We start from the raw sequence: 57,671 nt of genomic DNA on the forward strand, positions 1-57,671 counted from the left end.
TAACTTGATAACAAAAATGGTGGATAGTGATAAAATTCATCAAGCAAAATTAATAAGCAACTAACTACTGACCTCTAAGAGTTTAAATCTTTTTCTAAACCTTATTTTGATCGAGGTAAGGCTTGGAGTTTTACTTCTTTAGAACGTAATGTTTTTATAAAAAATAAAATAGCGTGGTTCGATGAATTACTCCAAACTCAAATGGGACTTTGTAGAGGTTCTGGAGTATTAGAAAAAACTACAAATGGGTGGAGAATACAACATTATGTACTTTCTATTAGTATTCCTAACGAAAATGTCGCTGAAATCACGAGATTGAAAAAGAATTTTGAAGAAAAATTTATAAAAACAATACCTTAAAGTGTAACAATTTAGCACAATCTTTTACCTATAACTATATAAATAACAAATCATGAAAATAACACTTAAACAAAGTTTACTTGTTGCTGCTGCATCGTTTGCGGTTCTTTCTTGTAAAGAAGATCCAAAAAACGATAAAGATATGGCTCAAGCAGAGGAGAAAACTCCAGGTATCGAATTGCAATATATGGATACGCTTGTGAGTCCTAAAAATGACTTCTACAATTACGTAAATGGTAATTGGATGAAAACCACTACTATCCCAGACGACAGAACTTCTTGGGGAGGTTTTCAGGTTTTACGTAAAAGTACCGATGATGATGTGCTAGCCATAGTAGATAAGGCACAAAAAGAAAACAAATATGCTGCAGATACCGATCAAGCAAAAGCTTTGTTTTTGTTTAATTCAAAATTAGATACGGTTGCTAGAGATAAAGCAGGAATTAGCCCTCTTCAACCGGCTTTAGAAAAGATTAATAGTATTAAAAATGTAGGAGATCTACAAAGCGTTTTAGCTAAAAATGCATCTACTATCTCTGCTCCATTTTTTGGATTAGCAGCTTATTCAGATCCTGCAGATAGCAATATGAATACCGCTTATGTTACTCCGGGTGGTTTAGGTCTTCCAGATCGTGATTTTTATACCAAGCAAGATGCAGATTCTAAAGAGATAAGAGAAAAGTATGTAGCACATATCTCTAGAATGTTCCAAATTTTAGGAGATGATAGCGCTGCTGCGGAAAAGCAAGCAAAACAAATCTTAGATTTTGAAACACGTCTAGCGACTCCACGTTTAGATAAAGTGGCTAGTAGAGATTTTAGAAATTTTAATAACCCACGTTCTATTGATGAGCTTCAAGAAATGGTTCCTGCAATTGACTGGAAAAAATACTTTGACGATTTAGGAGTAGAAAAAGAGTTAGATACGGTAATTGTGATGCAACCTAAGTACATGGAAGAAGTACAAAAGGTTTTAAAAGAAGGAAATGTAGAACTTTGGAAAACCGTAATGCGTTGGGCAACTTTAAATGATGCTGCAGGAATGCTTACTACCGAGTTAGAAATGGCTAACTGGGATTTTTATAGCAAAACTCTTAACGGAGCTAAAAAACAACGTCCATCTAGAGAGCGTGCTTTAGCTACCGTAAACGGATCTGTAGGAGAAGCTTTAGGTAAATTATATGTAGATGAGAAGTTTCCGCCAGAAGCGAAAGAAAAGGCAGAAAAAATGATCGATAATGTAATCGCTGCTTTTCAAGCTAGAATTGAGAAGTTAGACTGGATGAGCGACAGTACTAAAGTAAAAGCAATTGAAAAGTTGGATAAATTTACCGTTAAGATTGGTTATCCAGATGAGTGGGAAGATTATTCTAACTTAGAGATCAATAAAGACAATAACTACTATAATAATATGGTAGCAGTTTCTAACTGGAGCTACAAGAAAAATCTTTCAGAGATTGGTGAGCCAGTAGATAAAACTGAATGGGGAATGTCGCCACAAACGGTAAATGCTTATTTCAATCCGTTTAATAATGAGATTGTTTTCCCAGCAGCTATTTTACAACCACCATTTTATAACTACAAAGCAGACGCTGCAGTAAACTATGGAGGAATTGGGGCTGTAATTGGTCACGAAATTTCTCACGCTTTTGATGATAGCGGAGCTCGTTTTGATGCTGATGGTAACCTTAAAAACTGGTGGACCGATGCTGATTTAGAGAAATTTACCGAAAGAGGAAATAAATTAGCAGATCAATATAGCGATATCGAAGTATTAGATTCTGTATACATCAACGGTAAATTCACTTTAGGAGAAAACATTGGTGACCTTGGTGGTGTTTTAGCTGCTTATGACGGTTTACAAATGCATTATGAGAAAAACGGAAGACCAGAAAACATTGATGGCTTTACACCAGAACAACGTTTCTTTATGTCTTGGGCAACCGTATGGAGAACCAAAATGCGTGATGAAGCTTTACGTAACAAAATAAAAACTGATACGCATTCTCCAGGAATGTACAGAGCTTACGTACCATTACAAAACATCGAAGAATTCTACCAAGCTTTTGATATTAAAGAAGGAGATTCTATGTATGTAGCACCAAAAGACAGAGTTTCTATTTGGTAATATATTGGCTTGATAACTAACAAAAACCCATCGATTTTCGATGGGTTTTTTATTAATTAAGGTTGATGCAAAAACTTAAAGTTTAGCAATAAGCAGGTTTGTTTTACATCAATTTCTTTTCCTTTAGAGTTTGTAGTCTGATCAAAAATTGGAGGCTCTAAACCCCTCTTTTTCGCTGCTGCGGAATAATATATTTCTCGCGAAGGATGATCTGGATAAACACCGTGAAAAACTCCAGCAATAGACTTTTCAACTAATCGAATTAACAACCTCATCCCGTCTTTTTGTTCAATTAAGTTTACTGGAGCATGAGGATTTTGAATGTTTTCTCGTCCTGCCAAATAGTTTACAGGATGTCGATCTTTACCTACTAAACCTCCAAACCTTACTATAGTGGTTTTAAACTTATCACTGTTCTGCCAAAGTTTTTCCACTTCTATTAATTGCTGACCTGCAGAGGAATTAGCATTCGGAATATCATTTTCTGTGTAAGTAGGAATACTTTCTCCATCTTCAAAAATCGACGTAGAACTTACATAAACTACATATTTCACCCTACTTTTTTCTACTTCCGTAAAAAGTAGAGTCATTTTTTTTACAAAATCCTCTTTTGGATTTTTTCTTAATCCCGGCGGAATATCAATTATTAAGGTATCTGTTTCTTTCAGAAACTCCTCAATATTACCTTCAACGCCTTCTTCTGTTAAAGCAATTAAAAAAGCTTCTATTCCCACCTTGGTGAGTTGATCTATCTTAGAAGGTGAAGTCGTGCTTCCCTTAACTTGATACCCCTCTTTTAACAATATCTCTGCTAAAGGAAACCCTAACCAACCACATCCTAATATGGATACTTTCTTCATTCTAAAATTAATATTGTTTGTGTTTCCATTGGAAATAAGAAATGAGCACCCAAAAAAGGGAATTAAAAAACAAGAGAAATAAAAATCGCTGAAAAGAAAATTCTTTATCTATGAAAAAATAGAAAGATAATTCCGTAAAGAAAGAAACAGGAAGTGCTCCTAATAAAAATCCATAAATTACAATATGTTTCTTCATTCTAAAATTACTTTTTGCTTCGTCATCATTACATCGTTTAATACAAAAGGTCTCGGCATCATCTTCTCGTCTCTTGGAACAATATTTAAGGTCTTATTTTCCTGCAAATCATAACTTGCATCGTAAACTTCTAAAACCGGTGATATTTCTGTATTTTTTAACTTCAATTTCAATCTTAACGTATCTTGATCTACAGCGAAATACGTGAGTAATTTAGGTGTTTTTCGGTTTTTATAATAAGGGAGTTGATGATTTGGAGTTGCTTTTTCGTTGGCGGTTAAGCTTTCTACTTTTACATTTTTATCTAAGAACACTTCTATTCTTTTTACTTCTCGTTGCGGACTTATTTTTACGTTATATTCCGTAAATGTGTTATCTAATCTATTTTTTTCTACTTGTATCGCTGCTGCGGAAATATTTACTAAAGGCGCCACTGAAGTGTAGGTGTATTGAGCGTTATACTTACTATCAAAAATTACTGAATCTACATTACTATCATCTTTATTAAAATAAGGTTTGGTATAAGCATCTAATGTATGATCATAAGTATTCCAAGTAGCTTGTTTTTGATCTACATCTAACATATAGATTAAACTATTGGGTTTAGGTCGGTCTTCTGTATATCCCGATTGACTGTGAGCGGTTAGAAATAGAAAACCTGCTAAGGCCGCAAAAATCAAAACACCTGCTTTTTTATACTTTAAGTAAGCCATTACAGACCACAGTAATCCAAAAATGAGCATCACAAATAAGGCGCTAATAAATAATTTACTTAATCCTAAACCTACAGGAAAGAATTGAACCAAAGGAACTAATATTATAAGCGCTGGCACTCCTAAAAGTAAATGTAAATAAGGGTTTCTCTTGTTAAAGAGCAATAAACCAAAGGATAGTAAAGAGAAGAAAAAAGGAATGATAAAATAAGCCGCTCCTTTTAAAATGAAAGCAATAATGCTGAGTAAGATCAACCAAATAACTAAAGGTGTTACAAAAGCATTTTTATTTTTCTCGGTAGTAGTTGCTGAATAGTTCCTATAAAAATAAAACAAAATCGCTAAAGTTAAAGAAACTCCAACCCCAATATATAAATGTCCGTTAGACGGAAAATCGTTTTGATTCTCTAAAACAGAATCATAAATATCTGGGAGTTTATCACTTAAGGTTGCGCTTATTAGAATTCCAAAAAATAATGCTCTCGAAAAATCCCAAAATCCTCTTCCTATTTGTTTAAAGTCTAAAATTTTATGACGCATACCATATACGAACAATCCAAGAAAGATCACCCAAGCAAAAACAAGCATTGGATAGATAAATGAGAATGGATAATGAACGATATCTAAACCAAAGAAATTGAAATATACTTGATCCTTATCCGCTTTAAGCGAATCTAAATCTACTTGTGAAAAATAGGGCAATAATGCTTGTAAATAAGTTGCTTGGTGCACCAAAGATTCTATATCTAAATTCTCTGGAGTGTCTTTTGCAGTGTGATAATCAAAATGGTCATCGATAAATGCGAAAAAGAAACTTGGAGTATCGTTAACTTCTCTAAAGACAGTTGCATCTGTATCGTTAGGAAGCTTCTTGTAAACACTATACATTAAAGAAGTGGCTACAGGAAATTGCGGATTTGCTTCCGCGAAAGCGTTAATGAGATTGGTGTTTCCTGTATTGGTTTCAAGAATAGTGTTGGAAGGTCCTCCACTTCCGCGAGCTTCAAAGTTTAAAACGAGACCTATATTTTTTGCCCAAGTATGTTCTTTTACAAATAAACCAGCTCCGCTTAATCCTACTTCCTCTCCATCAGTAAAACAAATAACAATATCATTTTTTGGCTGCGGATTGTTCTGTAAAAACACTCGAAGACTTTCTAAAATCACTCCAACTCCAGATGCTGCATCACTAGCGCCTGGGGAAGAATGAACTGCGCTGTCATAGTGAGTCATCACCAATAAAGCAGATCGACTAGGGTCATTTCCTTCTATTTTAGCAAGTATATTTTGGGGAGCAGTTAAGATTCCGCTATTATTGAAATCATAACCTTTTTGGGTTTGAACTTCTAAGCCTAAATCTTGCAGTTGTTGTACAATATAGTTTCTTACTTTACTATGAGCCTTTGTTCCTATAGAATGCGGCTGACTTCCTATTCTTTTAACATGATTAAACGTATTGGCAGTAGAAAATGAATTTTTTGTTTCTTCCTTAAAGTAGGTTGCCGAAGGCTGAAGCCCTTCAATACTTACATAAGAAATAAGACTTATTAGAAGAACTATAAAAAGACTAGTAAGAATTCTTCTCATGTTAATCTATTCTTTTTACTAAAGCGTAGTATTCATTTTCTAAGGGCAAATATCCTTGATCGTAGACAAAATAGTAGATGGTACCTTTTTGAGTCGTATAAATATTGGTGATTAAATCGAAATCGAAACCTAAAGAGAGTAGTTTAGATTTTGTGGTTTTAGATTTTTTATCGGGATTGAGTTCTTGAAGAATTCGATAATTTTTTCGCAATCGGTTGTTGGTATTCCGTACAAGATTATTAGAATCTTTATTTAAGCGATTGTTGTAAGCATTGCGACAGTAATCGCTACAGAATTTTTTATCAATCCTGCCAACTATCTTTTCTTTACACTCTAGACATTCTTTTTGCATCATCTAAAGGTAATAAAATTGAAAATAAAACTAGGTATAAAATAAAAGCACCACTTAAAAAGTGGTGCTTAGAAAATAAATAATAACTATATATTATTCGATGATGCGAACGTTTGTCGCAGTCAATCCTTTTCTTCCTTCGCTTTCAACGTATTCAACACGGTCACCTTCGTTTAATGACTCACCATCTAATCCTGTGATGTGAACAAAAATGTCGTTTCCTGTGTCTTCGTTGGTAATGAATCCGTATCCTTTAGACTCATTGAAAAATTTAACTGTACCTTCCATTATAAAAAAATAAAATATTAATAAAGTACAAACCTACAATTTAAAATTGATTTCAAAATGAAATTAATGTAAATTTTTTATAAATTAATTGATTTTTAGTGATTTAATCTAAATTCTTTCCTTGCATTTTTTTGATATTCTCTGGCGTAAGCATATAATCTTTAAGCTTTCTTCCTTTAGATCTATAGTATAAAAACAAAGGCATCCAAACAAAAATCCCTGTTCCTAAAGAAGAACCTATAAGAATACCACCTAGTTTTATATCTATTTCAGTTTGATTAAGGTAAATTCCTGTTCCTAGCGTAATGGCTATGGCGACAAAAAGTATAATAATAGCGTATTTCATTTTAATAAGTAATTAATTTTCGGCGGTAAGCCGTTAACATTTTAGATTTAGAAACGAAACCAACATACTTCCCTTCTTTAATCACAGGTAAATTCCACGCTCCACTGCTCTGAAATTTCCCCATCACCATTTGCATATCGTCTTTTCCGTAATAAATATAATCTGGAGCATCATGCATCAAAAATTCTACCAATACTGCATCGTATAAAGAAGTGTCGAACATCATTTCTCTAATATCGTCTAGCGTAATAACCCCAACCAATTCTTCTTCTTCGTTCACCACGGGAAAGAGATTCCTTTTCGATTTAACCACTGCTGTGAATAACATATCTTTCAAGGTCATTTGTGGTTTTAATTTCACAAAATTCTCTTCGATGATACGATCTAATTTTAATAAGGTTAATACCGCCTGATCTTTATTATGGGTTATTAAAGCATTCTTATCCTTTAATTCTTTTGTATAAATATTACTATCGCTAAAAGCTTTAGAAATCATAAATGAAATTCCCACCACGATCATTAAAGGTATAAACAACTCATACCCTCCAGTAATTTCAGCAATTAAAAACATGGCGGTAAGTGGTGCTTGTAAAACTCCAGCCATAAGACCTGCCATTCCTACCATAGTAAAATTACTAGAAGGCAAATAAAAACCGAATTGTTTGCAAATGTTCACAAAAAAACTTCCGGTCACGGCACCTAAAAATAAAACTGGCGCAAACACTCCTCCAACTCCACCACTGCTTAAGGTTACGGAAGTAGCGATAGGCTTTAAAAGTATGAGTCCGAAAATTAGAAATAATATAACCCACGAACTTTCAATAGTATCTTTAAACAAAAAGGTTTCTAACGCCTGATCGTAATTTTGAGCTATAAGATTATTCATAAATGAAAAACCTTCCCCGTATAATGGAGGAACTAAAAAGGTTAAGACTCCTAAAATAATTCCGGCAAGAACCACTTTAAGATATTCGTTATTTACTTTACGGAATTGATTTTCTGTAGTAAAATAAACTTTAGAAAAGTAAACCGAAACCAGAGAAGCTAAAATCCCTAACAGAGCATAAAACAAGATGTTTTTAATCTCAAAATGCTGTATATCTTTAAAGTTAACAATATACTGTTCTCCTATCACCCATATTCTTGTGACTACCGCTGCTGCGGAAGCAAATAATAATGGTAATAAAGAGGCAAATGTAAGATCTAAACTAAACACTTCTATCGCAAATAGAATCGCCGCAATAGGAGCTTTGAAAATTGCTGAAAGAGATCCTGCCGCGGCACAAACTAACAATAATTTTCTAGTCTGCGCTTTCATATGAAAGAGCTGTCCTATAGAAGATCCAAATGCTGCTCCTGTAGCCACCGAAGGACCTTCCAAACCTACTGAACCTCCAAACCCCACTGTTAAAGGCGCAGTCAAAAGAGAGCTAAAAGTATTCTTCCTACTCACCTTCCCTTCCTTCTTAGAAATAGAAAATAACGCCATAGGAATACCGTGAGAAACATCACTTTTTAGTACATATTTTCTTACGAGAAGCGTTAATAACAATCCTATACATGGGAAAGCAAAGTACCAATACGTATGATAAGACTGAATGATCCCTTCTTCAAAAATTGTACTTATAAAATGAGTAATATTTTTTAAAGCTACAGAAGCTAAACCTGCAATTAAACCTACTAGAATAGAGAGCATATATACAAAATTCTTATCGGAGATATTTTTATATCTCCAAACTAGAAATTTTGTAAAGGGTGTCTTTTTCTTTAACATCTATACTATGGATCTACTAAATGTAGCAAAAAAAATCCTGCGTTAACAGGATTATATTTTTGTTATTCTTGAGTTTTAACAAGATTTAGATGAAGTTCTTTTAATTGATCTTCATCAATAGCTGCCGGTGCATCTATCATTACATCTCTACCCGCATTATTTTTTGGAAAAGCGATAAAATCTCTAATGGTTTCTTGTCCGCCTAAAATGGCTACTAATCTATCCAAACCAAATGCTAGTCCGCCGTGTGGTGGAGCACCATATTGAAAAGCATCCATTAAAAAGCCAAATTGAGCTTTTGCTTCTTCTTCCGTAAAGCCTAAATAATCAAACATTTGAGCTTGCGTAGCTTTATCGTGAATACGAATAGAACCACCTCCTATTTCATTTCCGTTAAGGACAAGATCATAAGCGTTTGCCTTAACTGCTGCAGGGTTCGTTGCTAATAAAGGAATTTGCCCTGGTTTTGGAGATGTAAATGGGTGATGCATGGCATGGTAACGTTCTGTTTCTTCATCCCACTCTAATAGTGGGAAATCGATCACCCAAAGTGGAGCAAATTCATTAGATTTTCTTAAACCTAAACGTTCTGCCATTTCCATTCTTAAAGCACTTAATTGAGCTCTTACTTTATTGGTATCTCCCGAAAGTATACAAATTAAGTCTCCTGGTTGAGCCTTTGTTTTTTCAACCCATTGCTTCAAATCTGCTTCGTCATAAAACTTATCTACAGATGATTTTAAACTACCATCTTCATTATATTTTACATAAACCATTCCCATAGCGCCTACTTGTGGACGCTTTACCCAATTAATGATTTTATCGATTTCTTTTCGGCTATAGCTCGCTGCTCCTGGTACGGCAATTCCTACTACTAAATCTGCTTCATTAAAAACTTTGAAATCTTTATGTTGCGCTACTTCATTTAGTTCTCCAAACTGCATATCAAAGCGAATGTCTGGTTTATCATTTCCGTAAAGACGCATAGCATCATCATAGGTCATTCTTGGAAACTTATCTACCGACACATTATTTATCTTGAGAAGTAAATGTCTGGTTAGGTTTTCAAAAATATTAAGGATATCTTCTTGATCTACAAATGCCATTTCGCAGTCAATCTGTGTAAATTCTGGCTGGCGATCTGCTCTTAAGTCTTCATCTCTAAAACACTTTACAATTTGAAAGTATTTATCCATCCCGCCGACCATAAGCAGCTGCTTAAAAGTTTGTGGAGATTGTGGCAGAGCATAGAATTGACCTTCATTCATTCTACTAGGGACTACAAAATCTCTAGCACCTTCTGGAGTAGATTTAATTAAGTAAGGAGTTTCAACTTCTATAAAATCTTGAGTAGAAAGAAAATTTCTAACTTCCATCGTTACTTTGTGACGAAAAACAAGTTTGTTTTTTACCGGATTTCTACGAATATCTAAGTAGCGATATTTCATACGTAAATCCTCTCCTCCATCAGTTTCATCTTCAATGGTAAAAGGTGGAGTTTTTGCTTCATTTAAAATGCTAAGTTCTTTTACTAAAATCTCTACTTCTCCTGTAGGAATATTAGGGTTTTTAGATTCTCTTTCTATGACGGTTCCTTTTACTTGAATCACGTATTCTCTTCCCAGCTTTTTAGCTGTTTCCATCATTTCTACCGGAGTTCTTTCCTCATCAAATATAAGTTGAGTGATCCCATAGCGATCGCGTAAATCGACCCAGATCATAAAACCTTTATCTCGAATTTTTTGGACCCATCCAGATAAGGTTATTTCTTCACCAATATTTTTACTATTTAACTCTCCGTTTGTATGACTTCTATACATAGTTGTTGTTTGCTATAAATGATGCACAAAAATAAGAAGATACTTATATATGAACGATGTTTTCTACAATAAATAATTCTATAAAAAAATGAATTTTACGTGATATAATCAACTTAACATAAGTGACTTACATCTCCAATGTTAATTTAATGTTACCTAACAGTTTATTTATTGTAAACTTTTTACTATATTTGTTAAGTTAACCTTTAAAAAGAAAGAAAATGAAAAAGATGATTGTAGCGGTTGCCCTTTTATTTGGAGCAACAATGATAGCTCAAGATGTGAAGCCTGAGTTCGAAAAAAATGGAGATGCAGTTAAAGGTACATTTTTCTATGAAGACGGAACTGTAAAACAAGTAGGTACTTATAAAGATGGGAAACTACACGGCGAATGGATAATGTATACTGAAGACGGAGAGAAACAAGCTATAGCACAGTACCAAAATGGAGAAAAAGTAGGCAAATGGTTTTTTTGGAATGATGACCAACTAACTGAGGTAGATTATTCTGTTAGCAAAATAACCGCTGTCACCAAATGGGAAAATACTAATGCTGTAGTTAGCAAATAGTCATTAATTATTAATAAGGTTTAAAAAGCTATCATTAATTTGATAGCTTTTTTATTTTTAGTTCTATAAATAGAACATTCCTTTTTGTATTTTTGAAGATAAACTATATTTAAATGATAGAGAAAGAAGAAATTGAATATGAAAAATCGGTCTTGATTGGGATTATTAATAAATTTCAAGATGAAGAGAAGTCTGAAGAATATCTAGATGAACTAGAGTTTTTAGCCTACACTGCCGGTGGTGAAGTTTTAAAACGATTTACACAAAAATTAGATGTTCCTAATCCTAAAACCTTTATTGGTACCGGAAAAATGGAAGAGGTAAGAGAGTTTATTGAACAAAATGATGTAGGTACTGCTATTTTTGATGACGAATTAAGCCCTGCCCAACAAAAGAATATTGAGAAAATTTTAAAATGTAAGGTAGTGGATAGAACCTATCTCATTTTAGATATTTTTGCCCAAAGAGCCAAAACAAGTTATGCTAGAACGCAAGTAGAATTGGCTCAATACGAATATCTTTTACCTCGCTTAGTTGGATTATGGACTCACTTAGAAAGACAACGTGGAGGAATTGGTATGCGTGGTCCTGGAGAGACAGAAATTGAGACGGATAGACGTATTGTAAGAGATAAAATTTCTCAATTAAAGGACAAGCTTAAAACTATTGATAAGCAAATGGCGGTCCAACGAGGTAATCGCGGTCAGCTAGTTAGAGTTGCTTTAGTCGGTTATACCAATGTTGGTAAATCTACTTTAATGAATGTGATAAGTAAAAGTGAGGTATTTGCCGAAAATAAGTTGTTCGCTACTTTAGATACCACTGTTCGTAAAGTGGTGATTAGAAATCTGCCTTTTTTATTAACTGATACAGTAGGTTTTATTAGAAAACTTCCTACGCAATTGGTAGAATCATTTAAGTCGACACTTGATGAAGTTAGAGAAGCCGATTTACTTTTACACGTAGTAGATATTGCGCATCCTAACTTTGAGGACCACATTGCTTCAGTTAACCAAATTTTAGATGAAATAGAGAGTGCAGACAAACCGACTCTTATGGTTTTTAATAAAATTGATGCTTATTCACCAGAAGTTATTGAAGAAGATGATCTAATTACAGAAAAGACTCCTGCTCATAATACCTTAACGGAATGGAAACGTACTTGGATGAACCGCCTAGGTGACAATGTACTTTTCATATCGGCTATTAATAAGGAGAATATAGAAGAGTTTAGAAAGAAGGTGTATGAAGCAGTTAGGGAAATTCATATTACCCGCTTCCCTTACAATAACTTTCTCTACCCTGAATATGATAAATATACCGGTGAGATAGAAGAAGATTAATTATTAAACTGAATTTTAAACAAAAAAAACCGCTTCTAATTTTAGAAGCGGTTTTTTTTGTTTAAAAACTATAACCGTATTATTCTGTAACTAAATTAACATTATCAATTTGGTAAGTAGTTGTTATACCATCTGAAGCACCAGAATACTCAAAACCAATATATACAGTTTCTCCTGCATAAGATGATAGGTCTATATCTCCTGATGGTGTAAAACTAGTTCCATAACCATTAGTATTACCTGTAGAATACGTTGCTTCAGTCAATTCTACCCAAGTAGCTTGAGTTGGGTCCCCTGTAAAATCAGTCGAAACGTATGCCTTTAAAGCTTGTCCATTATTATAACCATCGTTAGTTTCGAAAGAAAAGGTTGCTGAAGTTGCTTCACTTAAATCTACACCTGGAGTTACTAACCATACATTATAAGGGTTTTCATCTGAGCTAAATGCTGAAGTCTGAGCATACTTATTATTACTAAACTCTCTAACTTCAAACACTCTTTCTCCTCCATTTATATTGACGTTAGTCCAATTCTCAATGCTAACATCCTCTCCTGTACCTGCTGTCTCTCCTTCAAAATCTTCAGATAAAGCTCCTAACTCACCATCAACTGGCTCATCTTCACCACATCTTTCTCCTTCAAAATTAACATCATTTTCATCTCTTAGTGTTAACTGGTAAGTTGTATTGAAAACACTTAAAACAGACGTTAAGGAACCTTTCCCCCATGGTAAAACCATATCTTTAAAATCAGAGAAACCACTTGTTCTTAAGGTTGCTGTTTGACCATCACAATTTTCAAAATCTCTATTCACACTAAAAGTACTTCCTACAGTTCCAAAAGATTCTCCTTCTAAGCCATCTACAAACTGTACTTCATTAAACTGTACTAAAGTGTTTAAGTATTGATCAGAAATTTCTGAGATAGAAATCACAGTTGGAATAATTTCTTCTTTATCATTTGAACGTAAGATTCTATCATAGAATTCATCTACACCAATTCTACCAATTTCATCACCTTCATCAGTTCCTATAGTAGGTAAACCAGCATATTGTCCAATGTAAAGACCATCAACTCTAAAGTAAATTTTTCTTCCTATATCATAGGTCAAATAAGCATCTGTAGCTTCTGTTGAAATAGCCAACCCACCTGTAGGATTTTCTGGACTATCTTGTATTACTATAGATTTATAAAAATTACCTGCTTCATCACTTGAAACTACGTAAGCCTCTAAGTATAATTCTTCTTGTGAATCTTCTCCTGCAGATATCTCCACAGATTCAAAACCACCATACATTTCTTTAACAGATTCAATTGTAGTATTTACATTTACATTTGGCTCTTCATAAGTAATCTCTGGCGTACTAAAGTCATCATCCTGAACACAAGATGTAATCATCAAACCTGCAAAAAACAGGGTACTAACTGCTAAAATCTTATTGATATTTTTCATAATTCTAATTAATTTATTTTTTAAAATCTAACGTAAACATTTAAATAATAAGTAGTTCCATATCCATACCAATATTTAGGTCCGAATACCCTCTTTTCATTACTTACATCCTCAGATAAGGTTCTATAATTAGCACTTCTTCCTTGCTCAAAACCTCCAGTTTTATATTCTTTATCAAACACATTATTTATTGTCGCAAAGAATCCTACAAAGTAATCATTTATTTTCCAAGACTTTCCTCCTACTACATTCACCAACATATAACTATCAAATTCTTCTTGCTTCAATAATTCCCTAGCAGTTTCAGTATCATAATCATTAAATGGCGCTCCGTCAAAATCTGCATAAAAATTTTGAGATCTTGTAATGGGAGATACATCTACGTAAGCATTAGAGAAAAAGTTTGAAGTTGCTCCAAACCACCAGTAATCTGGATCTCTATATTCAAAACCTATTTGATAAGCTTGTTGAGGTCCTCCAGCTACTTTATAATCTTTTAAATAAGATTTCCCGAAATCTAATTCTTGCTGAAAATCATCTGAAGTTAAATATAAATCTGGATTATTAGCATATACATACTCCCCATAAGAAGCCGCCCCTTTTAATTTAATCGTTGGTGTTACTTGAGCTTCAACACCTAATTCTGCACCTATATGTCTTTTATCGATATTGGTTAATACCTCTTGTACAAAAGCTGTATTTACATTTCTACCCAAACCAGAGATTCCATCTGCATAGTAAAAAGCAATTTCGGTAGCGTCTTCCATTTTTGTATAATATCCAGTAAGTCTTGCTTTTACTTTAGGTGATCTATATACATAACTTAAATCTACATTTTTTACAGTTTCCTCTTCTAAACCTAAAACAGTACTATTATTTTGTCTAGAATTTGAAAAAGAGTTTCTTAACGTTGGGGCATCCGTAAAGTAAGCTCCATTCAAAGTTACTAAATGACGTCCTGTTATTTTATAGGTAGCTCCAACTTTAACACCGTAAGTAGTAAAATCTAATTCTTCACTTTCTCCTAATGAATTGGTAGGAAAACTACCATTTCTATACAAACCATTTCTCTGGTAAGTTGTTTTTTCAACATTTGCACCAGCATAAAAATCTATTTTACTATAGCTAAATTGCGCTTGAGCAAAACCATTATATTCAGAAGCATCTAATTCATAATCATATTTAAAAGTATCACCCTCTCCTAAGACTCTATTTGGATTTTCTAAGTTATTTTGAGCAGCATCACCTTGATTAAAAGTATCTATATCCAAATAACCACTACCTCCTAATAAATCGATCATATTGGCAAAATTATGAGAGTTCAATCTCTTATAACCTAATGATCCATTTAACGTGATGTTATTGGTAATATCTGAAGATATAATAGTATTAGCTGTCAATTGCTTATCATCATTACGATCTTCGTATAAATAATATTTAGAAGTTCCTCCACTAAAAATATTTGCTTGATACATTGCATCCCAATCAATTTGGCCATCATTTCTAAATGACTCTGAAGCACCATAAGCTCCTGCATAATCTGCTCCATCTGGATTACCTAAAAAGTAACTTGGTAATTTTTGGTAATAGGTTGGATCTGGGTTAGGAGCATTATCATAACCTAATCTGCTGTTTCCTACTTTACCAAATTGATAGGCAACATTTGTATTTAATCTTGTCTTTTTTGAAATATCCCAATAATGATTTAACATTATAACAGGCTCTTCTATCTCTCTTACTCTAGAATTTCTTATTTCTCCATCTTGATATCCCCAATAAGAATTATAGCTGATATCTTTCAAGTCGTAAACTTCTTGTGTATTAGGAGAAGATTTTCCTCTTCTGTTAGGCGTGTAAAATGCCGTTAAATTTAAACTATGCTTTTCATTTATTTTCTTTTCTACAGCAGCAAAAAATGAATTAGCGTCATATAAAGAACCATCATTGAAACCTTCTTCACCAAATCTTCTAGAAGCTAAAAAACTATAAGCCCAACCATTGTCCGTAAGTCCCGAATTATATGAAGCCATTACTCTACCTCTATAACTTCTATTAGAAGATGCATAAGAAACACGCCCCCCTTTTTGATATTGAGAAGCTCTCATTACTACATTTGTAGTTCCTGCTAAATCTCCAAATGTATTCTCGTTGGCAGATAACCCCATTGTAAAGACTTGATTACGCATAGCATCATTCAACCCGCCCCAATTACTCCATTGTGGTCTACCATTATACATTTTATTCATTTCAATTCCGTTAATAAGAACTTTCCCATTTTCAGAATCAAAACCTCTAGGTCTAAAAAAAGTTGCACTAAAATCGTATGCTGCAGCATTTAGAAAAACATCTCTTGAAGCTTGTAACAAACCAGATAAGTTATCGGCAGCACTTTCATCACTACTTAATTCATTGTCAGATAAGCTGATGGTACCGATTTGAAAGTTTTCTTCATTGATATCAACTTCTAAAGAAATCACATCTAAGTTTAAAAATTCATTCTCATTGATAATAACGGGAAATCTCTTAGAGATAAAACCTTCTTTGGTAAAAGTTACAATTTGTTCCCCTAAAGGGACTTTAAAAGCAACAAAGTTAAATTCTCCTGATGCATTCGTCATCACTGTTAAATTACTATCTTCAATAGTAACTTCTACATCGGGTAAACTTTCATTAGTTGTCGCATCTACTACATTCCCCACCACATTCGTTTGTGAAAACGAAACTGCTGAAAAAAGCAATAATGCAAAAAGAATAAATCCTTTTTTCATCTTTAAAATATTGATTAACATTAGTTTAAGTTAAGAAAACATTATTTTCCGGCTGCAAATGTACATATTTTATCTACAATACCTACTTTTGGAAACTCTTAACATAAAGATTTTACATTTAAATAATATTTAACAATCATGAACAAACTATTGTACTTCGCTGCTGCTCTATTAATGCTTAGTTGCGGATCCACACAAGAAACAAGCGAAAACAACACATCTAAAAGTAATAAAGAAAAGACTTTTAAAGTAAATACTGTTGCTTTTTACAATTTAGAAAACCTTTTTGATGCTGAAAATGATGAAACTATTATGGATGAGTATTCTCCCATTATGGAAATGGGTGAAGGCCTAAGAGATGGTGTTTACCAAAAGAAATTAAAAAACATGGCCTATGTTATTCCAAAAATTGGTGCCGATGTTTCTAAAAATGCACCAGCAATTGTAGGTGTTTGTGAAGTTGAAAATAGAAAAGTTTTAGAAGATCTTGCCAACCAAGAAGCCTTATTACCTTATGACTATGGCATTGTTCACTTTGATTCTCCAGATAGAAGAGGGATCGATGTCGCTCTTTTATATCAAAAGAAATTATTTAAAGTAACTAATACCAATTCTCACGAGCTATTGATTTATGATGCCAACGATCCAGAGAAAAGGGTATATACAAGAGATCAATTAGTAGTGTCTGGTAAATTAGATGGAGATGATATTCATTTTATCGTAAATCACTGGCCTTCAAGAAGTGGAGGGGAAGCAAGAAGTCGTTTTAAAAGAGAGAAAGCCGCAGCACTTAATAAAGAAATTATAGACTCTTTACACGTAATAAATCCTTACGCAAAAATTATAACTATGGGAGATTTAAATGATGGCCCTTATAATACGAGTGTAAAAGAAGTTTTAGGCGCTAAAGCGGAAATGGAAGATGTTGAACTGAAAGGTTTATACAATCCTATGGAAAATATGCAAAAGAAAGGAATAGGAACCATCGCCTATAGAGATAGCTGGGATTTATTTGACCAAATGATTTTAAGCAAACCTTTAATTGAAAAAGATTATTCAACATACCGATTTTACAAAGCTGGAGTTTACAATCCTCAATTTCTAAGTAACCCAAGAGGACGATATAAAGGTTACCCATACAGAAGTTTCTCTGATGGAGGATTCTCTGGAGGATACAGTGATCACTTTCCAGTGTATGTTCATCTTATCAAAGAAATTCAGTAGAATAAAACCTAAAATCTACAAACAAAAAATCCGCTCAAATGAGCGGATTTTTTTTATTTCTTAATTTCACCATCTAACGGTGGTCAATAAAGTTAAAGCTGACCAATAGTTACAATGGAACTTTATATCCAAATAGCCCAAGGTATCATTGCTAATATTGCAGCAAACGCCAAGGTATAAAATATAGCTAAAGTTTTAAATTTTGGTGCTGAAGATAACTTCTTCTTATGTTTAGAATATCCTATAGTAATTAGTGCAATAGCAATAATCATAAGCAAAGGATGCTCTACATTATACATTCTCATCGTACTGTTTTTCATGATTAATCCCATATCAACGTTTTCTGAAAACCAAACTATTTTTGGAGAAACAAAAAATAAGATAAGACCAATAAGTAATTGAAGGTGTGTGCAAATTAAAGCAAACAGTGAAATTCTAAAATCTTTTGCTCCATAAGGTTTTTTGGTAAATACACCAATAAGTGCATTAATAGTTGCTAAAAACGCAACTAAAATCACCATATACGCCCAATAAGAATGTAAATAATAAATAGCTCTATACATGTTTTAAATTTTTAAATTCAAATATACTATTTATTATAAGTTACTCCTAACATATAAATTAACACATAAAAAAAAGCCCACTGAAATCAGCAGGCTTTTAGTAGTTTGTAATGAAAAATGAGTTATATTAATCTACATTAACTTCCCACTCTCCTTCAACTTTTATATACTTAAAGCTTTCTATTACATTACCAGAATTATATGTATTAGCATTTATTACATATTTTTGACCTTCTTCTGCATTAGGTGCAATAACATTTGATAATAAATCTATTAATACGGTATTCATCATAGTATCGTTCCAACTAGTTGGACCTCCTCCTCTATTAAAGTTACCATAAGTAGCTAAGTTTCCTGCAGCTGCAGAATAATTATTACCCTCATCATCTACAAAATCTGCATAATTAGCTCCTACATAATCATAATCTGACACTACCAAGTTATACTGGATAGTATTATCTGGCACCCAAGTTTCTCCATCATGACCAAACTGTAAGGTAGAAGTAAATTGTTCCCAAACGCTATTTGTATACATATAAAATGAACCTCTGGTTACTGTATTTTCTCCATCGTAATATTTGTAAATAATATACATCTCATCTTCTTCCTGAGCATAAGGAAATTCTGAATTTAAGAATGCTGGGATATAATCTTCTGGAGCTACAGAATTACTAAAATTATTATACTGGCCAGGAGCTCCCATCGCATCATAATCTGCATCGCTTAAATAATAAACATCTTCGCTAGGCGCCCATTCGCTACCATCAAACATAAAGAATTTACCTTCTGCATCGCTGTCTCCTGTAATTCCTATTGTTTTTATTACTATACTTTCAACTCTCCATCTCGCTGCATCTGTAGATGTAGATTCATATTTTAAAGCAATATTAATAGTTTCACCTTCATAAGCACTAAAATCATATTCTTCAGATAAAATAAAATCATTACTATCACCTGCAGGTGCTGTTGCTAGATTAATTTCTTCCCAAGTTGCAGTTGTAACATCATCTGTATAATCTGTAGATACTAAGATTTTTAACAGAGATAAATCTGTTGCATAGTTAATGGCTTGATTTATTTGAAACTTTAGATCAGATTCTTCAGTTAAATCTATTTCTGGAGATACTAAATAATCAAGATTAGCTACCTGACCATTATCAAACCCATTTCCTTGAATATAGTTTGTTTCTGATGTCCATCCTAAATCGTCTCCTAATAAATCTACTACAGTCCAAGCTTCAAAACTATCTTGAAAATTATATTCAACCAAATTAGCATAACCTATTTCTGGTACTTCTGTATATTGATTGTAGGTAGCTAAAACCACCTCTCCTTCTGAAGGGTTAGCGATTTGAGTTGATAATACTTCGGCTATAGCGTCATTTACATTTGCACCTGGATAAAACCCTGCAGCATCACTCCCAGAGTTTGCATAATCTGTATTGGTTAACTCATATTCTGCAGCATTCGTAAATACTCCAACGCTTGCTACTTGATCATATTGAAGATTATAAGTAACAGTTACTGATGACCCTTTTCCCCAATATGGATATAATTCACTTAATAAACCTGGAATTAAATCTCTTGCTTGTTGCTCGTCTACAAAATTCTCATTTTCTAACTCTAAAGTTTCGTAATCATCACTGGTTAAAGTATATTCTGCAACTCCTTCAACTGTGTTTTCGCTATTGATTTCTTCGTAAACATCATCCATAGGCTCACAAGCTCCTAAGAATAACATTAATGAAATACTTAAATAAAATATTTTTTTCATTTTTCTAATTTTTAAAAGTTAAGTTTCGCTCCTACTGTGAACGTTCTTCCTACCCCGTACCATACTCTAGCTGTTGCTGAGTTTGATAAGTCTCCATCGATAGCATCTGAAATATATTCTGTATCAAATACGTTATTTATTCTACCTACTAATGTAGCATCTAATTTACCTACTTTGAATCCGTGAGTAACTGAAGCATCAAATAATCCGTAAGAAGGAACTTCCCAAGGCTCATCTGGTCTGCTATCATTTGGATTGTATCCCCCGTCACTAGGATCAAAATCTGCATATAACCTATCATAATAGTTATAATCTACATAAACTGTAGTTTTTGGTAATAAGTCATATCCAAATCCTAAAGCTAAAGCTGTTTGAGCAGCATCTGCAACAGGAATATCTTCGATAAACAAATCTACTGTTTGAAGAAGCTCTTGATCTTCTCCTCTAATTTCTACATTTTCTATGTTATCTTCCCATTTCCAATCACCAAAAGAAGCCATACCAGTAATTTTTAACTTATCTGTTGCTCTATATACAAAGTCGATTTCAACTCCTTGGTGTACTGCATTTACTCCTAAAATATTTGCGAAAGCTGTTTCGTCTTCAGATAACTGAAAAGATCTTGTTTCTGTTCTATCTCTCCAAGCTGTTCTATATAAGTTAACATTTGCTGTGAATTTAGAAGATCTAAAACCGTAACCTAATTCGAAACTCATAATCTTTTGGTTCTCTGCATCATCATTAATTTCCTCATTGTTAAAGTTTGGAAATACTGCATCAAAGCCTGGAGCTTTTTCAAAATACCCAACATTTGCAAATACATTGTGAGTATCATCTATGTTATAGTTTGCCCCTCCTTTAGTCATATAACCAAGAAAATTATAACGATCTGTTTCTTGTAAAGGATCTGAATCTAAATACTGGAAATAATCTATACGCTTGTAAGAAGTATTTGAAGCTGATAATGAGATAAAACCAGATATTTTATCTTTAGAATATTCTAATTGACCAAAAAGTCCTTGCCATCCTACTTTACCATCATTATAATAATTGAATTTATCTCCAACTTGTAGAGTATTATTTGGATTATTCACATCTGAATCATCTGCAAAGTATTGACCTCCTAATAAGTTTGTAACCTCATAAAAGTGAGAACCCGTATAATCTCTTAAATCTACACCTGCCAATAATTCTAAGTTATCTGAAAGTTCTATAGTATAAGTAGACAATAACCCATACCAATTATGGTCATTTCTTGAAGCTCTTAATATTGACTCTGATCCTCCAGCACCGTTAGCTATGTTCTCGTCTTGTATTCTATCTACATCTACAGGTCCTAATGGTCCTAATGTATAGTCTGGATCTGTGAATTTAGACTCTCCTCGAGTTCCACCACCACCACCAGTACCAAACGAAGCATAAATTGCCGTACTTAAAGTAGATTTTTTATTAATTGTCCAATAGTGATTTAAAGATATTTGAGGCTTGTGGTAAAAATTATCTTCGATATGAACTACTTCTCCATTTAAATAACCCCAATCTGAATTATATTTTCTACCTCTTTCGCTTTTTTGGTAATCTGCAATTAACTGTCTATTTTGTCTTTGACCGTGTCTTTGCTTAGCTCCGAATGCAGTAAAAGATAACTCATGAGCATCATTGAATTTTTTCGATAAGTTTACAAAGTATGATACAGAATTAAATTCAGTTCCATCTACATAACCATCACCATACGTTCTTGCTGCAGAAACAGAAGCTGCGAACCCATTTTCTAATAAACCTGTAGAGTAACTTAATCCGTATTTTGTGTAACCATCGTTTCCTAAAGTAGTCATTACATTACCACCTTCTTCTACATCTGTAGTTTTGGTAACAATGTTAATTGTACCACCAATAGACGGTACGGCAACTTTAGATGCTCCAAGACCTCTTTGTACCTGCATTGTTCTAGTAACATCACTTAAACCTGCCCAGTTACTCCAGTATACAGCCCCGTTTTCCATATCATTAACAGGAACTCCATTAATTAATACTGCAACATTTTCAGATTCAAAACCACGAAGGTTAATTCTACCGTCACCAAAACCACCTCCAGCTCTAGTAGCATAAACTCCTGGAGTAGATTTTAAAATTTCTGGAAATTCTTGGCTTCCTAATTTCGTTTCAATGTCTTTTGCTTTAATCGTAGAAACCGCAACTGGCGTCTTTCTATCGATCGCTAAGGAGTAGCTAGTAATAATAATTTCATCTAAAGCGCTGTCATCAGCAACTAAAACAATTTCACCTAAGTTTACTGTTTCCCCATTTTCTACATTAAATTCAATTTCTTGTTTTTGAAACCCTACATATGATAATACAATTTTGCCGGTTGTAGCTTCTACATTTAAAGAGAATTTACCGTCAAAATCTGTAGTGGTCCCATTGCTTGTCCCAGCTACAGTAACGTTTGCACCAGGCAATGGTGTTTTCATCTCAGAATCAGTAATAGTACCCGTTACGATACCCTGAGCGAAAAGAAAAGATGTTGATAACAACATCGTTAATAAAAATAAGTTTTTCATTTTGAAGACTTTTATTTGTTTTGTTTTGTCGCGGCAAATCTAACAATAAAAAGTTCAATATTAATTATGAAAATCTTAACTTTTGGGTTACTAAAATGTTAAGTAATACTTCAGATGTCCTGAAAATCTAGATTTCTTTAAATTTTATCTGACCTAAATCCTTTTTTAGAGAGTCCATTTTAGCAAAATACATAGGCTTTAAAGACTCTTTAAGAGGTTCTGAACTAGGTAGATTTTGCTTGTAAGGATCCACCTGTTTTCCATAAACCCAAAAACGATAACAAACGTGTGGCCCAGTAGCTAATCCTGTACTACCTACATAACCTATAACATCACCTTGTTTTACACGTTGACCCACTTTTGCATTACGTTTAGACATGTGCAAATATTGAGTGGTGTACTTATCATTATGACGTACTTTTACGTAATTTCCATTTCCTCTCGTGTAACTTGACTTAATAACGACACCATCTGCAGTTGACCAGATTGGCGTGCCTGTAGGTGCAGCATAGTCTGTTCCTTTATGAGCTTTCCATCTTTTTTGAACAGGATGAAATCTTCTTTTGGTATAGCGTGATGAGATTCTAGAATATTTTAACGGAGCTTTTAAAAAGAAGCTTTGGAGTGAATTGGCTTCTTCATCATAAAATTTTGCAAATCCGCTAAGGGAATCTTTACCAAATTCAAAAGCGTAATATGGATTCTTATAATGCGTTAATACAGCCGCCTCTATGTTTGCTAATCCGGCGTAGACCGTATCGTTTATATATTTTTCGTTATAAATAATTTTAAACTGATCTCCTTTTTGAATTTTAAAGAAATCTATTTTCCATTGGTAAATATCGGCCAACTTATCTGCTAGTAAAATACTTAATCCTTCATTATCCATAGCAGCAGAAAGAGAAGAAGTTATCACTCCCGATACTATATTTTTTTTAATAGTTACCGGCTTTTTATTTCTTAAAGCAGAAATACTATCTTTTAAATTAACAACCGTATAATTTATTCTACTTTCTTCGTAGATAAATACCTCCACGTTAGACAAGGAATCTTTAGACTTTAATATAGTGTATGGCTTACCAACATTGATTCTCGCAGGATCAAAAACATCTTTTACTTTTTCTGAAACCTCAAAAACTCTCCCTCTAGTAACTCCATGAGAATCCATTATCGCCCCAAAACTATCGCCCGATCTTACCGTATCTCTATAGACTTCATAATCATCTAGTGTAAAACCATACTCTTTAATAGAAGGTTTTGGTTTTTTTATTTCTGTTTGGACTTCTTCCTTTGGCGCCTCGTCGAACTCACAGCCAACTGCAATTAGAATTAATAATATTAAAGGGAGGTAAGATATTTTTTTCAAAAGAAATTGGTTCAGTTATATTTTTAAAAAATTTTATCAAAAATATTTAATGCTATACTTCTATACAACTTAATAGCAGCTTATTTATTATGCTTTATTTAACCTTTTAATAAGCTATGTTCTATTTTTTTGCTGAAAATGGATTTTTTAAACCTTTGTATTCCTCCAAATCTGCTTCGAGAGAACCTACAGCCAGTTCCGCTTTAATTTTTACAGGCATTTTATTTTTGTCATCACTTACCCAAAACGTGAGACTTTCTTCTTCTTCAAATATTCGATCTGCTTGTACATAAGGTCTAAATTTTAAACACTTAACCTTTCCAAACTTAGTTTTCACGACTTCTCTCTTTAAAAAAACAGTTTTAAAACGATAATTCTCATCGTCAAAAAACAAATCGAGTACAATTTCATCGCCAGGCTCAATTGTTTTATGATCTATTTTATTTCTTAAAAAATAAAAAACAGATAACATATCTTGAACTTCTTTTTTGGTTGAAAAAGTCTTTTCTGTTTTATGCTTATTATCAATTACTCTTGCGACATTTTTATTTTGATCAAAAAATATCTCTTTGTCTTTAGTATGACCGCCTTCGTTTATTTTTCTTATAAAATATAAAGGCTGTTGTGTGTCTTTAGAAATATAAGTTTGATAATCGTCATTAACTTCAAAAAATAAATCTAACAATCCAGTAGATTTTCCTTTACCAACTATATGAAATACCTCTTTATTATTGTACAATTCATCTTTCACTTCTAGCGTAGCATAACTCGCATTAAACCACCCATAGTGAATTCTAAATTTAAACCATTCTCCAGCCTTATATGCTTTTTCTGATTGCGCTAAAGCGGAAATATTTATCAAGCAAATTGCTATAATTAAAACTGATTTTTTCATAATGTTAAGTTGGTTAATGGAGGCTCTTTTAATTATTTTACAATTTCTATTCCAAAAATAGAAAAACAAAAAACCCCATCAAATTTAATGATGGGGTTTAATGCTTATTAACCAACTAAAACTTAAATTTATGAAAAAAAATTTCAAATTTACAATTTTGGTAACCACTCCAAAAATGCTGTGCAAAAGTACAGCAACTTGCAAAGGTAGGATGTAAAAAAATAAACTTTAACCTTTTCTACATCAAATCAGTAAATAAAATGTGTTTTAGTTAATTAATCTCTAACTATTTGTGAGTTAGTTAAGTGTTCCTCGCAATTCTTGTTCTCTTTCAATAGACTCAAAAAGGGCTTTAAAGTTACCTGCACCAAATCCTCGAGCTCCCATTCGTTGAATTATCTCAAAAAATAAGGTTGGTCTGTCTTGTATTGGCTTAGTAAAGATTTGTAGTAAATAACCTTCTTCATCGGCATCTACCATTATCCCTAAACTTTTTAATCTTTCAATATCTTCACGCAGTTCGTGGCTGTGTTCTTCTAATCTTCCTGGTACAGCTTTATAATATTCCTCTGGTGGTGTAGATAAAAACTCCACCCCTCTAGATCTTAGATCTGATACGGTTTTAATAATATCATCTGTTGCTACTGCGATGTGTTGTACTCCAGGACCTTCATAAAAATCTAAATACTCCTCAATTTGAGATTTCTTCATCCCTTCCGCAGGTTCATTAATTGGGAATTTTATTCTTCCATTACCATTACTCATCACCTTACTCATCAAAGCAGAGTATTCAGTATGTATTTGTTTATCATCAAAAGAAAGGAAGTTAACAAACCCCATTACATCTTCATACCATTTTACCCATACGTCCATTTCATTCCAACCTACATTTCCTACCATATGGTCAATAAATTTTAAACCAACTGGTTCTGGACTATAATCTGATTCCCATTTTACGTAACCTGGTAAAAATGTTCCATTAAAGTTTTTACGCTCAATAAACATATGAACCGTTTCACCGTAAGTGTAGATTCCAGCTTTTACAATTTCTCCACTCTCATCTTTCTCAACCGTTGGTTCTAAAAAAGATTTAGCTCCGCGTTTTGTGGTTTCTTCCCAAGCAGATCTTGCATCTTCTACCCATAGAGCGACAACTTTAACACCGTCCCCATGCTTAACAATATGGTTATTGATGTCTTCTTGTTTTGAAGTTAAAGGAGAAGTTAACACCAATCTTATTTTATCTTGTTTTAATACGTAAGAGACAGTATCTCTACTTCCAGTTTCAAGTCCTTTATAAGCTAACGATTGAAATCCAAACGCTGTCTTATAAAAGTGCGCAGCTTGCTTAGCATTACCAACGTATAACTCTACATAATCTGTACCCAAAAGTGGCAAAAAATCTTGCGCTCCTTCAAATATTTTTTCTAATCCGTAATTAACTGATTCTATATTTTTTTTACTCATTTTCTTATTTTTATTTTATTAAACATTCTCAGAACTATGCACTACCTATAAATAGTTTACCACATAGCTCTCGCTTGCGCGGAAATGTTTAATTGTAATTTTTCGCTAAGCATGATTTTCGTCTAACCAAGATTTGTGATAAGTGTCATCTGCTATTTTCATTCCCTCTTCAGTAACTTTTAAAGGCTTAAAAGTATCTACCATCACTGCAAGTTCTTCAGTTTTAGTTTGCCCTATGCTTCTTTCTACCGCTCCTGGATGCGGACCGTGAGGAATTCCTGCAGGATGCAAGGAGATATGACCTGCATCAATATCATTTCTACTCATAAAATCTCCATCTACATAATACAACACCTCATCACTATCTATATTACTATGATTATAAGGCGCTGGAATAGATTCTGGATGATAATCGTATAATCTCGGACAGAAACTACATACTACAAAAGCATCGGTTTCAAAGGTTTGATGTACTGGTGGTGGTTGATGAATTCGACCTGTAATAGGCTCAAAATCGTGAATTGAAAATGCGTAAGGGTAATTGTAACCGTCATAACCTACTACATCGAAAGGGTGAGTAGCATAAGTAACGTCAAATATTTCTCCTTGTTTTTTTATTTTCATGAGAAATTCTCCTTTCTCATCATTTGTTTCTAACTCATAAGGTCTTCTTATATCTCTTTCGCAAAAAGGAGAATGTTCTAGTAATTGACCAAAATGATTTCTATAGCGCTTTGGCGTATAAATAGGTCTGTTAGACTCTACAATAAATAAGCGATTATCTTCATCGTCAAAATCTATTTTATAAATAGTCCCTCTTGGTATTAAAAGATAATCTCCATATTTAAAGTCGAGATTCCCCAAGTGAGTTCTTAACTTCCCTGTTCCTTTATGAATAAAAAGAAGTTCATCTTCATCTGAATTTTTATAAAAATAGTCTCCCATAGATTCCTGTGGTGCCGCTAAGGCAATCGAACAATCTGAATTGGTTAAAACTACTTTTCTACTTTCTAAAAAATCTGGCGCGGGAACAGTTTGAAATCCGCGAAAGCGATATGATTTTATATTGTTTTCTACTGCAATTTTAGGCTTTATGCTATAAGGGTCTTTCACACTCTTTATTTGTGTTGGTCTATGTTCGTGATAAAGATTGGTAGACATCCCGTCAAAACCTATGGTCCCAAAAAGTTGTTCATAATACAAATCACCATTGGGCTTTTTGAAAATCGTATGACGTTTGGGAGGTATTTTTCCTAATTTATGATAAAATGGCATAACTAAATGGGCTTTTCACAAATATCGGAAAATTTTCTGTTCTATTGTTTTTTGTGAGCTTGCTTTTTAAAATTTTAAACGCTCTTTAAAACCTAAAAATAATACCCGAGTGCAAAAAACCATTCACTTTCACCTCTTTCTGGAGAATAGGTGTATTTTAACTCTACAGGCCCTAAAATAGTTTCTAAGCCATAACCAAGAGCGAAACCTGTAAAATCTGGTGAAGAGAACCATTCTCCTGTTTTATACAAATCATCATCTACGTTGGCTATATTATAGCTGGCTATAAGGTGATTTTTTTTAATAAATTCATAATCTATGTCTATTAACCCTTTTATATAACTGTCTCCTGTAATGGTAAAAAAGTCATATCCATAAAATTGAACAATATTATTAATAGGTAGATTACCATATCCACCAAGGGAAAAATTGAGAAAAGACATATCGTTATTTCCTACTCGAAAGCCTGTTTCTGTTTGCAATCTGGTACTTACTTTTGGCAACGGACTAAATGCATAGCCTACTGTTCCTTTTGCTATTGAAAATTCTGAAAAGTTAAAAGTAGACCTAGAATCGAAAAGATATAGATTAAAATCTCCTCTAAAATGAATCCCCTTACTCGGAAAATAAGAATTATCGTAGGTGTCATATTCTAAATAACCTAAAGCGCTAAATACGTTGCTTTGTTCTAATATAGTAAATGGGAGCTGCTCATCTGCCTTTTGATCTATAATAGTTTCGGTTTCAACTTTTGAATATTTATGTTCTGCACCTAAACCTAATTTAAAAAACTTTAAAAAGAAGGTTTCTGCGTAAATTTGATTGGTAAAATCGAAGTTTTCTAACTCTACTTTATTTACATTATAATCACCAATGGTTGAATTTTGTTTTAAAAAATCGAAGTCTACGTCCTTATTAAATTGACTCACTCTCGAGTTTATTCCTATACTCCAATAGTTTCCTTTATCTATATAGTATTGAAAATCGTATCTAAAATTATCTCCCGCAATGAAATCTAACGAAATAATATCGTTGGTTAAAAACAAACTTTTTTTCGTGAGATTTACCAATGCAGCACTTCTAAACAACTCATCATAATGTAAGCCTAAGCGTAAATAGGTGTTATTTTTATTTTCGGTTACTCTCAATCTTAGGTTATAGGTATTTTTCGCATTAGGCACAAGACTGTATTCTACGCGTTTAAAATTCCCTGTGGCAGAGAGTGTATTAATCCCCCTGTTTAAATCTTGATATGAAGTTAATCTTTGTGTCTCCAACTTTAATTTACCACGAATATAATTTCTAGGATAATTGTGATTTCCTACAATCTCTATTTGATGAATGTAAATTGAATCTTGAAGTATGACGGGTTTTCTTACTTCATATTTTTGAGGGTTTTGCTGAGCTGCAATTGCTTTCAATTCTTCAATTTTTTTATCAGCAGCTTCTTCTCCTTTTTTTATAATTTTACTGCCCTTTTCAAAAGAAAGAACTGAAAAATCTATAATATCTGGTTTTATATATAAATCTGTTTTTTCTCTTTTTTCTTTCATGGCTTCAATCGTTCTAAAGTTATTGACCTGTGTCATAATCTCAAAAACCGATTGGAGTTTCTTTCTATCTACCAAACTATCTTGTACATCTACACCAATAATAAAATCGACTCCCCTAGATTTTAATTCTTCAATAGGATAGTTATTAGCAATTCCTCCATCTGTCATCAATTTTCCTTCAATTTCTACTGGACTAAATAATGTAGGGATTGCTCCGCTTGCAGAAACTGCCTGCGCCAAAGATCCATTTTCCAAAATAACAGCTTCCCCAGTTTCCATATTAGTTCCTATGCAAAAAAATGGAATTGGCAGATTTTCAAATTGCTGAATGTTATTTACATGAGCTGTTAACTGCGAAAGAAGATTATAAAGATTTTGCCCTTTTGATAATCCCGAAGGAAATGAAAGCTTAAAATCATCGAATGGTAACGTTAATGTATAACGCTCTGAATCTTTACGTTCGTAAAAAGTTTTTACACTTCGAGGAAGATCATCTTGTATTAAGGTATTGAAATTGGTTTCTCTAAAGATAGAATCTAATTGGTGAGGTGTATATCCTGCTGCATACAATGAGCCTATTATTGCCCCCATACTTGTTCCTGCAATATAATCTACTCTTATCCCTGCTTCATCAATTTTTTTTAACGCACCAATATGCGCCAAGCCTTTTGCTCCGCCACCACTTAGAACCACACCTACTTTCAAATCTTTTTTTGAAGTAGTGTTTTCCTGAGCAAAAATACTTCCTGTCAAGAACAAGAGAATGTAAAGCAGGTTTTTCATTCCTTTTCCTTTTTTTTCTGATAAAATTCGAACACTAAGCTCCCTTTAGAAACTCCTACCACATCTACTAGCTCTTTTTTAGTAGCCTCTGAGATTCTCTTAATCGATCTAAATTGCTTTAATAACTCTACCGCTGTCTTTTCTCCAATCCCTTCTATAGATTCTAGTTCGGTTCCTAGCGCAGCATTACTTCTCTTATTTCTATGGAAAGTTATCCCAAAACGGTGGGCTTCATTTCTTAACTGTTGAATAATTTTTAAGGTTTCCGTTTTTTTGTCTAAATATAGAGGATATTTATCTCCCGGATAAAACAATTCTTCTAAACGTTTAGCAATACCTATTATGGCTATTTTTCCGCGTAAGCCTAAATCATCTAATGCTTTCACCGCAGAAGATAATTGACCTTTTCCTCCATCAATAATAATGAGTTGCGGTAAAGGTTCATCCTCATTTAAAAGTCTTCTGTACCTTCTAAACACCACTTCTTCCATAGATGCAAAATCATCTGGACCTTCTACGGTTTTAATATTAAATTTACGGTAATCTCTTTTACTTGCCTTTCCGTTCTTAAAAACTACACAAGCTGCAACTGGGTTGGTTCCTTGTATGTTAGAATTATCAAAACATTCTATATGTCTTGGTTCTTCATGAAGTCGCAAATCTTTTTTCATTTGCGCCATTAATCGATTGACATGACGATCTGGATCAATAATTTTCATTTGCTTAAAACGATCTTGACGGAAGTATTTCGCATTCCGTAAAGATAAATCTACAATCGCTTTTTTATCACCCAATTTAGGAACTGTCACTTTTATATCTTCCCCTAAGTTAATTGGAAAGGGCACATAAATTTCCCTCGACAGAGAGTTAAAACGTTGCCTAATTTCTACAACAGCAAGTTCAAGGAGTTCTTTATCGCTTTCCTCTAGCTTTTTCTTCATTTCGATAGTATGTGATCGAATAATTGAACCGTGAGAAAGCTGTAAAAAATTGACATAACCATAGCCTTCATCGCTCGTTATAGAGAAAACATCTACATTATTAATTTTAGGATTAACTACCGTAGATTTAGATTGATACTTTTCTAGAACATCTATTTTATCTTTAATTTTTTGAGCTTCTTCAAACTCCATAGCTTCGGCGTGCATTTTCATTTGCTCCCTAAACTTTAGTAAAGAGTCTTTAAAATCTCCTTTTACAATTTGTCGAATGTGCTCTATATTTTTATTGTACTCAACCTCATATTGATTTCCTTCACAAGGACCTTTACAATTTCCTAAATGATATTCTAAGCAAACTTTATATTTTCCTTGCTGAATTTTTTCTTCGGCCAAATCATAATTACAAGTTCGCAATTGATATAAACCTTTAATAAGATCCAATAAAGTATTTACTGTTTTAAAACTAGTAAAAGGTCCGTAATATTCACTCCCATCTTTTATGACTCTACGCGTAGGAAATACTCTAGGAAAACGTTCGTTTTTTATACAAATCCAAGGATAGGTTTTATCATCTTTAAGCATCACGTTAAAACGTGGCTGGTATTTTTTGATAAGGTTGTTTTCTAACAGTAAAGCATCGGTTTCAGAATTAACAACGATATGTTTTATATCGTGTATTTTCTTAACCATCACACCAATGCGGTGGCTATCGTGCTTTTTATTAAAATAAGAGTTTACCCTTTTTTTTAGATTTTTTGCCTTCCCTACATAAAGAATTTTCCCGTTCTTATCATAGTATTGATAGACCCCCGGACTAGAAGGAAGGGTTTTTATTTGTACCTCTAAAGATGCCTGCTCCATACCCTCAAAGATAAAGTTTGTTTTATACTTTTAAAAGAAACTGTGAGTATCCTTAAAAACTATTTTTTATTAAACATTTTAGTTTATTTTTGGAGCCTTATTTCTTCCATAAATTTAAGTTTTTAATACCAGGTATTCTTATTTTTAAAGAAAATCAAACCTATATTTTTTGCTTCGTTTATTTTTAAGTAGATTAAGAAACTGTTAGTTTAAAACAAATTTTATGGTTAAAACAGTGAGATTGTTATTTTTACCACATGTATAAGAAAGAGAAAAAAATTATTGGACGAAGTGATATTGTAAATTTTCCCGATTTACAGCTCGAAGAGATTGCTATAAAGATAGATACGGGTGCATACACCTCCTCTATTCACTGTAAAGACATTACAGAAGAAAATGGTATTCTTAAATGTACATTTTTAGATGAAGATCATCCCCAATATAACTCGATGATATTTACATTTAAAGAATACAAAAAAATTACTGTAAGAAGTAGTAACGGACTAGCGCAAGAGCGTTATGAAGTAAAATCTACCATTCAATTATTTAATAAGACTTATAAAATTTCGCTTTCGCTGAATGATCGACAAGAAATGAAATTCCCTGTCCTTATCGGAAGAAAATTTTTAAACAATAAATTTATCGTTGACACCCAACTAAAAGATTTATCTTTTCAACAACAAGATCAATAACACTATTATGAATATTAAAATATTATCAAGAAACGCCAATTTATACTCTACTAAACGTTTGGTTGAAGCGGCTAAAAAAAGAAAGCACGAAGTAGAAGTTATTGATCCGCTTAAATGCGATATCGTAATTGAAAAAAGAAAACCCAACATTTACTATAAAGGTGGATACATAGAAAACGTAGATGCTATTATTCCTAGAATAGGATCATCGGTTACCTTTTACGGTACTGCCGTGGTGCGCCAATTTGAAATGATGGGCGCTTTCACCACCATAGATTCTGAAGCTTTAGTAAGAAGTAGAGATAAATTAAGAAGCTTACAGGTATTATCTCGTGCTAAAATAGGTTTACCAAAAACTGTTTTTACTAACTATTCTCGAGACGTAGAAGGAGTCATTAATCAAGTTGGTGGCACACCCTTGGTTATAAAACTTTTAGAAGGAACTCAAGGTCTTGGTGTAGTTTTAGCAGAAACTAAAAATGCAGCTCAATCGGTTATTGAAGCATTTAACGGTCTACAAGCTCGTGTGATAGTTCAAGAATTTATTAAAGAAGCAAAAGGAGCAGATATTAGAGCTTTTGTGGTCGATGGTCACGTAGTAGGTGCCATGAAAAGACAAGGAAAAGAAGGAGAATTTAGATCTAATTTACACCGTGGAGGCTCTGCAGAAGTGATTCAGTTGACCGATGAAGAAGAAATTGCAGCCGTAAAAGCCTGTAAAGCCATGGGCTTAGGTGTGGCGGGAGTAGATTTATTACAAAGTACACGCGGACCTTTAATCCTTGAGGTAAACTCTTCTCCAGGTTTAGAAGGAATAGAAAAAGCCACTGGAAAAGACATTGCTAAAACCATTATTAGATACATCGAAAAAAACATATAGACGATATGGCTTATATCGATAAAAAAAATGTTCTTACTATTTTAGAACAACGTATAAAGCCAGGTGAAAGCGCTCGTATTAATTTTAATACCGCAAAACTTTTTACCACCAGCCCGGTAGAAGTGCCCATTATTATTGAGCGCTCTAAAAATCCAGGTCCCATTATTTTACTTACGGCAGGTATTCACGGAGATGAAATTAATGGGATTGAGGTAATTCGGCAAATTATTGCCAAAAAAATCAATAAGCCTAAAAAAGGTACAGTCATTTGTATTCCTGTAGTTAATATTTTTGGGTTCCTCAACCTAACGAGAGAGTTTCCCGATGGTCGTGACCTTAACCGCATGTTTCCTGGATCTCAAAATGGAGCTTTAGCCAGTAGATTTGCCTACCAATTTGTGCAAGAAATATTACCTGTAGCAGATCTTTGTTTAGATTTTCATACGGGTGGAGCCAGTCGTTTTAACGCTTCGCAAATTAGAATTAGAAAAAACGACGATGAGCTTATGAAATATGCGCAAATATTTAATGCTCCTTTTACCGTATATTCTGCCAACATTGCTAAGTCTTTTAGAGATGCTTGTGCCAAAATGGGAAAACCTATTTTATTATTTGAAGGTGGAAAATCATTAGATAGCAATAAAAACATTGCAAAAGCAGGTGTAGAGGGAACCATGCGTATTTTAAGTCATTTAGAGATGCTTCAAGATAATATAGAAGTACCTGTAAAAGAAGATGAAACTATCCTCATAGAACAAAGCGCTTGGGTAAGAGCTAAATATAGCGGACTTCTACACATAAAAATTCCTATTGGGAAAGCGGTAGAAAAAGGAGAATACATTGCTATTATTACCGATCCTTATGGAGAGTTTAGACATAAAGTAAAAGCCAACACTACAGGTTATGTGATTAATGTTAATCAATCTCCTATTGTTTACCAAGGAGATGCTATTTTTCATATTTCAAAACACGCTTAAGGTGAGTAAAAATCAAATCCGTAAAGCATACAAAGCCAAAAGAACGCTATTATCTAAAGAGGAAATAGAAGAACAAAGTATGGCAATTGCTAATCAACTTTTGTCTTTACATGTTTGGGATTATCAGTTTTATCATCTATTTCTAAGTATTGCTCAACATAAAGAAGTAGATACCGAATTTCTACTTCATATCCTTAGCGGAAAAGATAAAAACATCGTAGTTTCTAAAAGTGATTTTACAACTTTAGAAATGCAACATTTTTTATTGACAGATGCTACACCTATAAAAATAAATGAGTGGGGAATTCCTGAACCACAAAACGGAATAGAAATACAACCTCAACAACTAGAAGTAATTTTTCTTCCGCTTCTTGCTTTTGACCTTAACGGAAATAGAATTGGCTACGGTAAAGGTTTTTACGACCGATTTTTAGAAAAATGCTCACCAAATGTGGTCAAAATAGGTCTCTCTTTTTTTGAAGCAGAAAAACATCCTATTGAAGCTTCTCCTTTAGATATTCCTTTGGATTATTGCGTTACGCCAGAGAAAGTCTATACGTTTTAATCTTGCTTCTCCTCTTTAGGAAATGCTCTTTTATTGAAGATAATCAATAAAATTACTCCAATAGTAATGGCAGAATCTGCGATGTTAAATACAGGTTCAAAGAAAGTAAAATACTCTCCGCCCCAAAAAGGAATCCATTCGGGTAAAACGCCGCTCCATAGCGGAAAATAAAGCATATCTACGACCTTACCGTGAAATAAGGTTCCGTAACCACCTTCAGCAGGCATAAAGCTCGCTAATTGATTGGTACTGTCGTTAAATATAAGTCCGTAAAAAACGGAATCGATAATATTTCCCAGAGCACCAGCAAAAATTAAAGAAATAGATATAATTAAAACCCTAGATCCGTTTTTTCTTACCGAATCCCAAAGCCAGTACCCAATACCAACGATTGCTACTAATCTAAAAAGGGTTAAAATTAATTTCCCATACTCACCTGGGATTTGAGCTCCCCAAGCCATACCATTATTTTCTATAAAAAGTATTTTAAACCAGTCAAAAACGTGAACGTCTTCGCCCAATACAAAATTGGTTTTAATATAAATTTTTGAGATTTGGTCTATGAGTAAGACTAAGATAATAAATAGCGTCGCTTTCTTAATGGACATGGATTAGGCATTTTAAGGTCGTAAAAATACTATTTTTATTCTTCATGCCTTACATTAATGTCACCATCAATACTTTTTAAAGAAATTTTATTTCCTTTTTTAAAAGTAGGTTCCATTTTCACCGTACCGTGAGTAGAAAAAGCTGTTATCTTTTCTTCGAGAGTTCCCACCTCAATATCTCCTTTAAAGGTGTTGACAAGCGCTTTCCCCGAAAATTGATGTAATTCACACCTTCCCGATTTCAATTCTGCTTCAAAATAAGTATAATTTCCATTTCCGTAAACGGAAGCGAGATCAGATTGAACAATAACGCTTTTATGTTTAGGTATTTCTATTTCTAAACGTACTGCAAATACTTTGTGAGCGCTTAACTTATCGTAACCACTGGTTAAAATTTCAGGAAAAACGGTTTGAATAGTTAAGGTTTTATTTTCTTCCGTAAAGTTAAACCCTATATTTTGAGCATATTCCCCTTCAGAATAAGATTTTATCTTTAGCTCGTTAATTTTTGGATTAGTAGATATATATACACCAAAAACTTCATCAACTTTTAAATGAAGTTGCTCTATGTGGTCAATAGCTATTTTTCTCTCTACGATCGATTGTGCTTTCGCTGAAAAAACTAGTGCAAAAAAAAGAATAAAAAATGTATACTTCATCAACTTAATATATCAAAAAACGCTCCTAAAAGGAGCGTTTAAATTGATTATAAAATAATATGTTTATTTTTGAAGGTTCTTCGCTTCAATACTTAAAGTTGCATGAGGGACCAACATTAATCTTTCTTTCTTAATTAGTTTTCCTGTTACACGGCAAATTCCGTAAGACTTATTTTCTATACGAATAATCGCATTTTTTAGGTCTCTTATAAATTTCTCCTGACGAATTGCTAACTGTGAGTTCGCTTCTTTACTCATGGTTTCGCTACCTTCATCAAACGCTTTAAAGGTTGGAGAAGTATCATCTGTACCATTAGAACTATCGTTCATATAAGCGCTTTTATACATCTCTAATTGCTTGTTAGCACTAGCCATTTTCTCTAGAATAATTGTTCTAAATTCTTCTAAATCTGCATCGCTGTATCTTTCTGTGGTTTCTGTGTTCATAGTTAATTATTGTTTTTTAATAGACAAAAGGGTATTCACATCATCAAATACAACTTCTATACCTTCGTCCATACTTTCTGCTAGTTCGAGCTGAGCAGTAAGTGTTTCGTTTTTAATATACTCTTCGTTATCTAAGACTGCCTGCTCGACCACGCCGTCTTTTTTAATTGTCACCATTATCTTATCGGTCACTTCAAAACCAGAGTCTTTTCTTAAGTTTTGAATTCTATTGACCATTTCGCGTGCAACTCCTTCTTTCCTAAGGCCTTCATTAATCGTAGCATCTAAAGCAACAGTGATACCTGCGTTACTTGCGACTAACCAACCTTCGATATCTTCAGAAGAAATTTCTACATCGGCGAGCTGCAAAGTAGTCATTTTTCCGTTAATTTCTAAAGAAATTTCACCCTTCATTTCTATAGTAGAAATATCGCTTGCTTCGAGCTTATTTATCGCTGCAACAACGAGTTTCATATCTTTACCAAAACGGGGACCTAAAGTTTTAAAATTAGGCTTAATATTCTTAACTAAAATCCCCGAAGTGTCATCGATTAGCTCGATTTCTTTTACATTCACCTCTGACATAATAAGATCTTTAACCGCCATAATTTCTTCACGTACTTGATTATCTAACACAGGAATCATAATACGTTGTAAAGGTTGACGCACTTTAATCATTTCTTTTTTACGTAGTGATAATACCAAAGAAGAAATAATTTGAGCCTTTTCCATTTTTCTTTCTAACGCTTCATCTATAAACGTTTTATCTTGCTGTGGAAATGCAGCCAAATGTACACTTTCAAACTTTTCTTTTTGCGTAGTATTTGTTAAGTCTTTGTAAAGCCTATCCATATAAAATGGAGCGATTGACGCACTTAATTTTGCTACGGTTTCTAAACACGTATATAAGGTTTGATAAGCAGATATTTTATCTTGTTCATAATCTCCTTTCCAAAATCTTCTTCTGCTTAAACGCACAAACCAGTTGCTTAGATTTTCTTGTACAAACTCAGAGATAGCTCTAGCTGCTCTCGTAGGCTCATATTCTTCATAAAACTTGTCTACTTTTCCGATAAGGGTATGCAGTTCAGATAATATCCATCGATCAATTTCTGGTCTGTTTTCTAAAGCAACGTCATCTTCTTTGTACGTGAATTGATCAATATTTGCATATAAAGTAAAGAACGAATAGGTGTTATATAATGTCCCAAAGAATTTTCTTCTTACTTCTGCAATTCCTTCAATATCAAATTTTAAATTATCCCAAGGATTGGCATTAGAAATCATGTACCAACGGGTAGCATCTGGACCAAAAGCTGCCAAAGTATCGAAAGGATCTGCAGCGTTCCCTAAACGTTTAGACATTTTTTGTCCGTGTTTATCGAGCACCAATCCGTTTGAAACCACATTTTTATAGGCTACATCATCGAAGATCATGGTTGCAATGGCATGCAACGTATAGAACCATCCACGCGTTTGATCTACCCCTTCAGCAATAAAATCTGCTTTTTTATCTCCGTTCTCTACTTGTTCTTTATTCTCAAATGGATAATGCCATTGTGCGTAAGGCATAGAACCAGAATCAAACCAAACATCTATCAAATCTGCCTCTCTTTTCATCGGTTTCCCGGAAGGAGAAACTAGCGTGATTTGATCTACAACATTTTTATGTAAATCTACTTTTTCATAGTTCTCATCTGTCATATTACCGACTTCAAATTCCGCGAAAGCGTCATTTTTCATAAAGCCAGCTTCTACAGATTTTTGCATTTCCTGCTTTAATTCTGCAATAGAACCAATAAGAATCTCTTCTCTACCATCTTCGGTACGCCAAATAGGTAGTGGGATTCCCCAATATCGTGAACGAGAAAGGTTCCAGTCATTAGCGTTTGCCAACCAATTACCAAAACGGCCTTCTCCTGTAGATTTAGGTTTCCAATTAATGCCTTTGTTAAGTTCGTGCATACGATCTTTTACTTCGGTCACTTTGATAAACCAAGAGTCTAATGGATAATATAATATAGGTTTATCTGTACGCCAACAATTTGGATAACTGTGTACGTATTTTTCTACTTTAAAAGCTTTATTTTCTTCTTTTAATTTAATAGCAATTTCTACGTCTACAGATTTCTCTGGAGCATCTTCTTCATCATAATATTCATTCTTTACGTATTTTCCAGCAAATTCACCCATTTCTGCTCTGAATCTACCTTGTAAATCTACCAACGGAACTAAATTATCGTTCTCGTCTTTAACTAACATTGGAGGAATTTGCGGTGTAGCTTGTTTAGCAACCAACGCATCATCTGCTCCAAAAGTTGGCGCGGTATGAACAATCCCTGTTCCATCTTCTGTAGTTACAAAATCTCCCGAAATAATTCTAAACGCATTTTCTGGATTTTCAAAAGGTAAAGCATAAGGCAATAATTGCTCATATTTTATACCTACCAAATCTTTCCCCATAAAGGTATCGATCACCATATAAGGGATTTTTTTATCTCCCTGTTTATAGGCTTCAATCACCTCTTCGTTTTCAGTTTCTACGAATTTTTTATCAAACTGTTTACTGACTAAATTTTTAGCCACAACAATTTGTACAGGCTCAAACGTATATTGATTATATGTTTTTACCAATGCATATTCAATTTTTGGACCTACGGTTAATGCTGTATTACTGGGTAATGTCCACGGGGTGGTCGTCCAAGCAATAAAATGTATAGTACCAAATTCTGCTAAATTATCTGGTAACGTACTAGAAACTGCTTTAAATTGTGCCGTTACGGTAGTATCGGTTACATCTTGATAGGTTCCTGGTTGGTTTAACTCATGTGAACTTAAACCTGTCCCTGCTTTTGGAGAATATGGTTGTATCGTATAACCCTTATAAATAAGGTCTTTTTTATAAATCTCTGAAAGCAACCACCAAACGGTTTCCATATACTTAGACTTATAGGTAACATAAGGATCATCCATATTTACCCAATAGCCCATTTGTTCGGTAAGGTTTTTCCAAACATCGGTATAACGCATCACCGCATTTTTACACGCATCATTGTATGCTTCTACACTAATTTTAGTACCTATATCTTCTTTGGTAATGCCTAATTCTTTTTCTACACCTAACTCAACAGGTAAACCGTGTGTATCCCATCCTGCTTTACGCTTTACTAAGAAACCTTTTTGAGTTTTATATCGGCAAAAAATGTCTTTTATACTTCGCGCCATCACATGGTGAATTCCTGGAAGACCATTAGCCGATGGCGGTCCTTCAAAAAATACGAAAGGTTCTTTTCCTTCTCTTGTACTTACACTTTTATCAAATATGTTTTCCTCTTTCCAAAAATCTAAGATTTCCTTAGCGATTACGGGAAGGTTAAGTTCTTTATATTCAGTAAATTTTGTACTCATGGTATGCGCTTTCAAAATGATTTGCGAAATTAAGGATTTTTGCTAAACAGAAGTAACTGAATTAAAAAAAACTAGTGGTATTTATACACAAGAAAAATATTTGTAATTTATTTCAGCGCAAGCTAAATATTATAGAGAAATTTTAAAGGCTTATGTACAGTGATTTGGTTATATTTGCCTTATAAAAAACTAAGAAATTATGTCATTTTCAGATTTGTTTGGTACAGGAGAACATTCTCGTAATCTTGGTCACTTTGCTTCTATTGTAACGTTAGCATCAGTAGATGGTGAGATTAATCCAGAAGAGGAAAAAGTATTAAAGCGCCTTGCCAGAAAGTTAGATATTAACGAAGAAGATTACGCTAAAATAATTAAGAATCCTTCAGGATTCCCTATAAACCCTCCTAATACTACCGAGAAGAGATTAGAGCGTTTATTTGATTTACTTACGGTTATTTACGCGGATCACGAAATAGATGAGCAAGAAGCTTTCTTATTGAAGAGATTTGCTATTGGTTTAGGATTCTCTACAGAAGATTCTGATAAAATCATAAAAAGATCAAATCAAATTTTAGGTAGTTTATCTTTTGATGATTACATCTACTTATTGAATAGAAAATAAAAAAAGCCTTTTCAAATTACTGTGAAAAGACCTTTTTAATATTATAAAAAATAAAACGGGAACTTCCCGTTTTATTTTTTCTTCATAAATTCCTCTGCTTTTTCTACCATATTTTTACTTCCGCAGAAAAAAGGAACTCTTTGATGAAGCTCTGTAGGTTTTAAATCCATAATTCTTTGGTGACCGTCACTAGCTTTACCACCAGCTTGCTCTACAATAAAAGCCATAGGATTACATTCATACAACAACCTCAACTTTCCATTAGAAGATTTTGAGCTTTTTGGATAAATATAAATTCCTCCTTTTATCATATTTCTATGAATGTCTGACACCAAACTTCCTATATATCGCGAAGTATAAGGACGATTGTCTTCTTCGGTCTGGCAGTATTTTATATAATCTTTTACTCCCTGTGGGAAATGAGCATAATTCCCTTCATTTATTGAATAGATATTTCCGTCTTCAGGAAATTTCATATCTGGGTGTGATAAATAATAAGTCCCAATGGCAGGGTTTAAAGTAAATCCATTTACCCCGTGACCTGTAGTATAAACCAGCATGGTAGAAGTACCATATACTATATATCCTGCAGCTACTTGTTCACTTCCTGGTTGTAAGAAATCGTCAATAGTTACTGGAGTTCCTAACGGAGTTACTCTTCGATAAACTGAAAAGATAGTTCCCACAGATACATTCACATCTATGTTAGAACTTCCGTCAAGCGGATCCATTAACACTACATACTTATTGTTATGATCTTCCTTTTGTCCACAAATGGTAATAAAATCATCATTTTCTTCAGATGCTATTCCGCAAACAATTTCTCTATTGGTAAGCGTCTGTATAAATTTTTCGTTAGCATAAACATCTAACTTTTGCTGATCTTCGCCTTGTATATTTGTCTCTCCTGCAGCGCCTAAAATATCTACTAAACCAGCTTTGTTCACCTCGTGGTTGACCACTTTGGCTGCCAAACGAATAGAATTGATTAATCTTGATAATTCTCCCGAAGAATATTGAAAGGCTTCTTGGTTCTCAATAATAAATTCTCCTAAAGTTTGGTTCTTTTTTGCCATTACATGATTGGTTTATCCCACAAAAATAGAAAAAAAGACTTTCTAATCACTATTTTTGTGATAAAGCCTTAGACTATGAATATAAATGTAAGAGAATCTCAACCAGAAGATATGCCACAAGTGTTAGAACTTATTAAAGAACTAGCGCATTTTGAAAAAGAACCTAACGCTGTCATCATAGATGCAGAACAATTAAAAAAGGATGGGTTTGGGAAACAACCACTTTTTAAATGTTTTGTAGCCGAAGTTGATGATAAAATACAAGGTATGGCTTTAATTTACTTTAGATATTCTACCTGGAAAGGAAAAACAGTACATTTAGAAGATTTAATGGTAAGAGATCGCTTTCGCGGAAAAGGATTAGGTATTGCGTTGTACAAAAAAGTAATGACCTATGCTTTAGAGCAGAACGTAAAACGAGTAGAATGGGTAGTGATTGATTGGAATAAAAATGCTATCGAATTTTATAAAAATACAGGCGCAAACGTAATGCCCGAGTGGAATACAGTACAATTTGACGAAACCTCTATAAAAAACTTTTTAAATTCATGAAGATTTTCAAATTTGGAGGTGCCTCTGTGAAAGATGCCGATGGAGTAAGAAATCTCGCTTCAGTATTACAAAAAACAGGAATATCTAATAAAGTAGTAATTATCTCTGCAATGGGTAAAACTACGAATGCCTTAGAAAAAGTTATTGAAATTTATTTTAGTGAGAGCAAAATAGATACCGAATATCTAAAAACTTATCATACAGCTATTTTAAACCCGTTGTTTGAAAACACATCTCATCCAGTTTATGCAAAAGTAAATCTCCTTTTTCATGAACTTGAATCATTTTTACAGCGAAACAAATCTCCAAATTATGACTATGTGTACGACCAAGTTATTTCTTTTGGAGAATTAATAAGCACCACGATTATTAGTGCTTATCTAGAAAAAAATGAGATTGAAAACACTTGGTTAGATGCTAGAAATTTAGTGAAAACTGACCATACTTACCGCGACGCTAAAGTTAATTGGGATTTTACTTGTGAAAACATCAATAAAGCTGTCGAAAAAAATAAACTCTACATTACACAAGGTTTTATAGCTTCAGACGCTAATAATTTTACCACCACATTAGGGCGTGAGGGTAGTGATTATAGTGCTGCAATTTTTGCTTACTGTTTAAAAGCGGAAGACGTTACAATTTGGAAAGATGTAGATGGCGTTTTTAACGGTGACCCCCGAGTTTTTGAAAACACAACTCTTTTAAATGAGGTTTCTTATTCTGAAGCAATTGAACTTGCTTTTTACGGAGCTTCTATTATTCACCCTAAAACATTACAACCGCTTCAAAAAAGAGAAATTCCTTTATTTGTAAAATCGTTCTACCATCCAGAAAACGCAGGGACTATCGTTTCTAACGGTCAAAAGATAAATCCGCATATTCCTTGTTTTATTGTCAAGAAAAACTTGGTTTTACTTTCCCTCTCAGCGTTAGACTTTTCTTTTTTTGTAGAAGAAAATATTAGCGAAGTTTTTGCTTTATTACATAAATACCAAGTTAAGGTAGACCTTATTCAAAATTCTGCGATTAGTTTTTCAGTTTGCGTAGATAATCGATTTAAACAAGTAGATCAACTTATCAATCATTTAAGAGGTAAATTTAGAGTTTCTTTTAATAAAAATGTATCCTTATATACCATTAGACATTTTACTGAAAGTGCTATAAATCAGATAGAAAAAGATAAAGAGGTTTTATTAAAACAGCTTACTCGAGAAACGGTTCAATTAGTTACCAGAGAATAAAAATTCGTAAAAGCCTTATTTTACTATCTTTGTAGATAAACTAATCTATAAATGGGAATTGTAACCGCCAAAGAAGTCGCTAAAGGACTTAACTTAAACAAGTTTGGCTTTTTAGGTACTGCTCTAAGTGCTACACTAATGAGTGTTACCAAAATAAATGCGCTCAATGAAATTTATGATGACCGTAAACATCTTTCTGGTCCAGAATTTTTAGAATCCTGTTTAGAGCATTTAGAGATAGATTATGAAATCCCCGAAAAGGATTTGAAAAGAATCCCAAAAACAGGTCCTTTTATAACTATTTCTAACCATCCCCTTGGCGGAATTGATGGGATCATCCTCATGCAAACACTTATTAAGCAGCGTAATGATTTTAAAATCATTGCCAACTTTTTATTGCATCGACTAGAGCCTTTGAAACCTTTTATCATGCCTGTTAATCCTTTTGAAAATCGAAAGGAAGTAAAATCGAGCATGGTGGGGATAAAAGAATCTATACAACATTTACGCAAAGGACACCCATTAGGAATTTTTCCTGCTGGAGAAGTTTCAACACATAAAGAAGATAAAACAATTGTAGATAGACCTTGGTTGCAAGAAGCCATGAAATTGATACAAAAATCTCAGGTTCCTGTAGTTCCTATCTATTTTCACGCTAAAAATAGTAGTTCTTTTTACCGTCTGGCAAAATTGAATGATTCGTTTAGGACGGCAAAGTTACCCGGAGAAATGCTTACGCAAAAGCACCGAAAAATAAAGGTAAGAATTGGAAACCCTATTTCGGTTGAAGATCAAAATCAGCATAAAACCTTAGAAGATTATACACTTTTCTTAAGAAAAAAAACCTATATGCTTTCTAGTGGTTTTGATGGTAAGAAAAGTTTACTTAAGAATATTCCGAAACAAATAAAATTTCCTAGCAGACCTCCAAAAGCTATTGTAAAAGAAACATCAGAGTTTTTGATGCAACAAGAAATTGACTTTTGTAGAGAAAATGAAAAACGTCTTTTAGTAAGTAAAAACTATGAAGTCTTTTTAGCAGAAAGAAAAGATATTCCAAATATTGTAAAAGAAATTGGACGCTTGCGCGAAATTACTTTTAGAGCCATTGGAGAAGGAACTAACAATCCAACAGATTTAGATGAATTTGACGATTTTTATCACCATCTTTTCCTATATGATTCTGACGCCGATAAAATTGTAGGTGCTTACCGAATGGGATTTGGATTAAACATCTTCCCAAAATATGGTATTGACGGCTTTTATTTACAGCAATTATTTAGGTTTGAACCCGAGCTTCATAAACTTATGAGCGAATCTATAGAAATGGGTCGGGCCTTTATTGTAAAAGAATATCAGCAAAAACCTATGCCGCTTTTTTTACTTTGGAAAGGGATAGTTCATTGCACACTACGTTTTCCTGATCATAAATACCTCATAGGAGGGGTAAGTATAAGTAATAAATTTTCTGAATTCTCTAAATCTATGATGATTGAATTTATGAAATCTCATTACTATGATCCCTATGTAGCTCAATACGTGAGACCAAAAAAGGAGTATAAAGTAAAGCTTAAAGATGCCGATAAAGACTTTGTTTTTGATGAAACTGAAGCCGATTTAAATAAGTTTGATAAAATTATAGACGAACTAGAGCCAGACAGTTTAAGAATGCCTGTCCTGCTTAAAAAGTACATCAAACAAAATGCAAAGGTGATTGCCTTTAACGTAGATCCTTTGTTTAATAATTCGGTAGATGGCCTTATGTATATTCGAATAGCCGATTTACCTGAAAGTACTGTAAAACCTGTAATGGAAGAATTTCAGGAAGAATTAGAGAAAAAAATTAGTCAGCAAGATGTATAAGAAAGTAATCTTCTTATTTTCTTTCCTTTTCTACAGCTATTTTATATTTGGTCAACACACCATTCAAGGAACGGTTGTAGACGAATCTCAACAACCTATTGAAAGCGCCAATATTTACTTTGACGGAACCACTTTTGGCACGGTCACCAATTCTCAAGGTAAATTCTCTTTACAAATAGATAAAGCTACTCAAGCTCCGTTAATTATAAGTTCCTTAGGATACAATTCAATAATTAAAGAAATTTCTCTGAATAAGGAAATCATCGTTTTAGAAACTATTGTATTAAAAAAAGGAGTTAGTGATTTAGAAGAAGTTTTTATAGAAAATGATCCTTGGCCAAGAAAGAGGAAACTCGCTTATTTTAGAAAATGGTTCTTAGGAGAAGATCACAAAGATAAAAAGATCAAAATTTTAAATGAGGATGACGTAAAACTTCGGTTTATTCCTTCTACAAATACCTTGGTGGCAACGAGTAAAATTCCGTTAAGGGTTCAGAATAAATACTTAGGTTATTTGATTGAGTACGACCTTATAGATTTTGAAGTAGTTTTTAGAAAAATAGTCTATACCAAAGATGGTAGAAGACAAACCCATTACAACGAACATTCTTCTTACTTTGCTGGAACTTCTTTTTTCAAGGAATTAAAAGATAAAACCAAGCATAAAATCATAGAACGAAGAGACAAAGCTTATGTAGGTTCTATTTTACATTTTATGCGAAGTTTGGCCAGTAAAAAGCTAGTTGAAAACAAGTACAAAATAGTTTACGACAAGAACGAAGTACTTCCTTATAGGTTTTTTAAAATTACTGAAGATACAGATCTTACAACTGTAGATATCTTAGCCGATAAAATAATTGTTTTATACGATGGTTTTGATCAATCTTTTATACAGGTAGATAAAAACCCAACTACATTCTACATTGATGCCTACGGAAACTTTTCTCCTATAAATTCCTTATATTTTGGGGGAGAAATGGGGAAAGAGAAAATGTCCTCACTCCTTCCCTTAAATTATAAATTGAAATAATATGAAAAATAAAAAAGTGCTTAAGCTATGTTGCATTCTGTACTTTCTATTTTCGCATATTAATAGTTTTGCTCAGCAAATTGTAAGAGGTTTTGTAGTAGATTCGATTACTCAAAAACCCATTGAAGGTGCTGCTATTTTTTTTGATAAAACTACCTACGGCACAATTAGCAATAAAAACGGATTCTTTGTTTTAAAAAGTAGAGAACATACCAAAAGCCCTTTAATTATTCGCTATTTAGGCTATCAACCCAAAAAAATTATTGATCCGCCACAAAATCAGAATGTAAAATTTAACCTTAACAAACAGGAAGAAAACCTCGAAGCTGTAGTCATTAATTCTAAAACTCAGCAAGAAAGAACACCCCAAACATTAACTGATAAAACTCAAAAGTTCGAAGCTCTTGCGCTATTTAAACATTTTTTCTTAGGAAGATATTGGAGACACAATGGCACAAATATTATGAATGAAGAAGAGCTAGATTATTACATTACAGATGATAAGCTACAAATAATTATTACCGCAAAAAAGCCTTTGATCATTCACAATAATAGTTTAGATTATGAAATCACTTATTACTTAGAAAAATTTGTTTTACATCGAAAAATGAGTGACCTCACACCTCAACCCGTTACCGATTATTATGAGTATTACGGAACTATTTTATTTAAAGATTTACAAAAACGAGATAAAGTGAGAAAAAAGTACAGAAAAGCAAGAAACGAGGTTTATTATGGTTCTCGCTTACATTTTATGCGTGCTTTAGCAGAAAACACATTAGAAGAAGAAATGTTTACCATCCTAGGTGTTAAAGTGGATACTATAAATATCAAAACCATACCTAAAGAAAATTTTACTGAAGTTTTACCTCCTAAAAAATTCTTGGTTATTCATAGAAAAGATTTAATGCATTACGACTATAAGAAAAAATCAGACAGTATAAAACACTATATTAAAGCTGCCGCTTCTTCTATTTATGCTAAACGTAATTTTGGGATAGACGAAACTGGCAACTTTTTTCCGTGGGATGCTATCATGTTTGAAGGAAGATTTAGTCTGGAAGGCATATCGAAAGCTTTACCGATAGATTTTAAACCTTATCCCTAGTTTATTACATCATTTCCCAAAACTGTAAGAATATTAAAGCCATTGCTAAAAACAAAAACAATGCGCTTAAAATAGAATATCTTGATGCTGCTTTTATAAATAACCCCATAGCAATACATAGCAAACTAATATGAATCCAATTACTCCTTAAGAAAAAAGGATAATTGTTTGTAAAAGTATTTTTGGCTTCTATAAAAGAGTTATTGTTTTCTGAGATAATGATCCAATACACTAATTTCGATATCGGAATTAAAACCAATACGATTCCTATCACTAATTTCTTTGCTGGGGTATTCATTTTCTTTCTTTTAGCGAAACTCTAGGTTAATATGCAATATAAATAATTCTTAAAACAATGGAATTTCCGTTAAGCCTTTGTTATTTAAGTATTTATTAATACAACTTATCGGCTACTAACTATACCTTTAAATAAAAATAGAAAAAAGATGGAAAAAGTATTGGTAGCAGGAGCAAACGGAACTACGGGAATGGAAATTGTAAAAAACCTACAAGGTCATCCAAGTTTTGAGCCCATCGCAATGATAAGAAAAGAAGAGCAACAAGCTACTTTTGATAATATGAATGTAAAAAGTGTTATTGCAGACTTAGAAGGTGATGTAAAGCCGGCAGTACAAGGTATTGATCGCGTTATTTTTGCTGCGGGATCTGGAGGAAAGAAAGTGAAAGAAGTAGACCGTGATGGCGCAATTAATCTTATTGACCGTTCTAAGGCGGCAGGGGTAAGAAAATTTGTAATGCTAAGCTCTATGGGAACAGAAGATCCTTCACAAAACGAAGAACTGCAAGAGTACTTAGAAGCTAAAAAAGAAGCAGATGAGCATTTAAAATCTAGTTTTTTAGAATATAGCATTGTGCGTCCTGGAGCATTAACCAACAACGAAAAAACAAATAAAATTAAAGCTGCCGAAAAATTAGGAGAATATGGAGAAATCCCAAGAAAAGACGTAGCGCAAGTTTTAGTCGATTGCCTACAGCCTAATATGCTTAAAAATAAAACTTTTGAAATTTTAAGTGGTGAAAGAGCAACTGAATTAGCCTTACAAGAAATCGATCAAGTTTCTTAGTAAAGAATCACTTAAAAGAAAATAGCCTTGTAAATTTTACAAGGCTATTTTTTTATTTAAACGCATCATCTTTAGGCTCCCATAGTTCAATTTTATTGCCTTCAGGATCTAATATCCAACCAAACTTCCCATACTCAAACTCCTCCATCTCTCCTACAACTTCTACACCCTCTTCTTTTAAGACCTTCAACAACTCTACTAAATTTTCTACACGAAAATTCATCATAAATTGCTTTCGCGAAGGCTCAAAATATTTAGTTTCTTCGCCCATAGGGCTCCACTGGGTAGTACAATCATTTCCTTTTTCATCTTTCCACCAAAAAGTTTTACCGTACTCATCGGTTCCTAAACCTAAATGCTTATCATACCATTCTTTGGTTTTCTTTGCATCTTTAGTTTTAAAGAAAAAACCTCCTAGACCTGTTACTCTATTTTTCATCTTAAATTATCGTTTTATATTTTCTTCGTAGATAGAAATCCACTCTTCCATTGATATCTTTTGTACGAGTTCGGCTATTAAATCATAAGGGATATGCTCAACTTTCTTAAAACGCACACAGCTTTTCCCCATGTCTAATTTCGTTTTTACGTATTTAGGATATTCATTTACAAACCAATCGTGTAATTTCTTATTTGCATAAATCCCCGAATGATACAAATTAACCGAATTTTTTTGAGAGGCAAAACTCATAAAAGGTAAAGGTTCTTCTGGCTTGCAATGATAACCTGCAGGATAAGCCGAATGTGGCACATAATATCCTATCATCCCATATTGCATCCCTTCTTCAAAACCCTTTGGTAAATTTTGTTGAATCGTTTTTCTTAGCTTTTTTAAAGCCTCTTGGCGCTCTTCTGGAGCTTCTTGAATATATTCTTCTGGTGTAGTAGCTTTTGAGGTCATTTTATCCTTTTTATTCAGTAATGGACAGTGAAATACTTGTGGGTATTTTTCTAAATTACTTTTATATCTAATCTTTCGTTATTATGCTTCCGCGGAAGCGAAAACATAAATTTAAAAAACTTGCTTGATTTTATCGACGATAACTTGAGCCAATTTCTCTTTACTCTCTATGGTCCATCCTGCAATATGCGGACTTAATAACACATTATCTGCTTCAATAAGATATTGAAAAGCTTCTGGAAGTGCATGTTCGTCGCTAAAAAGATTTTCAAATGAAGATTTTTCATACTCAAGTACATCTAATCCCGCTCCTAAAATAGCACCCGATTTTAGTGCAGAAACCAAATGTTTTGTCACTACAGATTTTCCTCTCGCCGTGTTAATAAGCCAAAAAGGATTTTGAAATTGGTTTATAAAATCGCTATTTATCATATTTTCAGTAAGACTCGTAAGTGGAGTATGTAAACTTAACACCTCAGCATTTTCTTGTAACTCTTTTAAACTTACCTGTCTTGCATCTTGGTTACCTATATTTTCTTTCAAATCATAAAAAATCACTTCGCAATCAAAACCTCTTAGCTTTTTTGCAAAAGCTCTTCCCATATTTCCAAAGCCAATGATACCAACGGTTTTCCCTTCAAGTTCTAGTCCTCGGTTTTCTTCTCGTTTCCAAATACCATTTCTAACCTCTTGATCTGCTCTTCTCAAGTGGTTAAATAAACCAAGTAACATTCCCAAAGCATGTTCACCTACCGCATTGCGATTCCCTTCGGGGGCAGAAAATAATTGTATCCCTTTTTTCTCGGCATAAGCAGTATCAATATTTTCTAGTCCTGCGCCCAACCTTCCTATAAATTTGAGGTTGGTTGCTGCATCTAAGAAAGTTTGATCTATCGTAAACCGGCTTCTTATAATAAGGCCGTCATAGTTAGAAATTTTATCCTCTATTTCGCTTTTCGCGGAAATATAATCTTCTTCATTTTGAAAACCATAAGCCTGAAGCTGTTCTAGCATTAACGGATGATTGCGATCTACGTGTAAAATTATCATAACTAAGATTCAAAAAAAGGTTCTGTGATTTTTGGCTGAATACGCTGCGGCTTCTGTTTTTCTAGATCTATAAAGCACCAAAGTGTTTTTGCTTTGGCTACTATCTTTTGATCTTTTTGTCGGTATATTTCGGTTCTACGCTCACTTTTTACTCCGCCGTAATTTTCTATCCACGTTTTTATAGTTAGAGTTTCCCCCTCAAAAGCAGGGTATTTATATTCTATATAGTGATTGAGAACGACCCATCCATATTTTTTTCTGATATCTTCTGGCGCTTTTGCTTTCCAATGCTTTTCTCCTATATCTTGTACCCATTGTAAATAGGTAACGTTATTTACATGGTTAAGATCATCGATAACCTCTGGAGTTACTACCAGTTCATCTATAAAGGGGATGGGTTTCATTTTTTTAATTTGTGGACGAATTTACAATAAAATTCTCTTGAAATAGATTAACGTTAAAACTGACCCTTATGGTTTTATTTAAGTTACAAAATTTCGCATTAGGGATAGTAGTGATAGCTTTTTGTATGGCTTTAGCTTACAAAAACTATAAACGTATAGCCCGGCCCGAAGGGAAATGCCCTAAAACCCTAAAATAAGTTTAGCAATGGTAAAATAAATAAGAATACCACAAATGTCATTACTAGTCGTAATAAACGGCCCTGTAGCCATAGCTGGATCTATGCCTTGTTTATCTAAAATAATAGGAACAAAAGTACCTATTAAAGAAGCTATAATAATTACCGAAATAAGAGATATACCTACCGTTAGACCAAAGTCTAAATTAAGGTTTAATAGAAACATACCTCCTACAATTAGTAAAATGGCTAACACTGCACCATTAAGTAAGCTTAGTAATACTTCTTTTATAAGACGTTTAAACAAAGAACCTTTTAAGCTTTGGTTGGCTAAACCTTGTAATACTATCGCCGAAGATTGTACACCCACGTTCCCTGCCATGGCGGCAATAAGGGGTACAAAAAAGAAAAGTTCTCCGTGTTTTTCCATAGCAGCATCAAAAGTTCCTAAGACTTTTACAGAAACAAAACCTCCTATAAGCGCTAAAATTAACCAAGGTAGTCGTGCGCGAGTTAATTGCCAAACACTATCATCTGCTTCTACATCTTCAGAAATACCCGCAGCCATTTGGTAATCTTTTTCGGCTTCTTCTTTAATAAAATCGATAATATCATCAACGGTAATTCTTCCTACCAAGCGACCCATTTCATTAATAACGGGAATAGCTTCTAAATCATATTTTTGCATGATTCTAGCCACCTCATCACCTGGAGTATGAACGCTTACATAATCTACTTTATCTATATAAATGTCGCTTATTTGAGCATCGCTAGAAGCGGTAAGTAAATCTTTTAAAGAAAGTCTTCCTTTAAGACGGTCTTTATTGTCTACCACATAAATAGAATGTACGCGTGTTACTTCTTCGGCTTGCTCTCGCATCTCGCTCATGCAACCCGTAACACTCCAATTTTCGTTTACTTTTACCAATTCTTTCGCCATTAAACCACCGGCAGAATCTTCATCGTAACGTAAGAGTTCTACAATATTATCGGCGTGTTCTTCATCTTCAATATGAGAAATTACGCTCTGCTTAAGATCGTCAGAAAGTTCTGCTACAATATCTGCAGCATCATCGGTATCCATTTCTTCAATCTCTTCGGCTATTTCTTTAGCAGAAAGATTGTTAATGATCTTATCTCGATCATCTTCATCTAACTCCATTAAAACCTCTGCGGTTTTATCACTTTCTAGGAGTTTAATGACATAAGTCGCGTCATCTAGCGAAATTTCGTCTAAAATTTCGGCAATATCGGCGTGGTGTAATTCTTCTAAATGCAGTTTTAGCTCCTCGTTGTTTCTTTCTTCAACGAGTTGCTCAATACGTTCTATAAGTTCTTTACTTATCTGAAACTGCATCTTCAGCTATTTTTTGGGTGAGTTCTAAAAATTTTGCCACTGATAATTGTTCTGGTCGCTGGTCAAATATACTATCTTCTTTTAATTTGTCTGATAGTTGGAAGGTTTTTAAACTATTTCTTAACGTCTTTCGACGTTGATTAAAAGCTGTTTTTACTACTTTAAAAAATAACTTCTCCTCTACGGGAAGAGAATAATCTGCTTTACGGATAAGCCTTAACACACCGCTATCTACTTTTGGCGGGGGATTAAATACGGTTGGTGGAACGGTAAACAAATATTCAGCTTCAAAATAAGCTTGCGTAAATACAGATAAGATTCCGTAGGTTTTGCTTCCTTCCTTTTCACAAATACGTTTGGCTACTTCCTTTTGAAACATCCCTGTGAATTCGGGCACTAAGTCTCTATTTTCAATGGCTTTAAATACAATTTGTGATGAAATGTTATAGGGAAAATTTCCAGTAATAGCAAAAGGCTCTCCGTTGAACAAAGTAGTCAAATCTGCTTTAAGGAAATCGGCTTCTAAAATTTCAAAATCTCTTACAGGAACTTCTGGGTGTTCTAATGCAAAACTATTCTTTAAATAATAGATAGATTCCGTATCCAAATCCATCGCCTTTACCTTTTTTCCTTTTTGAAGAATATACTTGGTAAGTACGCCAGTACCTGGGCCTATCTCTAATACATTTTCATAATTATTCAGCGTAAGTGTATCTCCAATACGTTGAGCTACCTCTTCGTCTTTTAGAAAATGCTGACCTAAATGCTTCTTTGCCTTAACCGCATCTTGTTCTGGTTTTCCCGAAGAAAAGTTTTTCTTTTTAAAGTATTTAGGTTTTTTCTTCATTGCTCGCTTACTACTTCTAACTCGGTTCTAAAAGCTACAAATTTATCTTTAAATCGTTTAGAAGCAGCCCTTAATTCGGTGGCATTTTCATTATAATACGCTTCTAAGGTAGCTTTATCTTTGGTGGTATATTGTACAGAATAGGTGATTCCTCCCATGGCTTCTTCTACCAATACTCTAGTCATTAAAGCTTTGGTAAATTTTCCTGTATCTAACATTTGTGGAATATGTTTCTCTTTCATCCATTGTAACCATTCTTCATGGACTTCTTCCACTACATTGATCGTAACGTTATATATGTACATTTTTTCTTATTTAAATTTGCATATCTGGTTCATTTATCTTGAGCCTGAACGACAAAAATACAGCTAGTTAAAATTGAATGATAGTATATTCTAAAAAAATGTTCTTGTAACTTATTTTATTATTTTTCTAGCCTCCAATAAACATTATTAAACCTTTTTTGGTTAAAATTTACATCTTTAGAGGTTACTTTCATTTCTCTTGTCTCAGTTTTTAAAGGTGTATTTTTTCATAATTTTCAATTCCTTAAAGATTTATAAAACTGTAACAAATAGAAATAGTAAGGACTATTAATAATTTTATCATATATATCTTAATTAGACATTGTTGTGAGAATACATTCATTTAACTTAATTAAAATCGCATAAAGACGAGTTCTTATTTAATCTAGTATTATCTCTGAAATTTTTGACTCTACTCTACTCTCACAGAATTCTACAAGAATACTTTCAAAGGCAAATCCATAATATTTATTTTCTGAATAGAAATAATATCCATAAATACTATCATTACGTATAGTAATTGTTCCTATAATAGGCTTTCCTATCAAATCTCGAACGGTTTCTTCTGTATCTCCAATCTTTATCTTATTATATTTTTCGCGGCTAAAACTTTCGCTATAAGTAGTTGTTAATGAAGGAAAAATTTCGGGAATATTCACCCACGACCAATAAATCATTAGTAAACATAAAAATAGATATAAAAGGTATTTTATAATTTTTTTAATCATTATCTAAAAGGATTTTTAATTCACATTACCTATAAAACACATTGCTTTTAAGTGATTTGAAATTTTAAACCAAGAATACTTTATGCTTTAAATTTAAAAACCTTATTTAGTTAATTGCATCGCCTCGCAATTGTCTATACTTAAGTCTAGCGGTATTATAGTAAATACTATCTTCGTGCTCAAAAATAATTTTTTCGTAATTACTTTTTGCTTCTTCAGGATTATTTAATTCTTCTTCATAGATTTTTGCCATAAAAAAATAAGTTTCATCGGCATAAATACTGCGTTGAGTACTCACAGCTATATCCTTAAAACTCTCTAAGGCTTCTTGGTATTTTTTCTGTTTAAAAAGGATATTTGCTTTCATAAACAAGGCATCATCTTCTATAGCCTGACCTTTATTTTCTGTTAAAATAGTATTGAGAAGAGAAATAGCTTCTGTATTTTTTTTCTGATAAGCTAATAAATCCGCTTTAGCGAATTGCTTTAGCGCAGTATATGTAGAATCTACTTCGGCTTGCATATTATCTCCTATCAATAAATGCAGTTGCAAAGCATCGTTAGCGATTAATTTTGAGGTTGCCGTTTTTAATACTTTCAGTTGGGTTTTTGCCCAATCAAAATCTCCCTTATAAAAACTAGTTTTAGCAATTTTAAAAGTAGCTTCTTGCGCTATTTCAGAGTTTTCTAACAATTTTTGAATTTGGCTATAATAGATAAGTGCTTGATTAAATTTTTCTTGTAACACCAAAATATCAGCTTTTACCATTTTTGCTTGAGCCTCTTCATACCTATTGATTCTCGAATTTAAGAGCGTGTCTAATTTCGCTAAAGCGGAATTTTTATCTCCCTTTTGAAAAGCTAAAAATTGAGCATATTGCAATTGAATAGGGAAAATTTCTGTCGAGGAAGCTTGAGTGTAAGCTTCAAAAACTTGTTGAAAGTCTTCTTCTATTTTTTGATATTCTTTTGCTGTGGCTTCATTTATTTCTAGCTGTAAAAGTGCGGCTTGTGCTTCAATTTTTCTGGCTATAATATCTTCGTTTACAATGAGGTAATTGTAAATTTCTCTTGCCGCTTCTAATTGATTTTCTTCTTGCGCTAAGTTGGCCAACTCAAACATAGGGCGCATATTTTTTTGAGGAGATCTCACATATATGGCGCGTTCTTGCACAAATGCTTTTTGATATTCTTTTTGTTGCGTAAACAACCAGCTTAATAATGAATTATACATCACATCTGGTGTTTGTTGGTTTTTTACCAACAAGCTTTTTCGAAGCATTTGATTGGCTTCATTTTCCTTATCTTCGGTAACAAACTCTGCAAAATTGCGTTTAATAGCATAAACATATTTCGGCTCTTTTTCTATGAGGTTAAGGTAGCTTTCAAACATCTTATTCAATTCCCCTTTTTCTCCATAAATTCTGGCTACTTCTACCGTAAAAGTTGCATTTGCTTTTTCCTTTAGTGCAGTCTCATAAGTGATTACTGCTTCATCTAATAAATTATACTGCTGAAAAGATCTCCCAATGGTGTAAGCATAAGCTGAAGATTTTCCCACTCTGTCAATCGCTTTTTGATAGTTTTCTTGTGCTTTTTGAGGCTGATCTTGTAATTGATAATTGTAACCTAAATCTACCCATAAATTAGGATAGGTTACATTGCCTTGTAACTGTTCTAACAGCAATTTTTCCGCGGAAGCATATTCTTGAAGCTCTTGGTAGGTCGCTACTAACTGATTGATATTTTTTAAATCGCGCGGACTTTGCTCATAAATTTTTTCATAAATAGCTTTTGCTTTTTCATATTCTCCTTGGTCAAAATAATTATTCGCCAAAACAGAAGATTGTGAAAAGCCTATACTTGCTGAAAAAAATAATATGATAGAAATTAAAAAACGCATCTCGCTAAGATAGCAAAATGCGTTTAATTATGGTTTTAAAAAGTTTTTAATCTATCATATCAAAACCTGTGTAAGGCACTAATACTTTTGGTATTTTAATTCCGTTTGGAGTTTGGTAGTTTTCTAAGATTCCTGCGATAACACGAGGCAATGCTAAAGAACTTCCGTTAAGGGTATGGATTAACTCCTTTTTACCTTGCTCGTTCTTATATCTTACCTTTAATCTATTGGCTTGGAAAGTTTCAAAATTAGATACCGAAGAAATTTCTAACCAACGGTCTTGACCGGCAGAAAACAATTCAAAATCGTAAGTTAACGCCGAAGTAAACCCTAAATCGCCTCCGCATAAGCGTAACACACGATAAGGTAATTCTAATTCTCTCAAGATCTCTTTTACGTGCTCTACCATGTTATCTAATGTAGCATAAGAATCTTCTGGTTTTACCAAATTCACCAATTCTACTTTATCAAACTGGTGCAAACGGTTAAGACCACGAACGTGCGCTCCATAAGAACCTGCTTCTCTTCTAAAACAAGGGGTAAATGCTGTACAAGAAATAGGTAATTGGTTTGCCTCTAATAAATCTCCTCTAAACATATTGGTTAAAGGCACCTCTGAAGTTGGAATTAGATATAAATCATCTTCTGGCATATGATACATTTGTCCTTCTTTATCGGGCAATTGTCCCGTACCAAAACCAGACTCTGCGTTTACTGCTAATGGTACTTGATATTCTGTATATCCCGCTGCCGTGTTTTTATCTAAAAAGTAAGTAATCAAAGCACGCTGAAGTCTTGCTCCTTTTCCTTTATAAACAGGGAAACCAGCTCCTGTGATTTTATTACCTAATTCAAAATCTATGAGGTCGTATTTTTTTGCTAATTCCCAATGAGGTAAAGCATCTTTTTCTAAAGTTGGAATTTCTCCTTCTTTAAAAATCTCTTCATTATCATCTTCAGATACTCCTGCAGGAACAGAGTCGTGCGGAACGTTAGGAATAGTATATAAAATCTCATTTAACTGATTAGAAACTTCATTAAGTTTTTCATTCAGCTCTTTAGAGGTTTCTTTTAGCGTTCCTGTTTGTTCTTTAACTTTATTGGCTTTTTGCTGTTCACCAGATTTAAATAGCAACCCAATTTCTTTGGACAAACGATTAGATTCTGCCAAAGTTTGATCTAACTCTGCCTGAGTTGTTCTTCGGGTTTCGTCTAACTGCAAAACTTCTTCAAAAAGGGCTTCTGCCTTAAAATTTCGCTTTTCTAAAGCTTTAATGTAAGCTTCTTTGTTTGCTTTAATTTGAGCTACTTGTAACATAGAATGTTCAATTTATATAACGGTTACGTTTTTACTTCCGCTTGACGGA

Annotated in this window: 50 protein-coding genes and 1 pseudogene; 16 read left to right on the top strand and 35 right to left on the bottom strand. The window is 33.4% G+C overall.

Translation table 11 applies throughout. The features are described 5' to 3' along the window. Positions 1–90 precede the first annotated feature (90 nt). A pseudogene (locus FT986_RS01045) lies at positions 91–360 on the top strand (nuclear transport factor 2 family protein); the annotation flags it as partial. 52 nt (positions 361–412) lie between these two features. Next, positions 413–2,488: a M13 family metallopeptidase gene (locus FT986_RS01050; RefSeq protein WP_147863431.1), complete on the top strand. Its 2,076-nt coding sequence runs from the start codon at positions 413–415 to the stop codon at positions 2,486–2,488. Positions 2,489–2,544: 56 nt separating this feature from the next. Here the strand turns inward: FT986_RS01050 and FT986_RS01055 are convergent, their stop codons facing one another. The 8 genes from FT986_RS01055 to aspS all read right to left on the bottom strand — a co-directional run bounded on the left by FT986_RS01055 (position 2,545) and on the right by aspS (position 10,424). Continuing rightward, positions 2,545–3,348 (bottom strand): NAD(P)H-binding protein, encoded by an 804-nt coding sequence (locus FT986_RS01055; protein ID WP_147863432.1) that lies wholly within the window; start codon positions 3,346–3,348, stop codon positions 2,545–2,547. A gap of 7 nt (positions 3,349–3,355) precedes the next feature. Next, positions 3,356–3,544 carry a hypothetical protein gene (locus tag FT986_RS01060; protein WP_147863433.1) on the bottom strand — a complete coding sequence of 63 codons (189 nt, stop codon included), beginning with the start codon at positions 3,542–3,544 and terminating at the stop codon, positions 3,356–3,358. Next, on the bottom strand, positions 3,541–5,844 hold the full coding sequence (locus FT986_RS01065; RefSeq protein WP_147863434.1) for a M28 family peptidase: 2,304 nt from the start codon (positions 5,842–5,844) through the stop codon (positions 3,541–3,543). Before FT986_RS01065 ends, FT986_RS01060 begins: the two co-directional genes overlap by 4 nt. Position 5,845: 1 nt before the next feature. Continuing rightward, positions 5,846–6,196, bottom strand: coding sequence for a hypothetical protein (locus tag FT986_RS01070; RefSeq protein ID WP_111540824.1), 351 nt, complete (start codon positions 6,194–6,196; stop codon positions 5,846–5,848). Positions 6,197–6,289: 93 nt separating this feature from the next. Then, a complete protein-coding gene (locus FT986_RS01075; protein ID WP_111540793.1) occupies positions 6,290–6,484 on the bottom strand; it encodes a cold-shock protein in 195 nt (64 codons plus the stop codon). A gap of 103 nt (positions 6,485–6,587) precedes the next feature. Further along, complete coding sequence (locus FT986_RS01080) at positions 6,588–6,830, bottom strand: hypothetical protein (RefSeq protein ID WP_111540794.1); 243 nt, start codon at positions 6,828–6,830, stop codon at positions 6,588–6,590. 1 nt (position 6,831) lies between these two features. After that, positions 6,832–8,526, bottom strand: a complete 1,695-nt coding sequence (locus FT986_RS01085) for a chloride channel protein (protein WP_255505873.1) — start codon at positions 8,524–8,526, stop codon at positions 6,832–6,834. A gap of 140 nt (positions 8,527–8,666) precedes the next feature. Continuing rightward, positions 8,667–10,424 carry an aspartate--tRNA ligase gene (gene aspS / locus FT986_RS01090; protein ID WP_147863436.1) on the bottom strand — a complete coding sequence of 586 codons (1,758 nt, stop codon included), beginning with the start codon at positions 10,422–10,424 and terminating at the stop codon, positions 8,667–8,669. Positions 10,425–10,645: 221 nt separating this feature from the next. Here aspS and FT986_RS01095 point away from each other — a divergent pair, with 221 nt between their 5' ends. Next, the gene (locus tag FT986_RS01095) at positions 10,646–10,993 is read left to right on the top strand and encodes a toxin-antitoxin system YwqK family antitoxin (RefSeq protein ID WP_147863437.1); all 348 of its coding nucleotides are present in this window, start codon (positions 10,646–10,648) and stop codon (positions 10,991–10,993) included. 113 nt (positions 10,994–11,106) lie between these two features. Beyond that, positions 11,107–12,336: a GTPase HflX gene (gene hflX, locus FT986_RS01100; RefSeq protein WP_147863438.1), complete on the top strand. Its 1,230-nt coding sequence runs from the start codon at positions 11,107–11,109 to the stop codon at positions 12,334–12,336. A 79-nt stretch (positions 12,337–12,415) separates the two neighbouring features. Here hflX and FT986_RS01105 read toward each other — a convergent pair whose 3' ends face one another. Next, positions 12,416–13,789, bottom strand: coding sequence for a DUF5689 domain-containing protein (locus FT986_RS01105; RefSeq protein ID WP_147863439.1), 1,374 nt, complete (start codon positions 13,787–13,789; stop codon positions 12,416–12,418). A 20-nt stretch (positions 13,790–13,809) separates the two neighbouring features. After that, a complete protein-coding gene (locus FT986_RS01110; RefSeq protein ID WP_147863440.1) occupies positions 13,810–16,557 on the bottom strand; it encodes a carboxypeptidase regulatory-like domain-containing protein in 2,748 nt (915 codons plus the stop codon). Positions 16,558–16,695: 138 nt separating this feature from the next. On the opposite strand from FT986_RS01110, the gene FT986_RS01115 reads away from it, so the two are divergent. Then, a complete protein-coding gene (locus tag FT986_RS01115) occupies positions 16,696–17,781 on the top strand; it encodes an endonuclease/exonuclease/phosphatase family protein (RefSeq protein ID WP_222706175.1) in 1,086 nt (361 codons plus the stop codon). A 122-nt stretch (positions 17,782–17,903) separates the two neighbouring features. Here FT986_RS01115 and FT986_RS01120 read toward each other — a convergent pair whose 3' ends face one another. From FT986_RS01120 to uvrC, 9 genes are all read right to left on the bottom strand, one after another. After that, a complete protein-coding gene (locus FT986_RS01120) occupies positions 17,904–18,344 on the bottom strand; it encodes a hypothetical protein (RefSeq protein ID WP_147863441.1) in 441 nt (146 codons plus the stop codon). Between the two features lie 127 nt (positions 18,345–18,471). Then, positions 18,472–20,118 (bottom strand): choice-of-anchor J domain-containing protein, encoded by a 1,647-nt coding sequence (locus FT986_RS01125; RefSeq protein WP_147863442.1) that lies wholly within the window; start codon positions 20,116–20,118, stop codon positions 18,472–18,474. 11 nt (positions 20,119–20,129) lie between these two features. Continuing rightward, entirely contained in the window at positions 20,130–22,679 is a 2,550-nt protein-coding gene (locus FT986_RS01130; protein ID WP_147863443.1) for a TonB-dependent receptor, read from the bottom strand. 127 nt (positions 22,680–22,806) lie between these two features. Continuing rightward, positions 22,807–24,045: a peptidoglycan DD-metalloendopeptidase family protein gene (locus tag FT986_RS01135; RefSeq protein ID WP_147863444.1), complete on the bottom strand. Its 1,239-nt coding sequence runs from the start codon at positions 24,043–24,045 to the stop codon at positions 22,807–22,809. Between the two features lie 121 nt (positions 24,046–24,166). Continuing rightward, entirely contained in the window at positions 24,167–24,940 is a 774-nt protein-coding gene (locus tag FT986_RS01140) for a DUF3108 domain-containing protein (protein WP_147863445.1), read from the bottom strand. 297 nt (positions 24,941–25,237) lie between these two features. Next, entirely contained in the window at positions 25,238–26,407 is a 1,170-nt protein-coding gene (gene hppD, locus FT986_RS01145) for a 4-hydroxyphenylpyruvate dioxygenase (protein ID WP_147863446.1), read from the bottom strand. A gap of 105 nt (positions 26,408–26,512) precedes the next feature. Beyond that, positions 26,513–27,682, bottom strand: coding sequence for a homogentisate 1,2-dioxygenase (locus FT986_RS01150; RefSeq protein ID WP_147863447.1), 1,170 nt, complete (start codon positions 27,680–27,682; stop codon positions 26,513–26,515). 92 nt (positions 27,683–27,774) lie between these two features. Beyond that, on the bottom strand, positions 27,775–30,018 hold the full coding sequence (locus FT986_RS01155; RefSeq protein WP_147863448.1) for a patatin-like phospholipase family protein: 2,244 nt from the start codon (positions 30,016–30,018) through the stop codon (positions 27,775–27,777). Next, a complete protein-coding gene (gene uvrC / locus FT986_RS01160) occupies positions 30,015–31,820 on the bottom strand; it encodes an excinuclease ABC subunit UvrC (RefSeq protein WP_147863449.1) in 1,806 nt (601 codons plus the stop codon). Before uvrC ends, FT986_RS01155 begins: the two co-directional genes overlap by 4 nt. 257 nt (positions 31,821–32,077) lie before the next feature. Between uvrC and FT986_RS01165 the strand changes: the two genes are divergently transcribed. Genes FT986_RS01165 through FT986_RS01180 form a run of 4 tightly spaced genes read left to right on the top strand, consistent with a single transcriptional unit; the run spans position 32,078 to position 34,934 of the window. Beyond that, positions 32,078–32,512: a RimK/LysX family protein gene (locus tag FT986_RS01165; protein ID WP_147863450.1), complete on the top strand. Its 435-nt coding sequence runs from the start codon at positions 32,078–32,080 to the stop codon at positions 32,510–32,512. Positions 32,513–32,519: 7 nt separating this feature from the next. After that, positions 32,520–33,392 carry a 30S ribosomal protein S6--L-glutamate ligase gene (gene rimK, locus FT986_RS01170; protein WP_111539954.1) on the top strand — a complete coding sequence of 291 codons (873 nt, stop codon included), beginning with the start codon at positions 32,520–32,522 and terminating at the stop codon, positions 33,390–33,392. Positions 33,393–33,397: 5 nt separating this feature from the next. Next, the gene (locus FT986_RS01175) at positions 33,398–34,369 is read left to right on the top strand and encodes a succinylglutamate desuccinylase/aspartoacylase family protein (RefSeq protein WP_147863451.1); all 972 of its coding nucleotides are present in this window, start codon (positions 33,398–33,400) and stop codon (positions 34,367–34,369) included. Between the two features lies 1 nt (position 34,370). After that, positions 34,371–34,934, top strand: a complete 564-nt coding sequence (locus FT986_RS01180) for a 5-formyltetrahydrofolate cyclo-ligase (RefSeq protein WP_255505875.1) — start codon at positions 34,371–34,373, stop codon at positions 34,932–34,934. Here the strand turns inward: FT986_RS01180 and FT986_RS01185 are convergent. The 4 genes from FT986_RS01185 to ileS all read right to left on the bottom strand — a co-directional run bounded on the left by FT986_RS01185 (position 34,931) and on the right by ileS (position 40,056). After that, on the bottom strand, positions 34,931–35,542 hold the full coding sequence (locus FT986_RS01185; RefSeq protein ID WP_111539951.1) for a lipoprotein signal peptidase: 612 nt from the start codon (positions 35,540–35,542) through the stop codon (positions 34,931–34,933). The two genes, FT986_RS01180 and FT986_RS01185, sit on opposite strands and share 4 nt — an antisense overlap. A gap of 35 nt (positions 35,543–35,577) precedes the next feature. Next, the gene (locus FT986_RS01190) at positions 35,578–36,201 is read right to left on the bottom strand and encodes a hypothetical protein (protein WP_147863453.1); all 624 of its coding nucleotides are present in this window, start codon (positions 36,199–36,201) and stop codon (positions 35,578–35,580) included. Between the two features lie 63 nt (positions 36,202–36,264). Then, positions 36,265–36,648, bottom strand: a complete 384-nt coding sequence (locus FT986_RS01195; RefSeq protein WP_111539949.1) for a TraR/DksA C4-type zinc finger protein — start codon at positions 36,646–36,648, stop codon at positions 36,265–36,267. Between the two features lie 6 nt (positions 36,649–36,654). Beyond that, on the bottom strand, positions 36,655–40,056 hold the full coding sequence (ileS, locus tag FT986_RS01200) for an isoleucine--tRNA ligase (protein WP_147863454.1): 3,402 nt from the start codon (positions 40,054–40,056) through the stop codon (positions 36,655–36,657). A gap of 199 nt (positions 40,057–40,255) precedes the next feature. Between ileS and FT986_RS01205 the strand changes: the two genes are divergently transcribed. Then, on the top strand, positions 40,256–40,678 hold the full coding sequence (locus FT986_RS01205; RefSeq protein ID WP_111539948.1) for a TerB family tellurite resistance protein: 423 nt from the start codon (positions 40,256–40,258) through the stop codon (positions 40,676–40,678). 71 nt (positions 40,679–40,749) lie between these two features. Here FT986_RS01205 and fbp read toward each other — a convergent pair whose 3' ends face one another. After that, on the bottom strand, positions 40,750–41,754 hold the full coding sequence (fbp, locus tag FT986_RS01210; protein ID WP_111539947.1) for a class 1 fructose-bisphosphatase: 1,005 nt from the start codon (positions 41,752–41,754) through the stop codon (positions 40,750–40,752). 75 nt (positions 41,755–41,829) lie between these two features. On the opposite strand from fbp, the gene FT986_RS01215 reads away from it, so the two are divergent. Genes FT986_RS01215 through FT986_RS01235 form a run of 5 tightly spaced genes read left to right on the top strand, consistent with a single transcriptional unit; the run spans position 41,830 to position 47,548 of the window. Then, positions 41,830–42,306, top strand: a complete 477-nt coding sequence (locus tag FT986_RS01215; protein ID WP_147863455.1) for a GNAT family N-acetyltransferase — start codon at positions 41,830–41,832, stop codon at positions 42,304–42,306. Further along, positions 42,303–43,547 (top strand): aspartate kinase, encoded by a 1,245-nt coding sequence (locus FT986_RS01220; protein ID WP_147863456.1) that lies wholly within the window; start codon positions 42,303–42,305, stop codon positions 43,545–43,547. Before FT986_RS01215 ends, FT986_RS01220 begins: the two co-directional genes overlap by 4 nt. A 51-nt stretch (positions 43,548–43,598) precedes the next feature. Beyond that, the gene (locus tag FT986_RS01225; RefSeq protein ID WP_147863457.1) at positions 43,599–45,410 is read left to right on the top strand and encodes a lysophospholipid acyltransferase family protein; all 1,812 of its coding nucleotides are present in this window, start codon (positions 43,599–43,601) and stop codon (positions 45,408–45,410) included. Continuing rightward, entirely contained in the window at positions 45,403–46,440 is a 1,038-nt protein-coding gene (locus FT986_RS01230) for a carboxypeptidase-like regulatory domain-containing protein (protein ID WP_147863458.1), read from the top strand. The genes FT986_RS01225 and FT986_RS01230 overlap by 8 nt, the downstream gene beginning before the upstream one ends. Position 46,441: 1 nt before the next feature. Then, positions 46,442–47,548 carry a carboxypeptidase-like regulatory domain-containing protein gene (locus FT986_RS01235; RefSeq protein WP_147863459.1) on the top strand — a complete coding sequence of 369 codons (1,107 nt, stop codon included), beginning with the start codon at positions 46,442–46,444 and terminating at the stop codon, positions 47,546–47,548. A gap of 4 nt (positions 47,549–47,552) precedes the next feature. Here the strand turns inward: FT986_RS01235 and FT986_RS01240 are convergent, their stop codons facing one another. Further along, on the bottom strand, positions 47,553–47,846 hold the full coding sequence (locus FT986_RS01240) for a hypothetical protein (protein WP_147863460.1): 294 nt from the start codon (positions 47,844–47,846) through the stop codon (positions 47,553–47,555). Between the two features lie 148 nt (positions 47,847–47,994). Here FT986_RS01240 and FT986_RS01245 point away from each other — a divergent pair, with 148 nt between their 5' ends. Beyond that, positions 47,995–48,633, top strand: coding sequence for an SDR family oxidoreductase (locus FT986_RS01245; RefSeq protein ID WP_147863461.1), 639 nt, complete (start codon positions 47,995–47,997; stop codon positions 48,631–48,633). 52 nt (positions 48,634–48,685) lie between these two features. On the opposite strand, the gene FT986_RS01250 is transcribed toward FT986_RS01245, so the two are convergent. The 10 genes from FT986_RS01250 to serS all read right to left on the bottom strand — a co-directional run bounded on the left by FT986_RS01250 (position 48,686) and on the right by serS (position 57,622). Next, positions 48,686–49,072 (bottom strand): VOC family protein, encoded by a 387-nt coding sequence (locus FT986_RS01250; RefSeq protein WP_147863462.1) that lies wholly within the window; start codon positions 49,070–49,072, stop codon positions 48,686–48,688. Between the two features lie 6 nt (positions 49,073–49,078). After that, the gene (locus tag FT986_RS01255; protein ID WP_147863463.1) at positions 49,079–49,534 is read right to left on the bottom strand and encodes a DUF1801 domain-containing protein; all 456 of its coding nucleotides are present in this window, start codon (positions 49,532–49,534) and stop codon (positions 49,079–49,081) included. 111 nt (positions 49,535–49,645) lie between these two features. Continuing rightward, positions 49,646–50,584: a 2-hydroxyacid dehydrogenase gene (locus FT986_RS01260; RefSeq protein WP_147863464.1), complete on the bottom strand. Its 939-nt coding sequence runs from the start codon at positions 50,582–50,584 to the stop codon at positions 49,646–49,648. 2 nt (positions 50,585–50,586) lie between these two features. Then, positions 50,587–50,988, bottom strand: coding sequence for a thioesterase family protein (locus FT986_RS01265; RefSeq protein WP_147863465.1), 402 nt, complete (start codon positions 50,986–50,988; stop codon positions 50,587–50,589). 180 nt (positions 50,989–51,168) lie between these two features. Next, positions 51,169–52,521 (bottom strand): magnesium transporter, encoded by a 1,353-nt coding sequence (gene mgtE / locus FT986_RS01270; protein ID WP_111539936.1) that lies wholly within the window; start codon positions 52,519–52,521, stop codon positions 51,169–51,171. Then, entirely contained in the window at positions 52,502–53,368 is an 867-nt protein-coding gene (gene rsmA, locus FT986_RS01275) for a 16S rRNA (adenine(1518)-N(6)/adenine(1519)-N(6))-dimethyltransferase RsmA (protein ID WP_147863466.1), read from the bottom strand. The genes mgtE and rsmA overlap by 20 nt, the downstream gene beginning before the upstream one ends. Continuing rightward, positions 53,365–53,673 carry a DUF4286 family protein gene (locus tag FT986_RS01280; RefSeq protein WP_147863467.1) on the bottom strand — a complete coding sequence of 103 codons (309 nt, stop codon included), beginning with the start codon at positions 53,671–53,673 and terminating at the stop codon, positions 53,365–53,367. The genes rsmA and FT986_RS01280 overlap by 4 nt, the downstream gene beginning before the upstream one ends. Positions 53,674–54,053: 380 nt before the next feature. Then, positions 54,054–54,350 carry an outer membrane protein assembly factor BamE gene (bamE, locus tag FT986_RS01285; protein WP_187248548.1) on the bottom strand — a complete coding sequence of 99 codons (297 nt, stop codon included), beginning with the start codon at positions 54,348–54,350 and terminating at the stop codon, positions 54,054–54,056. A 157-nt stretch (positions 54,351–54,507) separates the two neighbouring features. Then, positions 54,508–56,304, bottom strand: coding sequence for a tetratricopeptide repeat protein (locus FT986_RS01290; protein WP_147863469.1), 1,797 nt, complete (start codon positions 56,302–56,304; stop codon positions 54,508–54,510). 46 nt (positions 56,305–56,350) lie between these two features. Further along, positions 56,351–57,622, bottom strand: coding sequence for a serine--tRNA ligase (gene serS, locus FT986_RS01295; RefSeq protein ID WP_147863470.1), 1,272 nt, complete (start codon positions 57,620–57,622; stop codon positions 56,351–56,353). Between the last annotated feature and the right edge of the window lie 49 nt (positions 57,623–57,671).

The sequence above is a fragment of the Mesonia sp. K4-1 genome (genome assembly GCF_008017825.1).
Lineage (GTDB): Bacteria > Bacteroidota > Bacteroidia > Flavobacteriales > Flavobacteriaceae > Mesonia.

Bases quoted from the DNA above. Each gene is read 5' to 3' on its own strand.
- FT986_RS01260 (WP_147863464.1), bottom strand. From the start codon at position 50,584: ATGATAATTTTACACGTAGATCGCAATCATCCGTTAATGCTAGAACAG.
- mgtE (WP_111539936.1), bottom strand. From the start codon at position 52,521: ATGCAGTTTCAGATAAGTAAAGAACTTATAGAACGTATTGAGCAACTC.
- FT986_RS01115 (WP_222706175.1), top strand. From the start codon at position 16,696: ATGAACAAACTATTGTACTTCGCTGCTGCTCTATTAATGCTTAGTTGC.
- rimK (WP_111539954.1), top strand. From the start codon at position 32,520: ATGAATATTAAAATATTATCAAGAAACGCCAATTTATACTCTACTAAA.
- FT986_RS01140 (WP_147863445.1), bottom strand. From the start codon at position 24,940: ATGAAAAAATCAGTTTTAATTATAGCAATTTGCTTGATAAATATTTCC.
- FT986_RS01070 (WP_111540824.1), bottom strand. From the start codon at position 6,196: ATGCAAAAAGAATGTCTAGAGTGTAAAGAAAAGATAGTTGGCAGGATT.
- FT986_RS01290 (WP_147863469.1), bottom strand. From the start codon at position 56,304: ATGCGTTTTTTAATTTCTATCATATTATTTTTTTCAGCAAGTATAGGC.
- FT986_RS01105 (WP_147863439.1), bottom strand. From the start codon at position 13,789: ATGAAAAATATCAATAAGATTTTAGCAGTTAGTACCCTGTTTTTTGCA.
- FT986_RS01190 (WP_147863453.1), bottom strand. From the start codon at position 36,201: ATGAAGTATACATTTTTTATTCTTTTTTTTGCACTAGTTTTTTCAGCG.
- FT986_RS01195 (WP_111539949.1), bottom strand. From the start codon at position 36,648: ATGAACACAGAAACCACAGAAAGATACAGCGATGCAGATTTAGAAGAA.
- FT986_RS01175 (WP_147863451.1), top strand. From the start codon at position 33,398: ATGGCTTATATCGATAAAAAAAATGTTCTTACTATTTTAGAACAACGT.
- FT986_RS01225 (WP_147863457.1), top strand. From the start codon at position 43,599: ATGGGAATTGTAACCGCCAAAGAAGTCGCTAAAGGACTTAACTTAAAC.
- FT986_RS01075 (WP_111540793.1), bottom strand. From the start codon at position 6,484: ATGGAAGGTACAGTTAAATTTTTCAATGAGTCTAAAGGATACGGATTC.
- aspS (WP_147863436.1), bottom strand. From the start codon at position 10,424: ATGTATAGAAGTCATACAAACGGAGAGTTAAATAGTAAAAATATTGGT.
- ileS (WP_147863454.1), bottom strand. From the start codon at position 40,056: ATGAGTACAAAATTTACTGAATATAAAGAACTTAACCTTCCCGTAATC.
- FT986_RS01235 (WP_147863459.1), top strand. From the start codon at position 46,442: ATGAAAAATAAAAAAGTGCTTAAGCTATGTTGCATTCTGTACTTTCTA.
- hppD (WP_147863446.1), bottom strand. From the start codon at position 26,407: ATGAGTAAAAAAAATATAGAATCAGTTAATTACGGATTAGAAAAAATA.
- hflX (WP_147863438.1), top strand. From the start codon at position 11,107: ATGATAGAGAAAGAAGAAATTGAATATGAAAAATCGGTCTTGATTGGG.
- FT986_RS01050 (WP_147863431.1), top strand. From the start codon at position 413: ATGAAAATAACACTTAAACAAAGTTTACTTGTTGCTGCTGCATCGTTT.
- FT986_RS01230 (WP_147863458.1), top strand. From the start codon at position 45,403: ATGTATAAGAAAGTAATCTTCTTATTTTCTTTCCTTTTCTACAGCTAT.
- FT986_RS01150 (WP_147863447.1), bottom strand. From the start codon at position 27,682: ATGCCATTTTATCATAAATTAGGAAAAATACCTCCCAAACGTCATACG.
- FT986_RS01215 (WP_147863455.1), top strand. From the start codon at position 41,830: ATGAATATAAATGTAAGAGAATCTCAACCAGAAGATATGCCACAAGTG.
- serS (WP_147863470.1), bottom strand. From the start codon at position 57,622: ATGTTACAAGTAGCTCAAATTAAAGCAAACAAAGAAGCTTACATTAAA.
- FT986_RS01250 (WP_147863462.1), bottom strand. From the start codon at position 49,072: ATGAAAAATAGAGTAACAGGTCTAGGAGGTTTTTTCTTTAAAACTAAA.
- FT986_RS01085 (WP_255505873.1), bottom strand. From the start codon at position 8,526: ATGCTCTCTATTCTAGTAGGTTTAATTGCAGGTTTAGCTTCTGTAGCT.
- FT986_RS01185 (WP_111539951.1), bottom strand. From the start codon at position 35,542: ATGTCCATTAAGAAAGCGACGCTATTTATTATCTTAGTCTTACTCATA.
- FT986_RS01080 (WP_111540794.1), bottom strand. From the start codon at position 6,830: ATGAAATACGCTATTATTATACTTTTTGTCGCCATAGCCATTACGCTA.
- FT986_RS01155 (WP_147863448.1), bottom strand. From the start codon at position 30,018: ATGAAAAACCTGCTTTACATTCTCTTGTTCTTGACAGGAAGTATTTTT.
- FT986_RS01280 (WP_147863467.1), bottom strand. From the start codon at position 53,673: ATGTACATATATAACGTTACGATCAATGTAGTGGAAGAAGTCCATGAA.
- FT986_RS01220 (WP_147863456.1), top strand. From the start codon at position 42,303: ATGAAGATTTTCAAATTTGGAGGTGCCTCTGTGAAAGATGCCGATGGA.
- FT986_RS01125 (WP_147863442.1), bottom strand. From the start codon at position 20,118: ATGAAAAAAATATTTTATTTAAGTATTTCATTAATGTTATTCTTAGGA.
- FT986_RS01165 (WP_147863450.1), top strand. From the start codon at position 32,078: ATGTATAAGAAAGAGAAAAAAATTATTGGACGAAGTGATATTGTAAAT.
- FT986_RS01255 (WP_147863463.1), bottom strand. From the start codon at position 49,534: ATGACCTCAAAAGCTACTACACCAGAAGAATATATTCAAGAAGCTCCA.
- FT986_RS01120 (WP_147863441.1), bottom strand. From the start codon at position 18,344: ATGTATAGAGCTATTTATTATTTACATTCTTATTGGGCGTATATGGTG.
- fbp (WP_111539947.1), bottom strand. From the start codon at position 41,754: ATGGCAAAAAAGAACCAAACTTTAGGAGAATTTATTATTGAGAACCAA.
- FT986_RS01245 (WP_147863461.1), top strand. From the start codon at position 47,995: ATGGAAAAAGTATTGGTAGCAGGAGCAAACGGAACTACGGGAATGGAA.
- rsmA (WP_147863466.1), bottom strand. From the start codon at position 53,368: ATGAAGAAAAAACCTAAATACTTTAAAAAGAAAAACTTTTCTTCGGGA.
- FT986_RS01130 (WP_147863443.1), bottom strand. From the start codon at position 22,679: ATGAAAAACTTATTTTTATTAACGATGTTGTTATCAACATCTTTTCTT.
- FT986_RS01110 (WP_147863440.1), bottom strand. From the start codon at position 16,557: ATGAAAAAAGGATTTATTCTTTTTGCATTATTGCTTTTTTCAGCAGTT.
- FT986_RS01055 (WP_147863432.1), bottom strand. From the start codon at position 3,348: ATGAAGAAAGTATCCATATTAGGATGTGGTTGGTTAGGGTTTCCTTTA.
- FT986_RS01060 (WP_147863433.1), bottom strand. From the start codon at position 3,544: ATGAAGAAACATATTGTAATTTATGGATTTTTATTAGGAGCACTTCCT.
- FT986_RS01065 (WP_147863434.1), bottom strand. From the start codon at position 5,844: ATGAGAAGAATTCTTACTAGTCTTTTTATAGTTCTTCTAATAAGTCTT.
- FT986_RS01265 (WP_147863465.1), bottom strand. From the start codon at position 50,988: ATGAAACCCATCCCCTTTATAGATGAACTGGTAGTAACTCCAGAGGTT.
- FT986_RS01205 (WP_111539948.1), top strand. From the start codon at position 40,256: ATGTCATTTTCAGATTTGTTTGGTACAGGAGAACATTCTCGTAATCTT.
- FT986_RS01095 (WP_147863437.1), top strand. From the start codon at position 10,646: ATGAAAAAGATGATTGTAGCGGTTGCCCTTTTATTTGGAGCAACAATG.
- bamE (WP_187248548.1), bottom strand. From the start codon at position 54,350: ATGATTTATTGGTCGTGGGTGAATATTCCCGAAATTTTTCCTTCATTA.
- FT986_RS01240 (WP_147863460.1), bottom strand. From the start codon at position 47,846: ATGAATACCCCAGCAAAGAAATTAGTGATAGGAATCGTATTGGTTTTA.
- uvrC (WP_147863449.1), bottom strand. From the start codon at position 31,820: ATGGAGCAGGCATCTTTAGAGGTACAAATAAAAACCCTTCCTTCTAGT.